General features: G+C 39.6%; 57 protein-coding genes, 2 tRNA genes and 2 pseudogenes (2 of these 61 running past the window's edge). 38 read left to right on the top strand and 23 right to left on the bottom strand.

The features are described 5' to 3' along the window. Nucleotides 1-61: the end of a universal stress protein gene (locus tag F944_RS07045; protein ID WP_004988682.1), read on the top strand. The gene continues 782 nt to the left of window position 1, outside the view; 61 of the gene's 843 nt are visible here — the last part of the coding sequence; the start codon falls outside the window, past its left edge; its stop codon occupies nucleotides 59-61. 119 nt (nucleotides 62-180) lie between these two features. On the opposite strand, the gene F944_RS07040 is transcribed toward F944_RS07045, so the two are convergent. The 5 genes from F944_RS07040 to mutS form a co-directional block, all read right to left on the bottom strand. Then, nucleotides 181-849 (bottom strand): O-methyltransferase, encoded by a 669-nt coding sequence (locus F944_RS07040; protein ID WP_004988680.1) that lies wholly within the window; start codon nucleotides 847-849, stop codon nucleotides 181-183. Between the two features lie 145 nt (nucleotides 850-994). After that, a complete protein-coding gene (locus F944_RS07035; protein WP_004988678.1) occupies nucleotides 995-1714 on the bottom strand; it encodes a D-Ala-D-Ala carboxypeptidase family metallohydrolase in 720 nt (239 codons plus the stop codon). 128 nt (nucleotides 1715-1842) lie between these two features. Further along, complete coding sequence (fdxA, locus tag F944_RS07030) at nucleotides 1843-2172, bottom strand: ferredoxin FdxA (protein WP_004652744.1); 330 nt, start codon at nucleotides 2170-2172, stop codon at nucleotides 1843-1845. Between the two features lie 159 nt (nucleotides 2173-2331). Continuing rightward, entirely contained in the window at nucleotides 2332-2508 is a 177-nt protein-coding gene (locus tag F944_RS17070; RefSeq protein ID WP_004988673.1) for a hypothetical protein, read from the bottom strand. Between the two features lie 157 nt (nucleotides 2509-2665). Then, the gene (gene mutS / locus F944_RS07020; RefSeq protein WP_004988671.1) at nucleotides 2666-5305 is read right to left on the bottom strand and encodes a DNA mismatch repair protein MutS; all 2640 of its coding nucleotides are present in this window, start codon (nucleotides 5303-5305) and stop codon (nucleotides 2666-2668) included. Nucleotides 5306-5745: 440 nt separating this feature from the next. On the opposite strand from mutS, the gene F944_RS07015 reads away from it, so the two are divergent. The 12 genes and pseudogenes from F944_RS07015 to tnpC all read left to right on the top strand — a co-directional run bounded on the left by F944_RS07015 (nucleotide 5746) and on the right by tnpC (nucleotide 16862). Then, complete coding sequence (locus F944_RS07015; RefSeq protein WP_004988669.1) at nucleotides 5746-5973, top strand: hypothetical protein; 228 nt, start codon at nucleotides 5746-5748, stop codon at nucleotides 5971-5973. A gap of 9 nt (nucleotides 5974-5982) precedes the next feature. Beyond that, nucleotides 5983-6492, top strand: a complete 510-nt coding sequence (locus tag F944_RS07010; RefSeq protein ID WP_004988665.1) for a pilus assembly FimT family protein — start codon at nucleotides 5983-5985, stop codon at nucleotides 6490-6492. Beyond that, nucleotides 6492-7019 (top strand): type IV pilus modification protein PilV, encoded by a 528-nt coding sequence (gene pilV / locus F944_RS07005; protein WP_004988663.1) that lies wholly within the window; start codon nucleotides 6492-6494, stop codon nucleotides 7017-7019. Before F944_RS07010 ends, pilV begins: the two co-directional genes overlap by 1 nt. Further along, on the top strand, nucleotides 7020-8009 hold the full coding sequence (locus tag F944_RS07000) for a PilW family protein (protein WP_004988660.1): 990 nt from the start codon (nucleotides 7020-7022) through the stop codon (nucleotides 8007-8009). Between the two features lie 11 nt (nucleotides 8010-8020). Continuing rightward, nucleotides 8021-8767 carry a pilus assembly PilX family protein gene (locus F944_RS06995; protein WP_004988658.1) on the top strand — a complete coding sequence of 249 codons (747 nt, stop codon included), beginning with the start codon at nucleotides 8021-8023 and terminating at the stop codon, nucleotides 8765-8767. 16 nt (nucleotides 8768-8783) lie between these two features. Next, a complete protein-coding gene (locus tag F944_RS06990) occupies nucleotides 8784-12734 on the top strand; it encodes a pilus assembly protein (RefSeq protein ID WP_004988654.1) in 3951 nt (1316 codons plus the stop codon). A 4-nt stretch (nucleotides 12735-12738) separates the two neighbouring features. Then, nucleotides 12739-13272, top strand: a complete 534-nt coding sequence (locus F944_RS06985; protein ID WP_004988651.1) for a prepilin-type N-terminal cleavage/methylation domain-containing protein — start codon at nucleotides 12739-12741, stop codon at nucleotides 13270-13272. Continuing rightward, a complete protein-coding gene (locus F944_RS06980) occupies nucleotides 13266-13721 on the top strand; it encodes a type IV pilin protein (RefSeq protein WP_004988647.1) in 456 nt (151 codons plus the stop codon). Before F944_RS06985 ends, F944_RS06980 begins: the two co-directional genes overlap by 7 nt. A 379-nt stretch (nucleotides 13722-14100) precedes the next feature. Next, nucleotides 14101-14232 (top strand): annotated as a pseudogene (locus F944_RS17460) (IS3 family transposase); the annotation flags it as partial. 187 nt (nucleotides 14233-14419) lie between these two features. Then, the gene (tnpA, locus tag F944_RS06975; protein WP_004985693.1) at nucleotides 14420-14848 is read left to right on the top strand and encodes an IS66-like element accessory protein TnpA; all 429 of its coding nucleotides are present in this window, start codon (nucleotides 14420-14422) and stop codon (nucleotides 14846-14848) included. Next, nucleotides 14845-15180: an IS66 family insertion sequence element accessory protein TnpB gene (tnpB, locus tag F944_RS06970; protein ID WP_004988643.1), complete on the top strand. Its 336-nt coding sequence runs from the start codon at nucleotides 14845-14847 to the stop codon at nucleotides 15178-15180. Before tnpA ends, tnpB begins: the two co-directional genes overlap by 4 nt. A 74-nt stretch (nucleotides 15181-15254) precedes the next feature. Then, on the top strand, nucleotides 15255-16862 hold the full coding sequence (gene tnpC / locus F944_RS06965; RefSeq protein ID WP_004985690.1) for an IS66 family transposase: 1608 nt from the start codon (nucleotides 15255-15257) through the stop codon (nucleotides 16860-16862). 141 nt (nucleotides 16863-17003) lie between these two features. Here tnpC and F944_RS06960 read toward each other — a convergent pair. The 3 genes from F944_RS06960 to lipA all read right to left on the bottom strand — a co-directional run bounded on the left by F944_RS06960 (nucleotide 17004) and on the right by lipA (nucleotide 20367). After that, a tRNA-Val gene (locus tag F944_RS06960) sits at nucleotides 17004-17080 on the bottom strand. A gap of 18 nt (nucleotides 17081-17098) precedes the next feature. After that, nucleotides 17099-19102 (bottom strand): transglutaminase TgpA family protein, encoded by a 2004-nt coding sequence (locus tag F944_RS06955; RefSeq protein ID WP_004988639.1) that lies wholly within the window; start codon nucleotides 19100-19102, stop codon nucleotides 17099-17101. Between the two features lie 251 nt (nucleotides 19103-19353). Then, the gene (lipA, locus tag F944_RS06950; protein ID WP_004988637.1) at nucleotides 19354-20367 is read right to left on the bottom strand and encodes a lipoyl synthase; all 1014 of its coding nucleotides are present in this window, start codon (nucleotides 20365-20367) and stop codon (nucleotides 19354-19356) included. A 199-nt stretch (nucleotides 20368-20566) separates the two neighbouring features. On the opposite strand from lipA, the gene sthA reads away from it, so the two are divergent. Continuing rightward, on the top strand, nucleotides 20567-21982 hold the full coding sequence (gene sthA, locus F944_RS06945; protein ID WP_004988636.1) for a Si-specific NAD(P)(+) transhydrogenase: 1416 nt from the start codon (nucleotides 20567-20569) through the stop codon (nucleotides 21980-21982). 149 nt (nucleotides 21983-22131) lie between these two features. Here the strand turns inward: sthA and F944_RS06940 are convergent, their stop codons facing one another. The 5 genes from F944_RS06940 to map all read right to left on the bottom strand — a co-directional run bounded on the left by F944_RS06940 (nucleotide 22132) and on the right by map (nucleotide 26813). Then, a complete protein-coding gene (locus tag F944_RS06940; RefSeq protein WP_004988635.1) occupies nucleotides 22132-23088 on the bottom strand; it encodes a TauD/TfdA dioxygenase family protein in 957 nt (318 codons plus the stop codon). Nucleotides 23089-23246: 158 nt separating this feature from the next. Further along, nucleotides 23247-23378: a hypothetical protein gene (locus tag F944_RS17385; RefSeq protein ID WP_004988634.1), complete on the bottom strand. Its 132-nt coding sequence runs from the start codon at nucleotides 23376-23378 to the stop codon at nucleotides 23247-23249. Then, entirely contained in the window at nucleotides 23371-24585 is a 1215-nt protein-coding gene (locus tag F944_RS06930) for an MFS transporter (RefSeq protein ID WP_004988632.1), read from the bottom strand. The genes F944_RS17385 and F944_RS06930 overlap by 8 nt, the downstream gene beginning before the upstream one ends. Nucleotides 24586-24718: 133 nt before the next feature. After that, nucleotides 24719-25771: an OmpW/AlkL family protein gene (locus F944_RS06925; RefSeq protein WP_004988629.1), complete on the bottom strand. Its 1053-nt coding sequence runs from the start codon at nucleotides 25769-25771 to the stop codon at nucleotides 24719-24721. A gap of 214 nt (nucleotides 25772-25985) precedes the next feature. Beyond that, entirely contained in the window at nucleotides 25986-26813 is an 828-nt protein-coding gene (gene map, locus F944_RS06915) for a type I methionyl aminopeptidase (protein ID WP_004988627.1), read from the bottom strand. A 209-nt stretch (nucleotides 26814-27022) separates the two neighbouring features. Between map and rpsB the strand changes: the two genes are divergently transcribed. The 6 genes from rpsB to F944_RS06885 all read left to right on the top strand — a co-directional run bounded on the left by rpsB (nucleotide 27023) and on the right by F944_RS06885 (nucleotide 31455). After that, nucleotides 27023-27772, top strand: coding sequence for a 30S ribosomal protein S2 (gene rpsB, locus F944_RS06910; RefSeq protein WP_004988625.1), 750 nt, complete (start codon nucleotides 27023-27025; stop codon nucleotides 27770-27772). A 137-nt stretch (nucleotides 27773-27909) separates the two neighbouring features. Continuing rightward, the gene (gene tsf, locus F944_RS06905; protein ID WP_004988623.1) at nucleotides 27910-28785 is read left to right on the top strand and encodes a translation elongation factor Ts; all 876 of its coding nucleotides are present in this window, start codon (nucleotides 27910-27912) and stop codon (nucleotides 28783-28785) included. Between the two features lie 78 nt (nucleotides 28786-28863). Then, nucleotides 28864-29370 carry a DUF3465 domain-containing protein gene (locus tag F944_RS06900; RefSeq protein ID WP_004988620.1) on the top strand — a complete coding sequence of 169 codons (507 nt, stop codon included), beginning with the start codon at nucleotides 28864-28866 and terminating at the stop codon, nucleotides 29368-29370. 131 nt (nucleotides 29371-29501) lie between these two features. After that, complete coding sequence (locus F944_RS06895) at nucleotides 29502-30350, top strand: AraC family transcriptional regulator (RefSeq protein WP_004988618.1); 849 nt, start codon at nucleotides 29502-29504, stop codon at nucleotides 30348-30350. 83 nt (nucleotides 30351-30433) lie between these two features. Continuing rightward, a complete protein-coding gene (locus F944_RS06890; RefSeq protein WP_004988615.1) occupies nucleotides 30434-31138 on the top strand; it encodes an AzlC family ABC transporter permease in 705 nt (234 codons plus the stop codon). After that, nucleotides 31135-31455: an AzlD domain-containing protein gene (locus F944_RS06885; RefSeq protein ID WP_004988613.1), complete on the top strand. Its 321-nt coding sequence runs from the start codon at nucleotides 31135-31137 to the stop codon at nucleotides 31453-31455. The genes F944_RS06890 and F944_RS06885 overlap by 4 nt, the downstream gene beginning before the upstream one ends. Nucleotides 31456-31492: 37 nt before the next feature. Here F944_RS06885 and F944_RS06880 read toward each other — a convergent pair whose 3' ends face one another. The 8 genes from F944_RS06880 to F944_RS06845 all read right to left on the bottom strand — a co-directional run bounded on the left by F944_RS06880 (nucleotide 31493) and on the right by F944_RS06845 (nucleotide 38802). Further along, nucleotides 31493-31945 carry an Mpo1 family 2-hydroxy fatty acid dioxygenase gene (locus F944_RS06880; protein WP_004988611.1) on the bottom strand — a complete coding sequence of 151 codons (453 nt, stop codon included), beginning with the start codon at nucleotides 31943-31945 and terminating at the stop codon, nucleotides 31493-31495. A 441-nt stretch (nucleotides 31946-32386) separates the two neighbouring features. Continuing rightward, nucleotides 32387-32998 (bottom strand): septal ring lytic transglycosylase RlpA family protein, encoded by a 612-nt coding sequence (locus F944_RS06875; RefSeq protein ID WP_004988609.1) that lies wholly within the window; start codon nucleotides 32996-32998, stop codon nucleotides 32387-32389. A 295-nt stretch (nucleotides 32999-33293) separates the two neighbouring features. Further along, nucleotides 33294-34295 (bottom strand): lytic murein transglycosylase B, encoded by a 1002-nt coding sequence (gene mltB / locus F944_RS06870; protein ID WP_004988606.1) that lies wholly within the window; start codon nucleotides 34293-34295, stop codon nucleotides 33294-33296. Between the two features lie 33 nt (nucleotides 34296-34328). Beyond that, on the bottom strand, nucleotides 34329-35471 hold the full coding sequence (gene rodA / locus F944_RS06865; protein ID WP_004988605.1) for a rod shape-determining protein RodA: 1143 nt from the start codon (nucleotides 35469-35471) through the stop codon (nucleotides 34329-34331). A gap of 137 nt (nucleotides 35472-35608) precedes the next feature. Then, nucleotides 35609-36259, bottom strand: coding sequence for a hypothetical protein (locus tag F944_RS06860; protein WP_004988601.1), 651 nt, complete (start codon nucleotides 36257-36259; stop codon nucleotides 35609-35611). A gap of 22 nt (nucleotides 36260-36281) precedes the next feature. Then, entirely contained in the window at nucleotides 36282-37097 is an 816-nt protein-coding gene (gene queF, locus F944_RS06855) for an NADPH-dependent 7-cyano-7-deazaguanine reductase QueF (protein WP_004988600.1), read from the bottom strand. Next, the gene (locus F944_RS06850; protein WP_004988590.1) at nucleotides 37094-37867 is read right to left on the bottom strand and encodes an ABC transporter permease; all 774 of its coding nucleotides are present in this window, start codon (nucleotides 37865-37867) and stop codon (nucleotides 37094-37096) included. The genes queF and F944_RS06850 overlap by 4 nt, the downstream gene beginning before the upstream one ends. Next, a complete protein-coding gene (locus F944_RS06845) occupies nucleotides 37864-38802 on the bottom strand; it encodes an ABC transporter ATP-binding protein (protein ID WP_004988582.1) in 939 nt (312 codons plus the stop codon). The genes F944_RS06850 and F944_RS06845 overlap by 4 nt, the downstream gene beginning before the upstream one ends. Before the next feature lie 240 nt (nucleotides 38803-39042). On the opposite strand from F944_RS06845, the gene F944_RS06840 reads away from it, so the two are divergent. Together F944_RS06840 and F944_RS06835 are read left to right on the top strand one after the other, a co-directional pair. Further along, nucleotides 39043-39118 (top strand) — tRNA-Arg (locus F944_RS06840). Nucleotides 39119-39280: 162 nt separating this feature from the next. Beyond that, entirely contained in the window at nucleotides 39281-40525 is a 1245-nt protein-coding gene (locus tag F944_RS06835; RefSeq protein ID WP_004988581.1) for a tyrosine-type recombinase/integrase, read from the top strand. A 91-nt stretch (nucleotides 40526-40616) separates the two neighbouring features. Here F944_RS06835 and add read toward each other — a convergent pair. Both add and F944_RS06825 read right to left on the bottom strand, forming a co-directional pair. After that, a pseudogene (gene add, locus F944_RS06830) lies at nucleotides 40617-41638 on the bottom strand (adenosine deaminase). Between the two features lie 232 nt (nucleotides 41639-41870). Beyond that, nucleotides 41871-42572, bottom strand: coding sequence for a hypothetical protein (locus F944_RS06825; RefSeq protein ID WP_004988578.1), 702 nt, complete (start codon nucleotides 42570-42572; stop codon nucleotides 41871-41873). Nucleotides 42573-42701: 129 nt separating this feature from the next. Between F944_RS06825 and F944_RS06820 the strand changes: the two genes are divergently transcribed. From F944_RS06820 to F944_RS06745, 16 genes are all read left to right on the top strand, one after another. Further along, entirely contained in the window at nucleotides 42702-44195 is a 1494-nt protein-coding gene (locus F944_RS06820; protein WP_004988561.1) for a hypothetical protein, read from the top strand. A 471-nt stretch (nucleotides 44196-44666) separates the two neighbouring features. Next, on the top strand, nucleotides 44667-45668 hold the full coding sequence (locus tag F944_RS06815) for a YagK/YfjJ domain-containing protein (protein ID WP_004988555.1): 1002 nt from the start codon (nucleotides 44667-44669) through the stop codon (nucleotides 45666-45668). A gap of 42 nt (nucleotides 45669-45710) precedes the next feature. Next, a complete protein-coding gene (locus F944_RS06810) occupies nucleotides 45711-46673 on the top strand; it encodes a hypothetical protein (RefSeq protein WP_004988553.1) in 963 nt (320 codons plus the stop codon). Nucleotides 46674-47284: 611 nt separating this feature from the next. Beyond that, nucleotides 47285-47545, top strand: coding sequence for a hypothetical protein (locus F944_RS06805; RefSeq protein WP_026039962.1), 261 nt, complete (start codon nucleotides 47285-47287; stop codon nucleotides 47543-47545). A 17-nt stretch (nucleotides 47546-47562) separates the two neighbouring features. Then, entirely contained in the window at nucleotides 47563-48144 is a 582-nt protein-coding gene (locus F944_RS06800; protein ID WP_004988548.1) for a hypothetical protein, read from the top strand. 11 nt (nucleotides 48145-48155) lie between these two features. Next, a complete protein-coding gene (locus tag F944_RS06795) occupies nucleotides 48156-48536 on the top strand; it encodes a hypothetical protein (RefSeq protein ID WP_002058070.1) in 381 nt (126 codons plus the stop codon). A 140-nt stretch (nucleotides 48537-48676) separates the two neighbouring features. Then, on the top strand, nucleotides 48677-48976 hold the full coding sequence (locus F944_RS06790) for a hypothetical protein (RefSeq protein WP_004988544.1): 300 nt from the start codon (nucleotides 48677-48679) through the stop codon (nucleotides 48974-48976). 111 nt (nucleotides 48977-49087) lie between these two features. Further along, nucleotides 49088-50125 carry a DUF932 domain-containing protein gene (locus F944_RS06785; RefSeq protein WP_004988542.1) on the top strand — a complete coding sequence of 346 codons (1038 nt, stop codon included), beginning with the start codon at nucleotides 49088-49090 and terminating at the stop codon, nucleotides 50123-50125. A gap of 75 nt (nucleotides 50126-50200) precedes the next feature. Further along, entirely contained in the window at nucleotides 50201-50449 is a 249-nt protein-coding gene (locus tag F944_RS06780) for a hypothetical protein (protein ID WP_004988541.1), read from the top strand. Nucleotides 50450-50530: 81 nt separating this feature from the next. Further along, nucleotides 50531-51604: a YqaJ viral recombinase family nuclease gene (locus tag F944_RS06775; RefSeq protein ID WP_004988540.1), complete on the top strand. Its 1074-nt coding sequence runs from the start codon at nucleotides 50531-50533 to the stop codon at nucleotides 51602-51604. A 138-nt stretch (nucleotides 51605-51742) separates the two neighbouring features. Continuing rightward, the gene (locus tag F944_RS06770) at nucleotides 51743-52639 is read left to right on the top strand and encodes a recombination directionality factor (RefSeq protein ID WP_004988539.1); all 897 of its coding nucleotides are present in this window, start codon (nucleotides 51743-51745) and stop codon (nucleotides 52637-52639) included. Nucleotides 52640-52735: 96 nt separating this feature from the next. After that, complete coding sequence (locus tag F944_RS06765) at nucleotides 52736-52966, top strand: helix-turn-helix transcriptional regulator (RefSeq protein ID WP_004988535.1); 231 nt, start codon at nucleotides 52736-52738, stop codon at nucleotides 52964-52966. Between the two features lie 72 nt (nucleotides 52967-53038). After that, the gene (locus F944_RS06760; RefSeq protein WP_004988533.1) at nucleotides 53039-53626 is read left to right on the top strand and encodes a class I SAM-dependent methyltransferase; all 588 of its coding nucleotides are present in this window, start codon (nucleotides 53039-53041) and stop codon (nucleotides 53624-53626) included. 2 nt (nucleotides 53627-53628) lie between these two features. Further along, nucleotides 53629-54690: an HNH endonuclease gene (locus tag F944_RS06755; RefSeq protein WP_004988531.1), complete on the top strand. Its 1062-nt coding sequence runs from the start codon at nucleotides 53629-53631 to the stop codon at nucleotides 54688-54690. Between the two features lie 203 nt (nucleotides 54691-54893). After that, nucleotides 54894-56462 carry a type I restriction-modification system subunit M gene (locus F944_RS06750; RefSeq protein ID WP_004988530.1) on the top strand — a complete coding sequence of 523 codons (1569 nt, stop codon included), beginning with the start codon at nucleotides 54894-54896 and terminating at the stop codon, nucleotides 56460-56462. After that, nucleotides 56462-57671, top strand: the 5' portion of a protein-coding gene (locus F944_RS06745) for a restriction endonuclease subunit S (RefSeq protein WP_004988528.1). The gene runs 8 nt beyond the window's last position; 1210 of the gene's 1218 nt are visible here — the first part of the coding sequence; the start codon lies at nucleotides 56462-56464; its stop codon lies off the right edge, out of view. The genes F944_RS06750 and F944_RS06745 overlap by 1 nt, the downstream gene beginning before the upstream one ends.

Below are 57671 nucleotides of genomic sequence, written 5' to 3'. Positions count from 1 at the left end.
GGGTAGTATTGCCACCTCGATTTTCCGTAATGCGACGGTACCACTCTTGGTTGCGAAATAATGTAAAGCTTTATCCATAGTTATCCGCAAATCTTGTGGATAACTATATGGACAAGCAATGTAAATAAAAATAGGTTATTGTTTTTAAATAAAAAATAAATTAAGCATATTTTTTGACCATCATTTTACAATGGCAATTGCAAAGCCATCATGACCTTTACTGCCTACTGTTTGTAAAGCGGTGCAGGATAAAATTCGAGGATGATTTTGCAAAGCTTCAAAGGTCTGACGAATACCTTCAATACTTGGTTTTTTATTATTTTCATCCAGAATATCACCCGCACGGATCACATTATCCAGTACCAGAATCGTACCCGAATGTGAAAGATTCAACGTTAATTCTAAATATTCAGGATAACTTTGTTTATCTGCATCGATAAAAATAAAATCAAATGGTTCAAATGTGGTAGGGTCTATTTCACGTAAAATATCTGCGGCACGTCCGACTTTGAGTTCAACAGGCACTTCGAATTGAGCATGATCAATATTTTGTTGCGCCAGTGCTGCATGAGTATCTCGTCCTTCAATGGTAAGTAAATAACCATCCTTAGGTAAAGTGCGCGCTAGCCAGACTGTACTATAGGCCGCAAATGTTCCCAGCTCCAAAACACGTTTACACTGATTCATCTGAATCAACATTTGTAAAAGCATACCCTGATTAGGTGCAACGGCCAAATGATCTGGAAATCCCTGATTGGCAGTATTCTCCAGTGCAAATTGCAGGTTTGGATCTTCGGGAATTAAATGTGAATCGATATAGTGATCAATGTCTGTCCACATCTGTTGCATAACGGGTGTTACCTATACTGAGATAGCAGCATTTTAACCATTTCTATTCGATGTGCAATTTTAAGTGACAGGAAAATCAAAACTTCACTCGCTAATATTAAAAAAGAGACTCATATGGTCTCTTTCAAACAAAATAAAAATATTTTTAATAATTACACATTGAACTATTGCGACTATGATCGGGGCCCCATGTTCGATAGCCTTGAGTATCAATATGAATCTGTCCTGAAGCATAGATGCCAATACCCATATCCAGACTTTGTCCATGCTGTGCCCAGAATTGACATAACTTAAATTTGGTATTTTCAATGAAAGCGTAATCTTGCGACTGTGGATACTCAGGGCCAATGCGAAAATCGATGGCTGAATTAAATAAATGTCGCGAAGAGTTCGCTCCGCCTGCACATTGGTTTAAAGGTAAATCCCGATAAACCGAGGTAACCTCAAAATCGGTAAGAACTTTTTGAGCGACTAAAGCTTTGAAAATGCGTAAAGTTGGGATGGCATTGTTCCAGAGTTCACGATTGGGAACTGCATATTGTGAACGGCCACATTTTTGCCAGTCCCGTGCCGTTTTTAATAATTCAAAATTAGGGACAACATTAGCGACATTATTACGTTCAAGAAAACGTTCATATTCTTGAACACGAGAGCGATTATCGCCGATGCTTAACCATGCCAAATAGGCGGCGGGAACGGTTTTCACTGGAACAGGACGTTCAAGTATGACTTTTTCCTGAGGAATATAAATACGATGTCCCGTGGAAGATGTGACTTTTCCAGTTTTTTGAGGGGAGGTGGTACAAGCAACCATGAACATAGGTGCAAGGCTTATCGCAAGCAACCCCTTCAAAAATTTCGGCATAATACAATCAATTGCTTACTTTAAATTGGCTTATTCTAATCGAAAAGGATGGATAAAATGAGGAAAAATTGCAATGAAATGTGTGATTCAGATACAAAAAGACCAGCTTTTGCTGGTCTAATTTGCAATTATTTCTCTAAATACTGAAGCTTATCTGGTTTACCGTTCCATTCTTCACGATCAGCAGGTTGTTCACCAATTTGAGTAATATTATTGCCTGCCCATTTTTCAGACAGTTCAGCATTAAGTTCAATAAAGACTTCCTGACCTTCTGGTAATTCATCTTCTGAGAAAATTGCATTGGCAGGGCATTCAGGTTCACATAGCGCACAGTCAATACATTCATCAGGATTGATCACCAAAAAATTTGGGCCTTCGTAGAAACAATCAACTGGGCATACTTCTACGCAATCTTGGTATTTACATTTAATACAGTTTTCAGTGACAACGAAGGTCATGGCGACAGCTACCTAAAAAATATGGTTCTAATTCCGAATGCTGTATTTTAGGCAAAAAAGGGGGCGACTAACAATTCCTTTTATTGATATTTATTATTCGGATTGATGAAAAGGACTGATTTATATCACTGTAGTTGATAGTAACTCTCAATTAAACCATTATTTACTGGTTTTATGTGAGTTTTTTAGGCCACCGCCATCTTGTTTATTTACCGTTGCCCATGCAATTCGTTCAGCTTCTTCTTGAGAATGTCCACGTTCTCGTTCACTTTCTTCAATATGTTGAGCTTGGCGTTTTTGTTTATCGGTATAGGCTGATTTATCTCCACGTGACATTTTTATTTTCCTATTTTGAATATACTTTTATTTTTATCATTGACTCGTTTTAAAGCGGGTAAAAAGTTGTCAAAGATTTGTCCTTGTATGTAAATTGAAATGAATAAGATAAATGATCGGAACAGACCACTATGTGTGATCTGTTCCATAAGCTATTTCAAGAATTGAGAGTCGCTTTTAATGAATAAAGCTGTTCAAGTGCCTGACGAGGTGTCAAGTTATCGACATCAATTTGTTTCAGCATTTCCAGTGCAGGCGATTGAGCTTCAACTTCGATGACTTTTTCAATCACGGGTGTTTCAATTTCATGTTCAACCGCATTAAATAAATCATTTTGTACTGCGGATTGAATATGTTGCTGCTGCTGTTTTTCCAGTATTTTTAAGCGTTTCTGTGCTTCTTTAATCACGGCTGCTGGGATACCCGCTAGTTTTGCGACTTGTAAACCATGACTTTGGCTAGCGGGGCCATGTTGTACTTTATGCAGCAAGATCAAATTGCCATTCATTTCTTTAGCCGTCACATGATAATTATCAATCCCTGCTTCACTGCCAAGCTCAGTCAACTCGAAATAATGCGTCGCAAATAAACATAAACATTTGATACGTTTAGTCAGGTCTAGCACACAGGCCCAAGCTAAGGACAAACCGTCATAGGTACTGGTACCACGCCCGACTTCATCCATCAAAACTAAAGATTGATGGGTAGCATGGTGTAGAATCTGTGATGTTTCGGTCATCTCCACCATAAAGGTCGATTTACCGGTCGATAAATCATCTGCTGAACCAATACGGGTAAAAATTCGATCAATCGGCCCTAGTTTGGCGGATTGAGCAGGCACATAACTACCACAATATGCCAATAAGCTAATCAATGCGGTTTGACGCATAAAAGTAGATTTACCCCCCATATTTGGCCCAGTGATGATCGCCATACGATGATGACTATCTAAAAAGGTATCATTAGGGGTATAGGGCGTTTTACTTAATGCTTCGACCACTGGATGACGCCCCGCATGAATTTTAATTCCAATCTCAGGACTAAACTCAGGACGATTCCAGTGCTGTAAACGTGCTTGATGCGCAAAATTTGCCAAGACATCAATCTGGGCAATCGCTGCACTCATCATTTGCAAATTGGCAATATTCTGTCTAAGCGTTTCAAGCAAGTTTTCAAATAGTAGTTTCTCGCGGGCAAGCGCGCGGGATTCACTGGAAAGAACTTTATCTTCAAAACCTTTAAGTTCTGGTGTGATATAACGCTCGGCATTTTTTAGGGTTTGGCGACGAATATAATGTTCAGGCGCTTGCTCTGCCTGCGCACGTGTCAATTCGATATAATAACCACTGACACGGTTATAGCCAATTTTTAACGTTGGGATACCACTGAGTTCCCGTTCTTTAATTTCAAGATCAATCAGAAACTGTCCTGCATGATCACGTATTTTGCGTAGCTCATCCAGTTCACCATCATAACCTTCGGCAATCACATTACCATCACGCAGTAGTACGGGCGGATTTTCGACAATCGCAGATAAAAGTAACTGATGAAGTTCTTTGAAATCGCCCAATTGCTGGTCGAGGTCGGTGAGTAAGGTTGAGGATTTTGCCTGAATTATAGGCAGTAATGCATGTCTCAGAAATGGAATTTGAGCACATGCATGACGTAATTGCACTAGATCACGTGGACGTGCACTGCCCAATGCAACACGACTTAGCACGCGTTCAATATCACCAATTTCCTTTAAAACTAAGCGCACAGGCGATTCGTGATAACCAGTTAATAATTGCTCCGTCGCGTCCAGTCGCGCATCCAGAAGTGCAGTATCACGGATAGGTTGCATTAAGGTACGACTGAGTAAACGACCGCCCATAGCGGTTTGGCAGTCATTGATTAAATTGAACAAAGACGTCCCATGTTCAAATAGCGGATCGATAATTTCCAGATTGCGGCGAGTGATCGGATCAAGGGCAATAAAATCTGAACTTTGCTCAAGTTGAATCGAGCGAATATGTGGCAGAGCAGTTTTTTGAGTTTCTTTGGCGTAGTGAATCAATGCCGCAGCAGAGGCTTTGGCAAGGGGTAAATGATCAATTCCAAAGCCAGAAAGTGTTGAAACAGCAAACTGATCACATAAGGTTTTTTGGGCGTTATTTAAATTAAAATCAACGTTAGGGCGTTTGGTAATCGGGCAGTCTAATTGTTTTTTGATCTGTTCCAAAATATTCTGATCGACTAAATCTTCATCAACAACAATTTCACTCGGCATTAAGCGTGAAAGTTCAATTGCTAATTGTTCAGTTTTACATTCATGTTCCTGAACCTTAAAAATACTGGCACTTAAGTCCAGTAAAGCCAGTCCAATTTTATTTTGTTGAATACACAGCGCGACCAAATTTGAAGATTGATAACTGCCTAGCAGTGCATCATCAGTAATGGTTCCTGGCGTAATAATACGAACGACTTTACGCTCAACAGGTCCCTTGCCTGTAACCTCTCCCACCTGCTCACAAATTGCAACCGTTTGTCCTGCTTTGACCAGACGTGCTAGATAACCATCGGCAGCATGATAAGGTACGCCAGCCATCGGAATAGGTTCACCATTGGTTTTCCCGCGATGGGTCAGGGTAATACCTAATAACTTGGCTGCCTTACGTGCATCGTCAAAAAAAAGTTCGTAAAAGTCACCCATGCGATAAAAAAGTAAAGCATGCTGATGTTCCATTTTGACTTTTAGATATTGTTGCATCATAGGGGTGTGTTGAGAGACATCTACCATGCCATTATTATCTTTCATTGTTATTAAATCCTTTATTTTCAATATACTTAACAGTGATCGACATAGGCGGAATATCCAATAAAGTTGGGTAAAATCTAAACAAATCCAACTTGCTCACAAACATGAGTGTAGGTTTTGCTTGCTTTAAACTAGCCATAATTCCTGAGCAATATTGGAAAATGGATAGCTTGAAAGGATAACAAATAATTTAATATTTCTGTGAGGATAAAAGTGAGTTCGTACAATAGATCACCGTTAAGGAAAACAGATCAAATATTGAATCAAATCTCTAATTTAATTACTCACACTTCTAAATAATTGATAAATAAAGTTGTACACATCAGCTAGTAACACATCTTTGTGTAAATTGCTAAAAAAATGATCATTTGAAGACAAGTATATAGACATCCAGTTTGTTAGTTTAAGGCTCAAATGTGAATTCGTAAATTAACATTCCAATGAATCAAAAAACCTTGAATCAGCGTGGTGTACTGATGACAGGCTTACTGGCTTGGAGTTACTTACATGCCATTGATTTCTCAGCATTATCTAAAAGAAAAGCCAATCAAACTATTCGACACCAATCATGCAATCAAGGTGCGGTGCTTTTTTTGCGTTTCTTTTATGGCATCACACACGCTATGGGCAAAATTATCGGTCATTGTCTAAAGAAAGGTAAAAAATAGGTGAATGCAATGGATAAAAATCGAGGATTTACATTGATTGAACTGATCATAACCATTGCTGTACTTGGAATTATGACCACAATGGCCGCACCTTCTTTTACAAAAATAGTCGCGCAAAAAAAGTTAGATATTAGTGCGCGAAATTTATCTTTAATTTTTAGTGAAAGCAGAGCTAAGGCTACAGCTCTACGTCGCGATATTACGATCAAATTTGAATGTAAAACACTCCCAAATACACCCTGTGTTGACACATCAACGACTTTTTACTGGCTGTCTAACGATCCCAATATTGTGTTAACAGGCGATAAGACAGATGTTCAATTTAGCGCTATAGGACTAGCCAGACGTATTAAGCAAATCAATAACCCTAAATATGAAGAAGATAATACGCAGCCTGAAAAGATTGATGCCATTGTTCCAATGAAATTTGAGCTTTGTAATTCTTCGCTTAATGAAAGCCGCACAGTTGTTATTACTAAATTAGGAACTGTGGATGTAATTTCTGCTGGAACTTGCTGATGAACATGAAGTCGAAACAAAACGGTGTCGGGCTAATAGAAGTTTTGGTTGCATTAGTCTTACTTGCAATAGGGGTGCTTGGTTTTTCTTTACTGCAATTAAGGGCTATCGATGCAGCACAGGAAGCAACTGAAAGAACGATGGCAATGAGCTTAGCCCGAGACTTAGCTGAGAGAATGCGCATTAATCGTTTAGGTTTTAGCACCTATAAGCAAGCAATCAATGCGAATAAGTCTGAAACAGGTTGTATCGCTCCACCTCAGACAACTAATTATCGACCAAATTGTAATGCCGTAAAAATGGCCAAACACGATGTTGCCGAAATTTTAGCTAAAGCTAATTTATCTGGGCAAACCATTGCTATTTCAAATTGTATTCAAAGTAAAACCTTAAATTGCATTTATATCAGTTGGGGTAAAACTACGATTAAAGTTACTGGTACAAATGTAGATACGAGTTCATGTGTAAATCAGACCACAGGGACTTACTTAGCAGATTCGAAATGTCTTGTAATGGAGGCATTTTAAATGAAAGAAATAAAACTTCCTTACAGAAGCAGTGGCTTTACTCTTTTAGAACTGATGGTGGCCTTAACCTTAGGTCTGATTATCAGTGCAGCGGCAATTCAAATTTTTATTACCAGTCAACGTGATTTTAGTTCTCAGCAAGGTTATATGGATCTACAAAACTCATCACTTTTTGGGATGGGAACCATGGTACGTGAGATTCGGCTAGCTAATCTGAATAAAGGTCAAGCATATATGGATGATAAAAAGCTTTATGGTGGAATTGTACTGTCTGCCAATAATTTATCATCCAATAGAAAAGCAGATGGCTCTTTAAATTTTAGTATAGACACTAACTTACTGACACGTGGTGAAATTGGCCCTTCTAACCTAAAAGATCAAAAAAGTGATCAACTTGTTATTCAGTATCTCGTCAAAGTTCCAAACCAATTTGATTGTGAAGGACGCTCTTTAATTGAAGGAAATTATGTCGTTGAGCGATTTTTCTTGAGAGAAGATGTGAGTCGAAATGATCCAAACAAGGCATTGGCATTAGCCTGTAAAGCACAAAGCTATACTGAATATCAAGCGCAAAATTCAACGACGCTGGATGATCTCACAGGCGAGGGTGAAATTGTCATTCCTCGAGTTGATCATTTTAGTGTAATGCTAGGCACAGCACAGGATGGTATGAAAGCGGATTGTAGTGATGTTGCTGGCGCAAGTGATGTAGCGGTAGATGGAAATTTGGATTGCTTTGGTTATATCAGTATTCCCGATTATCTTGCTTTATCTGCAACCAATAAACCTCAAATTGTTTCGGTCAAAATTGGATTGTTAGTCCGTTCCTTAAATGCAAGTGGGAAAAATAAATTCTTTAATAAAGATCAAGAATATCAAATATTACAAACCAAAGCGAAGTTGAATGAATCTGAAAGAAATTATCTTTATTTGCGTAATGTGATTACTCAGACGATTGCGTTACGTAATGGATTTGGGGTGAAAAATTGAGGAGGTTAAAGGTGAAAAATGTTATAGGACCTTACTCTCAAAAAGGGGCCACCTTAATTGTCGTTTTGGTCATGTTGATACTTATTATGTTGGTCGGTACTTGGGCGATTCGAGGAAGCATTACTTCACTCAATATTGCAACCAATGCTCAGGCTCAAGCTCTACTTACACAAAATAGTGACTCAGTTTTTTTTAGTATGGAAAATAAAACTAGCGATAAATTGAACTTTGCAAATATGCGTATAGGTGATGGTATTTTAGCCTATGTATTGCGCCCAGAAAACAAGGGCAAAGAGCTGGTTTTTTGTATACGCGGGAATACTCAAGATAATCTGGCAGGCACTCGACTGGCAAGCGTCATTTATTGGGAAGGGTCAACAATAAAAAATGCAGATATGGGCGCAAATGGTTTCTGTAAAGCTGACCGCACTACTGATTTTATTAGCGGTCGTAAGGCTGTATTAACTCAAGTGGCAATTCGTGCCGCAGAAAATGAAGACTGGGATGGTTTAGTGGAGGTGGGTGATATTGAAAGTTCGAAAGGTATAGGAAATCAAAAGGTTATACTGACAGCAACTTCGATATTACCGAATTTTAGTACTGCCTCAATTTCAGATATCAATTCATGTTTAAAAGGCTATACCAGCTTTGTAGATCAAGTCTTGAATAATGCAACGGTAACAGATTGTCTGGCGAATAAGAATGTACCTTATAGCACGCAAGACATGGAATATACCTTAACTCAAAGTGCGTCTTAAATATGAGGATAGGAAAATGAAATTAATAGATAAAAAAATGAGCCCATATTCAAAGGCGAATCAACTGACAAAAAAAATAAAATTCACAGCACTTTCTGCTTGTATGACCACTTTAATTTGTGCGAGCGTTTCAGGCTATGCCAGTGACTCAGAGATCTATGTTGTTCCAGCGACAACGCCTGGTAAAACCACCATTATGTTTATGTTAGATATTTCAGATAGTATGAAGGGCTATGGAACCTGTGATTACCCTGATGGAACTAACAGAGTTAGTTGGGAAAAGAACAATGCTGTTTATCAGCATAATGGTGAAACGACTACCTATGAAAGAAATTATTGTAAGGTAAGTTCTCCACGCTACTTCTTCAAACGCATTGGCAATGGAACGATTGCAAATCCTTATCGATATTACAAATGTAATAGTGATATTGGAAGTTATGATGTCAAAGATTGTAATCAAGCGGCAGCTTTGTCAAAAGCACCATCTGGATATTATGAGGCTGGGTTGGATCCTCGATATTACTATAAAAATTCTGATCGAATAAATTCAATTGCTTACGAACGTATTGCGCGCTTAAAAGATGGCATGATCGCACTTTTAAATGGTGATAGTAATACTGAAAAAATGGGTGACAATATTGTAGTCGGCTTATCAACCATTGGCACAGTTACCAATAGAAATGCTCAAAATCAAGCAACGGCTTGGAAGCAGGTGGGTTCAATCGTTGTTCCTGCCAGACCATTGGGTGAGACCGTTTCAGGAAGTAGAACGCAGCGCGATATTTTAATTAATGAAGTCGCAAAACTTGAAGCAAAAACTCTTACACCTACTGCGATTACTTATGCTGAGGTAGCGGCTTACCTGATGGGAAGAGATGCGTTATGGCATCCATATATTTATCCAAATGATAGCGCTTATAGAAATGGTGTTGAATTAGATAAGGCAATGGCAAATTCGCCACAGTCAGGATTTCGCTATTCGAGTCCGGATTCAAAAGTCGCAACTCAAAACGATTTTCATTACATTATGCCTGAAAGTATTAAACGGCAATTGGGAAACTCTCTTGAAAGTCAACATGCAAAAGAATGTAGTGGGCAAGGTATTTATGTTTTAACGGATGGAGCACCCAATGAGGACTGGCCATCCAGATGGATGATGCAAAAAGTATTAAATGACAAAAACTTCTGGGCGGCAGGTGATAATTGGCCTGCAATTAAAGAGTTTTCGCAATATTTACTTGATCCAGCAAAAAATCCATTAGGAATAGAAATAAAAACAGCTGTTGTTGGTTTCGCAAAATCATTTGATTCATCAACAACCGTGACCGAAGCCAAACAATGGGGAATTATGGGCAAAGGTGGTTGGTATTCAGGTACAGATACTCAAGATGTAGTGGATAGCGTAAAGTTATTTTTAAAAGAGATCACCAAAGATGTGCCGAGTGCGAGTACAGGGGCCTCAACGATTCCTTTTGATACTCTTAATCCTGAGGTGATTCAACCGTATTCTTATTTCCCACAATTTGAACCCAAAGTTGACCCAAGTAATCCGCAACAAGTTTGGTTAGGAAATATAAAAAAATACTATGTGGTGAATAATAGTGTTTATGCCTCTCAGGTGGCAAACTCGTCAACTTTGGTGATTAGAAATAGCGTGCTTCAGGATATTGCTGACATCTGGGCTAAAAGTAATATCGTGTATCCTGAGCAAACTCCCATTTATGAAAAAGGTGGATCACTCAGTCAATTGGTTTTGGGTGGCGATGATGGACGAAAAATTCTGACAGAATATGATTACGATGTCACAGATACAGATAATCCTGTATCACGAAATTTTAGTCTAAAGCAAATTAAAAAAACTTATACAACAGATGCTACAACGAAGAATGATCCTAATGCCAGAGCATTAATGGCGTTATTGGGCTATAGAATTGATGAGGATACCTCAACAGATGGACTCGATTTAGCAAATATCACTCCTGAATTGCGGCAAATGGGGAGTAGTCAACATTCATTGCCAATATTGTTAACCCAACAAGGTCGATTATATGCTCAAAAACAATCGGGTGATGATGTCTTTATTAATAGTGAAAACCGACAAGATTATATCCTGTTTGGTACTAGTCAGGGTTTATTGCAAGTCGTTGATGCTAAAACAGGTAAAGAAAAGTTTAGCTTTGTACCCAAAGAAATCATTGAAAACCAGTCAGAAACCTTTAAGGAAAAAGGTGGCGCTTTAACAGGTGGTCGCTACGCACTTTATAGCGGTTTAGATGGCGAATGGACTGCACATACCGTGTATGTGGCTAAATCCGATGGAACATTAACGGTGAATGGTGCTGTACGAAATGTGATTGGTAGTACCAGTGAGGAAAAGGAAAATCTTAAAGGTAAACAATGGGTGTATGGTGGGATGCGCATGGGAGGGCGTAGCTATTATGCATTGGATTTAACTGACATCGATAATCCTCATTTAAAGTTTCATATTGATCCAGCGAGTGGCATGGTTTATTCCAAAGAAAATCCAAAGGGTAAATCATTCCCAGAAATTAAAAATATGGGACAAAGTTGGTCCAAACCAAAATTAGATTATGTGAATTGGAAAGGTAAACGCAAATTAGTCATGTTGGTCAGCGGTGGCTACGATGCTGGCGGAGAAAATGGTGATGGCTTATGGACGCATGGCAAGCGTACTGGTTTTGCAGGTTATGAATATTTTAATTATCGACAAGGACAAGCGGAATCTGACTGTAAGCCGGAAGGTGAATCGGAAGACATCACCTGTAGTACTAAAAACATAGGTTCTGGCGTTTATATGTTCGATGCGGACAATGGCGATTTGCTATGGTTTGCAGATAGTAGACCTTCTACTGGAATAACCCAGGATGTAATTCATTTACAAAGCAAAGACTTAAGCTATAGTACAGTCACTGATATCAAAACAGTCGATCGTAATAATGATGGAATTATCGATCATCTCTATTTGGGTGATTTAGCGGGTCAGGCGTTTCGAATAGATCTAAAAAATAATGGTCTTAAATCAACATATGATACTCAGATTACTAAAATTTTAGACTTACATAAGTCTAACGGAACAAGCCCAAGATTTTATATGTCTCCAGTATTTACTGCACATCGAAGTGGAGGTAAAGCTGAAGGTGGAGATATTGTCACTGTCACATTTATATCTGGCAATAAAAGCTCGCCACTTCTTGCAACGAGCGATTCTTTAGAGTCGACGGGTCAAGAGAACTCTAATAATCTTGAGTATGATGCAGTTTATGCGATTTATGATTACGACATTTATCCTAATGGTTATTATTATCCCGATCATACTAAAAGTTTGGGGGCTAGAACTTTATCATCCCAAGCTTCAGATACGATGAGTATTACCAAGTTAAAACTAATCGAGAACACTGCAAAAAGTAATGCAACGATTACGGGGGCTCAAGTTGGTAAATTTACCCAAGAAAAAGGCACAGATAATAAGTTGATTACTTCGGTAGATAAAAAAACGGGATGGGGAGGATGGTATTATCCATTCAAAAAAACATACTTAAAAGCAAGCGCTAATCCTGCGGTGATTAAAGGTTTGACGCCCTTAATCGCAATGCAAAATAGCTTATATGTCACCATGTATGACGCTGCCCTTGCAGGTACAACATCGGGTTGTGGTGCGGGAGTGAAGGGACAAAGTTTTACGAAGAGATTATGTCTGCCAACAGGTGTCTGCCCAGAGGATGCTGACTATACTTACAATCTTGGTTCTGGAATTGTTAGTGTCACCGTTGGGCCAGATGGTAAGGGTGGAAGGGTGATTATAGTACCTGAGCCAAATCCTGATTCAAATATGACTAAGCCTTGTGAGGGGGCAGGCTGTAAAGAAGGAGAAGATTTAGTTCCTGCTGGAGGAGCAATCAGATTTATTCCAAATCGATGGTATGAACGTTATGCAAAAACGAGTTGATATCATGAAAAAAGAAACTGGGAAAATACGCTCTCACCACGGCTATGGTTTTACTTTAATTGAGCTGATGGTAACAGTTGCAATTGTCGCGATTTTTGCTGCAATTGCATTCCCAAGTTATCAAGCTTATACAAGAAAAGCTTATGCTGCACAGACTCAACAGGAAATTGAAAAACTGGCTGAGCAATTAGAACGACACAAAGCCCGTAACTTTAATTATAAAGGCTTTGATGCAAGTTTTTTGTATAAAGATGCAAGTGGTGTTTTAATTTCAAATTTTAATAACAATAAACAAGAGCTTAGTCTTCCAGTGGATGGCTCTTCTACGAAATACATACTTTCTATTGTAGATCAAACGGAGGGGAATCCTCTGTTGATTAACTCAACATCTTTGGGGCAGGGCTGGGCAATTAAGGCATTAAGCACTGATGATAAGAATGATAGTTTTTTAAAAACTAGCAACGGTATTCAATGTAAAAATAAAACCAAAGCAAATATCACTTTTTCGGGATGTGGTGTGGGGAGCGAGATATGGTAGCACATCATCAATTTTCAATAGATCGCGGGTTTACTTTAATCGAGCTCATGGTGGTGGTCGCTATAGTGGCCATCTTAGTGTCGATAGCTTATCCAAATTATCAAAAGTATGCACAACGTACTAAAAGGACAGATGCGCAGGCGGAAATGTTAAATATAGCTAAAAGCATGATGCAATATAAAAACAGCAATTCATCTTTTGCAGGAGCAACGGTTGCTAACGTATATGGCGGAACTGTCACACCTCAACAAGGGACTGCTTTATATCGTTTAACATTTAATCCTAGTCCTGCTATTGCAACAGGATGGACATTAGTCGCTACGCCAATAGAGAATACGTCGCAGGATGGTGATGGAATCATTTGTCTCAATGACCAAGGTCAAAAATATTGGACCAAAGGTGCGACTACTTGTGTTCTTTCAGCTATCTCTACGTGGGACGGTCGCTAAGATAATTTTTGGACCGTAAACTGCTAGCGCTTAAAATTGAATTAAATGGTCATTTAAAATTCGTAAAAAGTGCAGCGTGAAAAGATTATCGCCGTATTAATGAAGCATTTAAGTTTTTACTACATGAGTGCTATGATTTTCGATCGTATATACACGGCTTGGCTTTTCACAATTGATCCTAGATTAAACGTTCAATCTTTTATAGAAGCTTCTAATTATATAAAGAAAGGAGTAACAATATTACAGATTTTAAGGAATAATGAAAAAAGAGATTTTTATTGATTAGTCGTTATTAATATAAGATCAACAGGTAATCCTCATGCAAAATAATTGAATTCAAAATTAGGAAATCGCATAATCCTGTTAAAGAATTTTTTTTTTGAAAATATCTAAATATTCAGACAGCTTAAACATAAGTATTTTAAAGTAAGCTGAATCAGGAACACTTGCTCCTAACTTATGCCGTGAACTTGGCATGAGTTCCGCTATAAAGCTCAATTGGATGAGCAAAATGAGACTATTGCCAGCTTGCCATATGAAGCTTACCAATGGAAATAGGACTTGAGGCTTTCAGCAATTATAGAGGCGTTAAAAAATATAAATGAAGTCTAATTAAAGTAAGCGTCCGCTGAACCCCACTTTTTCTAACGCATGTATATGCCGATAGTGTCCACTTAAATTTTAGTGGACACCTATTTATGGATTTAAAGACAGTTACAGACAGTGCACCGACGCTAAAAAAGCCCCGCCGAACCTTCACAGCTGAATTTAAAAATAAGCTTATTCAACAATGCCAGCAGCCAGACACATCTGTGGCCAAGGTTGCAATGCAACATCAGATCAATGCCAATCTACTGCATAAATGGATTCGCCAGTCCGAATCAATGCCCCCTCCATTAAAAAGACCGCCTAGCCCACAGGCCGACTTTCTTCCTGTCATTGCTCACCCGATGCCAGTCAAACAAGAGACATCACCGCCGTCTGTACCAGAGGAGAAAGCTACTGCCTATATCAGGATTCCACTGCATGAGGAACAACATTCCGTAAGACATCAAATGATTGAAATCGAGTGGCCTGTGGAATCAACAACTGAATTGCTATGTCTGCTGCAAGGCTTGATCAAATGATTCGTATTGATGAAATATGGTTGTCTACCCAGCCCATGGATATGCGAGCAGGTACAGATACTGCACTTGCTCAAGTTCTTAAAGCCTTCGGCTGTGTCAAACCGCATTGTGCTTATCTGTTCTGTAATAAACGTGGTCATCGTATGAAAGTATTGGTACATGATGGATTGGGTATTTGGCTCTGTGCAAGGCGGCTGGAACAAGGGAAATTCCACTGGGCTAAGATTCATCAGGGTGAAACAATGAGTATCAGTGTAGAACAATTACAGGCACTGATTCAGGGTTTAGCCTGGCAGAGAATTGGACAATCTCAGGTGGTCAATATGCTCTAAACCAGATAGATCTATTTTGCCATCCTCCAAAGGATCTATTTCCTCCTTGACCTGATCTCAGGCATACTGCGGTCATGAATATATTGCCTAATTTAAGCCAACTGACCCATGAACAATTACTGGAATTTACCCAGCAGTTGGCAGTGCAGAATCGGCAACTTGTAGAAGATAAGCAGCAGCTTGAAGCATCAAAACAACAGTTAGAACAATCTAATCAACACCTAGATGCCAAAGTTCAACATCTTTCCATTCTCACGCAAAAATACGAGCATGAACTTGCTCTGTTTAAACGACATAAATTCGCTCAGAAGAATGAACACTTAACAGCTAAACAAATTAGCCTGTTAGATGAAGCAGTCGAAGAAGACATCGCAGCCGTTGATCTTGAATTGGAACGACTGAATGCGGATCAACCCAACACCCATAAAACCAAGGCAATCAAACCTAAACGTCGAGCACTGCCAGATCATCTCGCCACCATTCGTATAGAGCATGAACCCGCCTCAATAGTATGCACTTGTGGCTGTACTTTGCGTCGTATCGGTGAAGATGTCAGTGAGAAACTGACCTTTAAATCCGCACAGTTTATGAAAGAGCAGCATATCCGTGGCAAATGGGTGTGTGATCAGTGCGAAATCATCAAGCAGGAACCGATGCCTGCTTATGTGATTGATAAAGGCATTGCGAGCCCTGAACTGCTCAGCCATGTACTGGTTTGCAAATATGCGGACCATTTACCTTTATACCGTCAGAGACTGATCTACCAACGAGCTGGCGTAGACTTGGCTCGATCCACTTTAGCTGATTGGGTGGGCCGTTGCGGCGTGGAACTTGAGCCATTGGCAGAAGCTTTAAAACAGATCATATTACAACAACAGGTGATTCATGCAGATGAAACGCCTGTGACCGTGATGCAGATTGCTGAGAAGAAACCGAAGAAAGGTTATGTCTGGGCTTATGCCACCACACAGTACAATTCGATTCAAGCGATCGTGTATGACTTTCAAGCGAGTCGATCAGGTCAACATGCCGAAGATTTCCTTAAAGGCTGGCAAGGTCATCTGGTCTGTGATGATTACAGTGGTTATAAGGCACGTTTTGCCTCAGGTCAGATGATTGAAGTGGGTTGTATGGCGCATGCCCGTCGTAAATTCCATGAGCTGCATGTGACGGGTAAAAGTTTGATTGCTGAGCAAGCGTTATCAATGATTCAACAGCTTTACCGAATTGAAGCAGAATTAAGAGACATTCCAGACTGTACAGCAGAACAACGACGACAGCGAAGGCAACAGGACAGTGAGCCAATCATGCAGCAACTGTATGATTGGCTCAAACAACATCAGCTCAAAGTACCAGCAAGTTCGCCTACGGCAAAAGCGATCAATTACAGTCTAAAACGTTGGTCTGCCTTAAGCCGTTATTTGGATGATGGTCATTTGCCTATATGTAATAACTGGGTGGAAAATCAAATGCGACCATGGGCTTTGGGACGTAAGAACTGGTTATTTGCTGGCTCATTGCGAAGTGGTCAACGGGCAGCCAATATCATGACGTTAATTCAGTCCGCCAAGCTCAATGGTCTTGATCCATATGCTTATTTAACCGATGTTCTTAGAAGGTTACCAACGCATAAAATGAAAGACATTGAAGAGTTGCTGCCGCATAACTGGAAGCCTGCTTGAATTCAAGTGCGGTTCACTGGATGCTTACTAATTAAACAACTCTAAAGCAGTTAGAGTATGATTTCGTCAATTCCAAATACTACCAATAAAAAAATCCCACTTTATAGGTGGGCTTTAATCTACTGTTAAATCAGTATATCTTGGTAGGCATATCCAGACTCGAACTGGAGACCTCTACGATGTCAACGTAGCGCTCTAACCAACTGAGCTATACGCCTAAGTGTGAGCAATCATATTCAGTTTTCAGCAGGATGACAAGTTTTTTCTGCACGCTTTAATTCAGATGAACAGTCTTTAAGCAATTGCTTGAATTTTATATGGTCTTCAGGTGTAGATTGCCCAGAAAAGGTCAGTTTTTCATATGTTTTTATAATTTCATCAAAAGACTCTTGTTGTTGAACATTTTGCGCTAATCTAAACATCCAGCGTTTAAAGGTTTCACTAGTGCATCTTTTGAGAGATTGTGGTAACTTTTTCTGAAACTTTAAAATGTCACGCTCAATTCTAGACCTTTGCTTTATGTTTCTAAACCAAAGCCACACGGCAAACAGCGCAACCAAAACGATAATAGTTATTATCATGATCAGTGCATAAGTATAGATAGAAAAAATACCTAATTTCGATAAAAAACTTTTCTGACGATCGACATCATAACCTACAACTTTACTTTGCCATTGATAGCCTAAGTAATCACTCCAGACCCTTAAGTTTTTAACAAAGTTAAAATTCTGTTGCTTCCAAAAATGACCTGTTTGCTCACCCCAAATATGATCATTTTGTTGTAGGTATTGTTGCATGCCTTCATCTACACGCTGAGGTGCAATGGCAGCTGTTGGATCGACACGTTGCCAGATTCCATCGATATAAACTTCGCTCCACGCATGAGCATCCAACTGTCGAACTTCCCAACTTTGACCATCAGGTGCCATTTGCCCTCCTTGATAGCCAATGACCACTCGAGCAGGAAGACCTGCATAACGCATCAGCAATACAAAGCTTGAAGCGTAATGTTCACAAAATCCTTTTTTTGTTTCAAATAAAAATTGATCCGTTCGACTTCCACTTAAAATTCCAGGTGATAGGGTATAAACGAAGTTTTGTTGTCGATACCACTGTAAAACATTCTTGATATAAAGTTCAGGTTGCGCATGACTTTGTTGCCATAGCTGTTTAGCCAATATTTGAGTTTTGGGTTGGAGTGGAAAATTAAGCTGTTGTGCATGTTGAAGATTAGTTTCAGCATTTTGATATTTAAAATCTTTTGAACCTATCCAACTCAGATGAATAGGCTGATTGCTTTGAACCATTCGAAGTGCTTTTATGCTCCCATCTGCATAGCTTTGATATGCGGACTCGGTTGCAACGGAATGTTCCAGTGACATGATCCATGTTTGGTGAGGATCAGCTGACAAATATTGATAATCTATGGCTTTTAAGCGTTCATTATCATAATGAACAGGTATTTGATTGATCGCGTTATTTGTCCAAGTTGCACCGTCGTAGTCATCCAGTACCATCGCTCTCCAATACATATCCTGTCGTTGTGGAAGTTGCTTGAGATCACTAAGAATCCGAAAAGCCAATGCCGAAGATTGTGATAATTGAGCAATATCTCCCGGAGACATACGATCACTCATTCCTGTGACAGCTTGACCAGATGCTATAGGAACTCGCCAAAGTGGGGGGAGGCGCGGGAAGAAAATAAAAAGCACAATAAAAAAAGGAACTGCGATGGTTAAAAATTTTGTCACATGTTTTAAATCGCTTTTTATGGATATTTTTTTATTGTGTTGTGATAAAAATTTTGTGGTCTGAATCCGATATAAACCAATAAAACAAAAAATTAAGCAAAGAAGTACTGCACATGTCATTACAAAAGACTGACTATGTAAAAATAAACTCGCGCTAACAAACAATCCAAAGTTAAAGGAAATTAATGAATCTCTAATATTTTTACTTTCCAAACACTTTGCAAATAAACAAGTACTAAGTAACGCGATGCCAGCTTCTACACCCCAAAAACTTTTAAATTTTATATAAATCGCAGCAAGACAGCATAAGACAAATGCAGCAGTAATCCATTTTGAAACGGGTACAATTTTACCTTGTGAATAACGCCAAATCATGGTGACAAGCATAACACCCCATACACTGAGCAAAGTGAAGGGCATATAAACCAATTGCGCGGTAAAAATCAGTACCAATAATGGGATCAGACAAAAATAAACAACAGAGGTCATGAGGTCAGCTTTTGAAATATAGAATGAAACAGCATCTTTAATGATCTCTTGTACTGTGTTTTTACTATACCATTTCAAATTTATATTTAAACAATAAGATCAATGATGCTGGCACGCTCTTTTAATCCATCGCTTTGCAATCGCATCGTCTTATGTCAAAAGTCGTTATCAATCCATCATCCTTTTAAAATTTCAGAGATGAAAAAAAGACCTCTCATTTATGAAAGGTCTTCATCCATTAGATTAAATGGTTAAGCTTCGATCGCTTGAACTGCAATCTTTTTGGCAGGATCCACTTTACGACGAACTGCTGGTACAGGTTCACCATGATATTGACGATCTGCAAAGTAACTTGAACGTACCATGGGTGCCGACCAGATATTTCTAAAGCCGAGTTTGCGGCCATGCTCTGCATAGCGTTCAAATTCTTCAGGACTCACAAAACGGTCAATTGGCGCATGTTGTTTAGAAGGCTGTAAATATTGACCAATGGTGACATAGTCAACATCATGTTCGCGTAGATCATTCAATAAAGAAATCACTTCTTCTTCAGTTTCACCAATACCTACCATCAAGCCACATTTAGTTGGAATGTCAGGACAATATTCCTTAAACATTTTGAGCAGGTTTAAAGAATGCTGATAATCTGAACCAGGACGCATGGCTTTATAAAGACGTGGTACCGTTTCAATATTATGATTAAACACATCTGGCGGGCATTCGGTCATGATGCGCAGGGCGATATCTAGTCTTCCACGAAAGTCTGGAACCAGAATTTCTAATAAGGTATTTGGACTTAAAGCACGTGCTTCTTTAATGCAATCCACAAAATGTTGCGCACCGCCGTCACGTAAATCATCACGATCCACCGAGGTAATCACCGCATATTTTAGTTTTAAGTTCGCAATCGTTTCCGCCATGTGACGTGGTTCGTCTACATCCAATGCATTCGGACGACCATGTGCTACATCACAAAATGGACAGCGACGAGTACAAATATCGCCCATAATCATAAAAGTGGCAGTACCACCACCAAAGCATTCTGGTAGATTTGGACAAGCAGCTTCTTCACAAACGGTATGTAATTTTTGCGAACGAAGCGTGGTTTTGATACGTTGCACCTCTTCAGGCGCGGTCATTTTTACGCGGATCCAGTCAGGCTTACGCGGGACTTCAACCGTAGGGACAACTTTTACAGGAATTCGGGCAACTTTTTCTGCGCCACGTAGCTTTACACCCTGTTCTGGTTTACGGTTTTCAGACATAGTCAACTGTTCCACTGTGATTCGAGAGGATTTCATTTGACTATTATAACGGACTTAGCCGTAAATTGGGCAAATTCACTATTCATTTAAAAAATGTCGTTATGCAAAGATATTGGCTTGAGAAATACATTATTGCACAGCATATTAGCTATAGTTTGTTATAAAATAGCAGCATAATTAGATTGCACAGGAGCTTTAAATGCCACGTAAGAAAGAGGTCATTAGTGGGAATTTCGTTAGATATGATGCGGTAGTTCTCGGTTCAGGACCTGCGGGCGAAGGCGCGGCAATGAAGCTTGCAAAAGCGGGTAAGCGAGTTGCAATTGTGGATATTCGAGAGCAACTGGGTGGCAACTGTACTCATGTTGGTACGATTCCAAGTAAAGCACTTCGTCAAACTGTTTCTAGTATTATTCGTTATCAACGTGATCCAATGTTTCAAAAAGTCGGTGAATGGAAAAAGTTCACTATGAAACAGGTATTAAGTAATGCACATCGTGTGATCCAACAACAAGTTGCGACGCATACACGATTCTATGATCGCAATAATATCGATGTGTTTCATGGGCGCGCGTATATTCAGGATAAAAATACAGTCATCGTTTTCAATCCTGAAGGGGTCAAGGAAACGATCGTATTTGATCAATTAGTCATCGCAACAGGTAGCCGTCCATACCAGCCACAAGGTTTAGATTTTAAACATCCACGTGTGTTTGATTCGGATAAAATTCTGGATCTGGATTTCACTATTCAAAAAATCATTATTTATGGTGCGGGGGTGATTGGCTGTGAATACGCTTCTATTTTTATTGGTTTAAATCACAAAGTCGATTTGATTAATACGCAACAAAAACTACTGAGTTATCTGGATGATGAAATTGCAGATGCCTTGTCTTATCACTTGCGTGAACAAGGTGTATTAATTCGCCATAATGAACAAATTGATCATTTGGAAACTCATGATGATTATGTGGTTCTGCATTTACAAAGTGGCAAGAAAATCAAAGCTGATGCAATTCTCTGGTGTAATGGGCGTTCAGGCAACACAGATGGTTTGGGGCTTGAAAACGTGGGTGTGACTCCGAACAGTCGCGGTCAGCTCGCAGTCAATGAAAAATATCAGACTGAAGCTGAAAATATTTATGCAGCGGGTGATGTGGTCGGCTGGCCTTCGCTAGCTTCTGCGGCGTATGACCAGGGTCGCTGTGCGGGTGCCAATATGAGTGGCGAGGAAAATGTAAAACCTGTAACCGATATTCCGACGGGGATTTACACCATTCCAGAAATTTCATGTTTTGGTAAAACTGAGCAACAGTTGACTGAAGAAAAAATTCCTTATGAAGTTGGTCAGTCATCGTTCCGTCATTTGGCACGTGCGCAAATCACGGGTGATACGGTGGGCGAGCTTAAAATTTTATTCCATCGCGATACTTTGGAAATTTTGGGTATTCACTGTTTTGGCAATAATGCTTCTGAAATTATTCACATTGGGCAGGCAGTCATGCAAAGTCCAAATAATTCGATGAAGTATTTTATGGAAACTACATTTAACTATCCAACGATGGCAGAAGCATATCGTGTGGCTGCGTTGAATGGTTTAAATCGTCTGTTCTAAGATCGAATATTTAGAAAATATTGGTCTGGATAAAATTAAGCCCGTCATTTGACGGGCTTTTTTGCGATGACCTCTGATTATTTTTGTTTTGTTTTTCTTTTTATTAAAACAGACAAATTTGATCGTTTTATGACAATTTAGATTTTTTATTAAAAGGGGCGACTGCCTGCCAAGCTAATTCTTTTCAATAAGCGTCTTTGATCGGCTGGGAACGGCTCTCTAGCATGCAACGTCACTTGATTGTCCCAAAAGACAATATCTCCAGTTTCCCACTGATGTTGATAGCGAAACTCAGGTTTTTCCAGATGCTGGCGTAATTCTGCAATTAATTTTGCACCTGCCTGATCATCATAATTGACCAATTCAACTTCACTTTTACTATTGAGCCATAGTGCTTTACGTCCAGTCTCTGGATGGGTGCGTACCAATGGGTGAGGATACGCATGTCCTAAAATGGGTTGATCCTTGAAACGATACAAAGGACTATTGCTATAATTGCCTGAGCCTTTATTGCTTTGCGCACGAACAAAAGGATTATAAGTAATCAGTTGTAATTGATCGACATGAGCTTGGGTTGCTTTATCCAAAGCATCATAAGCAGCAATGGTATTGAACCATGAAGTTTTTCCACCATCTTGAGGTAGTTCAATTGCATACAGTAAAGAGCCAAACGAGGGAAGTGGTGTCCACTGATGATCGGCATGTGGGGCAAGTTCACCGTGACCAGTATAATCACCCTGACCAACCGCATTGGAAACTGGAACAACATCGGGTGGGACACCTGTTTCTAAGTCATAGCCTAGCACTGGGTTATCTTTACTTGGGCGGAAAATTGAACCGAAATAACTTGCAAAAGCCAAAAATTGTAAATCATCTAAACGTTGATTTTTAAAAATAAGAATTAAATGTTCGGCCAATGCACGTTTGAGTTTAAAAATAGTTTCACCAGATTGAGCCTTGCTTGCATCAAGCCCTGTTACTACTGCGCCCAACGCTTGGTCTTTCTGAGCCACAATTTGGATTTCATCTGTATGCTGAAAATATTCTGGCTGATGCCAACGTGGTGCATCATGAATGGCTTGTGAGAGTTGCGTTAGGCTGCTCATCTAATATCGCTCTAATTATTTGGGAATTATCCAAGCATAGAAAAGACCTGCAACATATTGAAATGAGAAAAAATGCAAAGCTTATGATGGATTATTTTTTTGATCTATCCATTTGTTTTATATATTTTTAAGTGTTTGTGATAAACAAATATCCGATTTTAATGAGGACAAAATGCCTGATTGAAATAATGAAAAAGTTCAGGTGTTTTTGACCACATATAAATTGCCATCACCAGAGCAGCCAGTACAAAGAAAGCGACCAGATATTTAAGTGAATTTAGACTAATCATCAACCACACTCTCCTTAGTGACAAAAAAGTGTACGCATACACCCACTATACTCAATGCAATTGAAATCATCCAGATTGCATTGTAGTTTCCTGTCATATCGTGATTGAGTCCGCCCAGATAGCCACCAAAAAATGAACCGACCTGATGAGTGAAAAATACAATACCACTCAGCATAGATAAGTATTGAACACCAAACATATTGGCAACAATACTGTTGGTTAAGGGTACGGTGGATAACCAGAGTAGCCCCATTACAATACCAAAAGCATAAACGGTGATATTAGAAAGCGGAATTAACAGAAAGGCGATAATCGCGATGCCGCGTAAGCCATACAGAAGCATTAATAATTTAGGTTTTGAATAACGATCGCCAAGCCAGCCAGCGCCATACGTTCCAAAAATATTAAAAAGTCCAACCAAAGCTAAAAAGATAGTTCCTGTTGTGGCATCGAACCCATGATCAATCAAATAACCCGGTAAATGTACACCTAAAAATACGACTTGAAAGCCACAGACTAAAAATCCTAACGCTAACCACCAAAAGGGTCTATGGTTTTTGGCAAGCGTTAAAATTCCTTTAAAGGTTTTATTCGGTTGAACAGTATTAAAGCTAGGCGCTCGATAAGCAGGGGCATTAAGTGTCAATGCGAGCGGTATAATCAATGCAATTAGAATGGCGCTAATAATTAAAGTTGCCGACCAGCCAAAATGTTGTAATAACAATAGGGTGGTTGGGAGCATAATGAATTGACCGAAAGAGCCTGCGGCACTGGCAATTCCCATCGCCATACTGCGTTTTTCTGGAGCGGCTGCTCGTCCAACGGCAGAAAGTAAAACAGAAAAAGAGGTTGCGGAAAGTGCCATTCCTAAAATCAGGCCTAAGCTGAGATTGAGTAATAATCCAGTCGAACTAAAAGCCATTAATAATAAGCCAAGCGTATAAAGAACCCCGCCACAAGCAACGACTTTCTTGCTACCGTATTTGTCTGCCAAAGCACCAGTAAAAGGTTGTACTGCACCCCAAATTAAATTTTGCATGGCGATGGCAAGACTAAAGACTTGGTGACTCCAGCCGAACTGGTGACTCATGGGAACTAAATACAAGCCAAAAGAATGTCGTACACCTAATGACAATGCCAAAATACATGCACTTCCAATGAGCATATAAATCATGGTCTTAGAAAATGTAGTATTTGGATTGGACATATTTATCGACGAAGAAATAATAGTTTGGCGCTATTGTAGATCACGAATCTATAAAATTCGATACAGCCTCTCTATTATTTGAAAGTTACACTAATAAAAAAGCAGCCGAAGCTGCTTTAATCGTAAAAATAGATTAAAAACGATAACCGACACCAACATAAGTAATGATGGGGTCAATATCGATTTTGGTTTTCGCATTGATCAACTCTTTACCTGTATTATTGTCAGTGACGCTAATTTTGGCTTCATTATTCATTTTTGAATAAGACACTGAACCCGCAGCAAACCAATTTTCATTAAAATCATAGGTTGCTCCTAAAGTTGCAATTGGTGCAAAAGTATCGGTAGTTTTGACCTTTACTCGTGGATCAGCAGAGGATGTCTTACCATCTAATGCTGCACCAGCTTGTCCATCGTGAATATTTTGAATCATGTGACCTGCGGCAACCAGATCTGATTCAATCCCTGAGTTCAGTTTTACATCATTAAAATAGGCATACATCACCCCAACACCTACATAGGGACGGAATTTATTTACACCTGATTTACCAAATTGGTAATGTAATTCTGCGGCAGGTAGCCAGGCGCGTACTGAGGCTGCCTTAGCACCCTGAGTTAAATCAGTGATGTGAATATCTTTTTTAAGATCTATTGAACCCAATGGAGTATCTGCTGATCCTGACAAGGGTGCATAAATATCGCCTTTACCTTTGATATCCACTTTGGGTGGAATACCTGCTTTAACCTCAAGAGAGACATGATCGGTAAAATGGTAATTCAACATCATGCCGACAGTATCAACATCATCTGCTTCGAGACCAGTTCCATCCGCCTGCCAATTAGACAATCCATTAATAGTTGATGTTCCAGATAAACCGCTCGGTAAAGTTTCTAAAGGCAGAAGTTGCAGAGCACCATAAAGTAGAGGATTTGAATCTTTTACCGCAGCATCAAGTACAGCATCTTTTGAAACCTCTCCGACTTTGGCGGTAGTTCCTTCAGCAATACTGGTATTCACATTGACATTGTTGGCTTTTCCTTGTGGCATGGCATGTAACCAACCAATTGAGGCGGAAAAACGCTTAAAGCCATCGCCATCCTTAAAACTAAAATAAGGTGAGTCGGCATAAGATAAAGTGGGTAGTACAATAAGACTCGTCGCTATTCCTAGCAAAGACTTTTTCATGAGGGGACTCCATGTCCAATTTACGTTTGTAGATAATTTTTATGCGCCCACCATAACGCTTTTTTATTTTTTACAATGTTCAAAAAAAATTAATAAATGTAATGAAAATGAAATACTGGGTATGTTTTTTGAAAATATGCATAATAAATACTGTAAAAATACACAAAAAAGGCCACAAAAATGTAGCCTTTATGAAGAAAAGATGAGGATTCAACTATTTTTGAAAACGTGATAAGTCTTCTTCTGGACGTGCAGTTAAAACTTCAAGACCAGTTTCAGTCACCAAAATGGTATGTTCGTATTGTGCAGATAATTTATGATCTTTAGTGACCACCGTCCATTTATCGCCTAAAAGTTTCGTCTGCCAGACACCCGCATTGACCATAGGCTCAATGGTAAATGTCATACCTGCTTCAAGTTGCATCCCCGTACCTTTTTGACCATAGTGCAAGACTTGTGGTTCATCATGGAAGACAGTCCCAATACCATGTCCACAATATTCACGTACGACGCTAAAACGTTCAGATTCCACATATTTTTGAATCGCATAGCCAATATCACCAATATAAGAACCTGCTTTTACAGTCTCCATACCGCGATACATAGCTTCCTGAGCCACTTTACATAAGCGATTTGCCAGAATAGAAGTTTCACCACCGACCACATACATCATGTTGGTATCACCGTGATAACCATCTTTAATCACCGTGACATCAATATTTAAAATATCGCCATGTTTTAACACTTTGTTTTCAGAAGGAATGCCGTGACAAACCACATGGTTGACCGAGGTGCAAATAACATGCTGAAACGCTGGTCGACCAGGCGCTGCTCCATAACCCAAACATGCTGGAATGGCCTGTTGAATATTGACGATATAATCATGACAAATGGTGTCGAGTTCAAGCGTGGTTACACCCGGGACAATATGCGGCTTAATCATGTCCAACACTTCAGCCGCCAGTTTGCCTGCGATGCGCATTTTTTCAATTTCATCAGGAGTTTTAATTAATCGGCGAGGGGCTGTATAAGTACTATTCATGATCTCTAAAAACTTTTGGTAATTTGTAGGTGTCTATGGTATAAATAGCCGCCCATTTTATCAAATGCTTTTCGTGAATATCCTTTACGAACAAATTTGATGGACTGGAAAAATCCGCACATATGTCGTCACGTTACTCTGGGTGCCTTTTATAAAGGTGGAGAATGCTGGACATATGGAGGCCTAACCCAACTTTAAGGTAAAGAAAAATGGCAGAATACAACGTAAGCATGCGTGACCTTCTTCAAGCAGGCGCGCACTTTGGTCACCAAACTCGTTTCTGGAACCCAAAAATGCGTCAATACATTTTTGGCGCGCGTAACAAAATTCACATCATCAACCTTGAGCATACTGTTCCTGCGTTAAATGATGCTTTGAACTTCGCTAACCAGTTAGCAAGCAAAAAGAACAAAGTTTTGTTCGTTGGTACAAAACGTGCTGCTTCAAACATCATCCGTGAACAAGCTCAACGCGCTGGTCAACCCTATGTAGATCACCGTTGGTTAGGTGGTATGTTGACGAACTGGAAAACACTTCGCCAATCTATCAATCGTTTAAAAGACCTTCAAACTCAATCTCAAGACGGTACTTTCGCTAAGCTGACTAAGCGTGAAGCGTTAGAGCGTACTCGTGAGATGGATAAACTTGAGCGTTCTTTAGGCGGTGTTAAGAACATGGGTGGTTTACCTGACGCATTATTTGTAATTGACGTTGATCACGAAGCAATTGCAATTAAAGAAGCTAAAAACTTAGGTATTCCTGTTATCGGTATCGTTGATACGAACTCAAACCCAGACAATGTTGATTACATCATTCCTGGTAATGACGATGCGATCCGTGCAGTAACTTTGTATGCTTCAGCAATGGCTGATGCAATTCTTGCTGGTAAAGAATACGCTCAAACTCAAGCGAATGCACAAGCAAAAGGCGAAGAAGCGAAAGAAGCTCCTGAGGCTTAATGCGTTTTGACGCAAGCTTGTCATTTTTGCGACATGTAATGGTGGCAAATTAAAGCGTCGAAAAGCAAACGGCCCAGGTTTTACTTAGGGCCGTTTTTGTTGAACAGATTTATTTTCTACCGATTTAGGAGAACAACATGACTGCAATTACTGCAAGCATGGTAAAAGAATTACGTGACCGTACTGGTCTTGCAATGATGGAATGCAAAAAAGCATTAACAGAAGCGAACGGTGACATTGAGCTTGCGATTGATAACCTTCGTAAATCTGGTCAGGCAAAAGCTGCTAAAAAAGCGGGTAACATTGCAGCTGATGGCGCGATCACAATCGTTCAAGACGGTAACAAAGCAGTATTGCTTGAAGTAAACTGTCAAACTGACTTCGTTGCAAAAGACGAAAACTTCGCAAATTTCTCTAATGCCGTTGCTCAAGCAGTTTTGGCTTCAGGTGAAATTGATCCTGCTAAAATTGCAGAATTAAAATTAGCTGATGGCCAAACTGTTGAAGAAGCTCGTATTGCGCTTGTTCAAAAAATTGGTGAAAACATTCAAGTTCGCCGTGCCAAAATCGTCACTGGTGATGCACTTGCAGTTTACAAACACGGTCTTCGTATTGGTGTTGTAGTATCTTATGCAGGTGATGCTGAAACTGGTAAAGGTATTGCAATGCACGTTGCTGCGTTCAATCCAGTTGCAGTAAATGCTGAAGCAGTTTCTGCTGACCTTATCGCGAAAGAGAAAGAAATTGCTGAAGCAAAAGCAATTGAATCTGGTAAGCCTGCAAATATCGTTGAAAAAATGGTATCTGGTTCAGTTGAAAAATATTTGAACGAAGTTGCACTTGATCGTCAAATGTATGTTATCGACAATGACAAGAAAGTTGCTGATGTATTAAAAGCAACTGGTACGAATGTTGTTGAGTTTGTACGTTTCGAAGTGGGTGAAGGGATTGAGAAAAAAGCAGAAATGAGCTTCGCTGAAGAAGTTGCTGCTGCTCAAGCCGCTGCAAAATAATTTTATTTTGCCAAGAAAAGCCCCGTTTGGGGCTTTTTTTATATTTAGATGATGCATAACAAGTAGATGAGAACAACAATGAGCAAGAAACAAAACTATTTAATGATCGCTATCATTGCGTTTATAGCGGGTTATTATGCGTATTCCGTTATAAAGCCAAATTCACGATTAAATAATGACACTACCCACCATGAACTGCAAAATCAAGTGGTGCTGGGTCAGAATCAAGATAACCAAACTCAAGCACAACAAGGTTTGCAAGCTATTTCAGATGCCTTTACACAGCATCGAAGTCATATTCAGGTGCAGACTAGCGGTAAAGTTAAAGCAGTTCTGGCTGATGATCATGAGGGTTCTCGTCATCAAAAATTTATACTGAGTTTATCGAATGGTTTAACGGTTTTAGTTGCGCATAATATTGACCTTGCGCCTCGCATTGAGCATTTAAAAAAAGGCGATACGGTTGAGTTTAATGGTGAATATGAATACAACCCAAAGGGTGGAGTCATTCACTGGACGCATCGTGATCCTCGTGGTACCCATGAAAATGGTTGGTTAAAGCATAATGGACAAACTTATCAATAAGTGTTTAATGTTTGGGAATAGTAAAATATCGAGTAAATCAAATCGCAGTGATTTGTGATTTACAGCAATTTTATTCTAGACAGTTTGTCTGTACATGCTAAGGTTGCCTGTAGAGCAGAATGAGGCAGAATATGCAGCAAGAACAAGCCAACTATTTACATGTTAGTGAATTAGGTGGCTTAGAATTACTAAAAGCACATTATCACCAGACACAATTTTCCAAACATGTGCATGAAGGCTATTGTATTGGCGTAATTGAAGATGGCGCACAGTCTTTTTTTAGGACGGGTGAGCTGCATATCGCGCCTAAAGGCGATATTATTTTAGTCAATGCCGATGAAATTCATACAGGCTCATCCGCTGTGGAGTCGGGTTGGCGTTATCGTGCGATTTATCCAACCCCTGAAATGTTGAGTGAAATTGGCAGAGATGTTTTTGTAGATCGGCACGGAGCGCCGTGGTTTCCGCAAGCTGTAGTACGCGATGAAGGGCTGGCCCAGCAATTGTGTTTGCTTTTTGATTTGCTTGAGCAAAAAGAGAATGTTTTACTGAAAGAAAGCATGTATTTGTCTACTTTAACTTACCTTATGTCGCGTCATGGACAATATCAGCGTAACTTGGTCAATGTACCAGAAGCTCAGAGAAAAATATTAATGATTAAGGAGTTATTGGCGAGTGCTCCTGAAAATCATTATAGTTTAACTGAATTGGCGAATTTGGCAGGTCTGAGCGCGTGGCATTTCTTACGTCAATTTAAAAAATACGTAGGATTGCCACCACATGGTTGGTTGGTACAAGTACGATTGCATAAAGCAAGACAAATGCTTAAAAAGGAACATTCGATTGCGACTGTTGCAACGCTATGTGGCTTTTCTGACCAAAGTCATTTCAATCGACATTTTAAAAAGGCGATGGGTGTAACTCCTGCTCAATATATCGCCAATCTAAGATATTCAAACTCAGCTCATCTCACTGAATAGCAATTTTATACAAGGCAACAACTTTAAAATCGTCCATAATTTGTATTTATTTACCTTCAAATCAAAATTTGGATGAGTATTCAATGTCTTTACCTGATTCTTCATCTTTTAGGACGCGTCCTTTTTTTCAGGGCGTCATGGCAATTATGCCGCTTTCCATCGCAGTTATTCCGTGGGGGATTCTGGCAGGTTCGATGGCTGTCAATGCAGGTTTGTCTTTTGCTAAAGCTTTTGCGATGTCTTCGTTGGTTTTTGCTGGGGCAGCTCAGTTGGTGAGTTTAAGTTTGGTGATGGAGGGGGCATCAACACTGACTATTCTCATTACAATATTTTTTCTAACCTCTCAGCATTTTATTTATGCGTTGACCTTTAGAAATAACATTTCAGTGTTACCCGTTAAACAGCGACTTCCTCTTGGTTTTTTACTAACTGATGAATTATTTGCAGTGAGTCTGTCGCCAGAAAAACGTCATCCAGATTATATGTTAGGTGCGGGGTTATGTTTTTACCTGTTTTGGGTGGTGTTTAGTGTTGTTGGGATTTTGCTTGCACATATGGTTCCAAACTTGATGAATTATCATCTGGACTTTTCAATTGTGGCGATCTTTGTGGCAATGGTTATTCCATTAATTAAAAACTTCCGAGTTGTGGCTGCGGTTTTGGTGACCTGTCTGAGTGGTTTTCTTTTGCGGATGTATCAGGTAGAAGGTGCAATTTTGATTTCAGGTTTGCTGGGAATGGTGACTGCTGTTTATCTGGAGCGCTTCGCAGAGGAGAGTAAAGAATGACATGGCTTATGATCTGTGCATTAGCTGCTATCGTATTTTTTAATCGTTATATCTTTTTATCGCCTAATATTCATATTCGACTACCAACCTTTATTGAACAAATGTTGAAATATTCAGCACCCTGTTTGTTGACTGCGATTTGTTTGCCAATCGTATTTTTTGAGGGTAATCAAATTAGAGCGCTTCCGACAAATGCTTATTTATATGCCGCTATTTTGTGTGTGGTATTGGCTTATTTTCGCATAAAAATTATCTATAATGTAATCATTAGTTTATTGTTCTTTTATGCGCTAAATTTTATGTTTCATACGCTATAAGCTTTAGGCGAAATCAGCCTAAAGCTTATAGGCTAGTTTATGAATTGGATAAACGTAGTTGACGACTTTTCCAGTTTGGAAATACTTTTGCGAGATAAGCATCCATACACCAGACAGGTCCAATCAGTAAAAATTGTAAATCTTTGAAAAAAGATGGTTTTTTCCCTTCAACTTTATGGCCATAAAACTGACCAATCCACGCAATGATAAATACCCCGATATAGAAGCCAACTCCTACAGGAAGGATGTAAATTAACCATGCCATGATTGCAATCAACACCGTCATTGCAATGGCCAGTACAAGATCAAGTCGCGCATAAAAAACTAAGGTAAGTACTAATAACAGTGCAGTGAGTAAAGCACTAAAATGGGCAATGATGCCAATAATCGAAAAAAGGATAGCAGGAACGCAGACCCAGTGAATGGTTTTGTTGATTTTATTTTGATGACTATCGCTGTATTCATCAAACCATTCGGTAATTGTTTTCATGATGCACTCCCTGCATGTTAAAAAACGGTTCTAAAATTGAATATAGACCAGAATTTTAAATGCGTCAAAAGTCATATTGAATGTACCAGTCATCTTGTCCAATTGAACGTTCAAAATCATGCAATTTTAAAGAAAAATACGACACACCGTAAAATTGCTCGAAATATTTGGCGTATTAGCGCGTTTAAAACGCGTATAAACGTAATATTTGATAAAAACAATACTAGGGTAGCTTTTTTAAAACTAAATGGCTCTAATCGCAAATGATGAGCAAATAGCAAAATAAAATTAAATATAAAAATAATCTGTACAAAAAACGTCAGAATTAAGCGTTTGAGAGAGGAAAAAATAATGCTTGTCGAGATAATTTTCATCTTAGAAAATGAAAAAAAGAGCCACATGAAGCGGCTCTATAAAAGCAGTGAATAGGAGTGCTAAGGATTAAGAATTTGGACCATCAACACGTTCAATGCTGACTTTAGCAGTACCTGCACTGGTAATGCCAATACGTTTTGCTGCGCCATAAGATAAATCAAGCACACGATTACCATGGAAAGGACCACGATCGTTAACTTTCACAACAACGCTTTTACCATTGTCTTTATTGGTCACTCGAATGTAACAGTTTAACGGCAAGCTACGATGGGCTGCTGTTAATTCATTCATATCGAATGTATCACCACTGGCTGTTTTACGACCGTGAAACTGACGACCATACCAAGATGCAACACCTGTTTGCGTAAATTTACGAACAGTGTTTGATGCAACTGTATTTAATTTTTCAATCACTGAAGGCTCATCTTCAGGAACTTCAATTTTTGCCGCAATGGTTTGACGACGAATTTTGTCACCAGAACTTTCGGTGATTGAAAGACTATTCAAATTTGAAAAATGTGAATTGAAACTTTGAGACTGTTTGTTTAGCACACGTGCTGCAAGGCTTGAACTTTCAGTATCATTTGAAAGAGGGCTTGCTGGCATCATTTCAGCCTGTGACTGCGTAACTGCCAGTCCGACTGTGAGCGCTAAGGCATATTTTAGCGAAAACTGCATTACTTAAACTCCTACAGACACAAAGAACGCTTTTTAATTCAGGCGGATTCCTAAAAAAATAAAGCGAAAAGTGTCTAAATTATTCACTTTTGCAATTGCTTTATGGTGGAGGATAATATTCAGCGCTCAATCATGGTGTCTAGTCTTTGCTAGAAAAAAGTTACAAAAAGGACAAAAACTCACAAAAAACGGTTAATAAATAATCAATATTGTAACAATATATTTAAAAAGCGTTTTTTGTGAGCGATTGCTCAAATTTTTTTATTGACTTTTGTATTTTATTTAAAAATTAGTGTTAACGGCTTGCAACTTCAGTACCCAATAACCACACGGCAGTCGCATACATTCTGCTTCGATTGTAGGTCGTGATCACTTGGAAATTAGGGTAGGTAATATAGTACATAGGCCCATAATTTTCTTGAAGTTGAATGACATTTACCAGATCTAGATTATCGATTTTGATAATCGGATTAAGTGGGGTTACGCCCTGATCTTTTAATGTGCCGTAGGGAACGGGCTGGGTCAGATCTTTGGCAATCACACTGTCGGGATTAGAACCTGTATAACGTGCTGCAAATCCGATCGGTCGGTTACGTTGCCAGCCATTTTGAGCCAGATAATTTGCAATAGAGGCGATGGCATCTTCTGCGGAATTTCTTAAATCAATATGCCCGCTGCCATCGTAATCCACGCCGTACTTGGTAATATTGCTTGGCATGAATTGTGGATAGCCAATCGCACCTGCATAAGAACCTACAATACTATTGGTTGGATAGCCTTCTTTATACGTCCATGCTAGCAATGAGCTCAGTTCATCACCAAAATACTCCGCACGACGTGGGTATCCAAATGCCAGTGTCGCTAATGCATCTCGGGTGATGAAAGAGCCTTTATTGGCACCATAACCCGTCTCAACCCCTAAAATGCCCAAAATAACGGACTGAGGGACGCCAAATTGCTGTTCAGCGCGATTGAGCACATCTGCATACTGATTTTTAAAGCGTACACCGCGTTGAATCGTTCCTTCGCTGAGAAACATTGCTTTATAGTCATACCACGGTTTGCTTTCACCAGGGCGGGTCATAATGGTTAAAATATTAGGTAAGTTTCGCGCGCCATTCATCGCACTATCAATTTGTTCGGCACTTAGACCATATTTGGACATGGTTTTTTGTTTAAATGCTGCGTAATTGGGATCATTTATAAATTCATTGGCTTCAGCACATACTGCTGCGGCAAGAAAACCGCTAAAAAGACAAAATTGTTTCAATGGTTTTTTCAATACCAGTTTCAACATGATTTAAAGTTTTCCTAATTATAGAGTGACCCATCAACGATGAGTGTGAATGGACATCACCAGTCCAAAAGTTGCCATTAAGGTAATAATTGCCGTTCCGCCATAGCTCATAAAAGGTAAAGGCACACCGACTACAGGTAAAATACCACTGACCATGCCTGCATTTACAAATACATAAACAAAAAAGGACAAACCTAATGCACCAGCAACCAAACGCCCATAGTTATGGAAGCAGTTCATACCGATCTGGAAAGTTCTAAAAATAATGGCAAAATAAAGAAGGATTAAAATAGTAACGCCGATCAGACCAAACTCTTCTGAAAATGCCGCGATAATAAAGTCAGTATGACCTTCAGGTAAGAAGTGTAAATGTGATTGAGTGCCTTCAAGGAAGCCTTTTCCTGAAAAGCCACCAGAACCGATGGCTGTTTTAGATTGGATAATGTTCCAGCCTGTACCAAGAGCATCCGCTTCAGGATTAAGCAAAGTGAGTACGCGCTGTCTTTGGTAGTCATGTAGTAAAAATTCCCATGCAATTGGAATAATAATGCCAGCACCAATCAGCGCGGCTCCAATCATTTTCCAAGATAGTCCACTGAGAAAAAGTACAAACATACCACTGGCCAAAATGAGCACAGAAGTTCCCAAATCAGGCTGTTCAGCGATTAGTAGAAAAGGGATACCAATTAACACCAAAGAGAGGATGACATTCATAAAACTTGGGGGCAGTGGTTTACGTGATAAAAACCACGCAATCATCATCGGCATGCCAATTTTCATAAATTCGCTGGGCTGTACACTTCCAAACCCTGGAATATCAATCCAACGTTTTGCACCCATACGAATTTCGCCAAATACCATGACGGAGATCAGTGATAAAACCCCAAACGCATAAAAATACGGTGAAAAGGCTTGATAAACTTTGGGTGGGATCTGAGCCAAGGTGATCATCACGGCAAATCCGATACCAAAACTCATGGCTTGCTTGGTGACCAGTCCAACATCCTGTGCGGAGGCGCTATATAAAACGGTCAATCCCAGACAGGCATTGAGAATTAAAAAAGTACATAGCCAAGGGTCAATATGTAATTTTTGAAAGCGTGAAGGTTGCATAGCTGTGCTTAAGCCATCACGGGGTGCTTGACGTAAAAATTTGTATTGAGAACTTGGAGACATGCGATTTTATACAGGGTCAATCAATGCTTGGCGCATGCTAACATAACTGCTGTTTTAGGCAATGTATATCCATATTTTGCAATAAAAAAACCCGACTTTTGCCGAGTTTTCGATGAAGATTCTATTATAACGATCAATCAATTGAAAAATAATGTGTCGTGATATTCTGCCAAGGCATTAATTTCCTCTTTGTGCAAATGAGGAATGAGCTTATCGATGGCAATATGTACGGCCTTTGTCACCGCTGCTGCGCCAATATCGGCACCTTTACGTTTGATCATGCCTAAATCTAGGGTTTTATTGAAATCAATCATGAAATGACGAATCGTGGCATCAGCAAATTGTTTGTATTGCTCAGACAATACGCGACGATCGACCTCGTTTCCTGCTTTGATTTCAGCAAAGCTATTTTTAAGATTGGTCACCAGTGTCGGATCAAGATCTTCACCGACTCGATAACGACCTTCTGGGTCTTTATGTAAACTATGTTCAGAAAATTCGATAGATTGTTTAACCACATCGTTCGGTGCTTTACTTAATAGTTGTTTAAGTAGAACAGCAACTGTTGATTTGACATAGCCTGCCAGTTTTTCGGCTGTTTCACGCTTATCACTTTCAGGAAAACGACGGACGAGCTCAAGCAAAATTGCATCCAGAATTTCATCATTAATCTGTAAAGCAACTTCATCACGTAATGGATAAAGCGGTTCACTTGAATTTTTTTTCTGAATACCAGTTTGAATATTGTTAAGCAATGATTCAGACGGGATAAAACCAAAAAATGGCATATAAGTTCCTCAATTATTCGTTTTATTGTCGAGCCAATCGGATAGGGTTTGGCATCCATGACAAATCCGATACACGACATGGATTGATATCCAGTCCTCCACGACGTGTATATGTTGCATATACCATCAGCTTTTCGGGTTGCAGGTGAGTCCAGATATCGGCAAACATCTGTTCTACACATTGCTCGTGAAAGCCATTGTGCTGACGGTAGGAGATAATATACGCCAAAATGCTACGATAACAAGGCTTAAGCCCTTGAAAACGTATAAATACCGTGCCCCAGTCAGGTTGTCCTGTCACAGGACAATTACTACGCAATAAATGTGAAAATAGTGTGACATCCACATGATCTTGCTGTTCTGTATCTAGTTTTAAAAGTCCAGCATTTGGATGATTTTCCAGATGCTCAGGAATTAACTCGTCGATACAGATGCCTTGAGGTTTGGTAATTTCTAGCGCATCTACATCAAACAATTCAAGCGTCACTTTTGCATTGGCAGCTTGGCTTAAATCTTGTTCTACAAGGTCAATTAAATCCTGTTTTGAATCGAGCCGATGAAAATTTAAACTATTAAAATAAAGTTTAAGCGATTTAGACTCGATCAAATTGGTTGAAGTCGCGGGTAGCGTAATACGGCCAATCGCAACTTGTGGGATACCTAAGCCATTCAACCACGACAATTCAAAAACATGCCACCAGTCTAAACCCTGAGTAATGCCTTTTAAGTCAGCATAATTTTCACGCGAAAGGGCACGGGCAATTGGAAATAAAACACTGGGCTGATATTCAGTAGGATATTCTGTTTCTTTACCCAATAAAGATTGTTCAACACTCATTCACGCATTCCTGAACCACGAGCTAATAAATAGTAAGCGACCGCATATAACACGGCACAGCAAATTGTTACGATGACAAGGGAAAGCATCACATTGACATCGCTTTGCCCTAAAATTCCATAACGAAAGGCATTGACCATATAAACGATTGGATTAATTAATGATAAATGTTGCCAAAATGGAGCCAAAGCACTAATCGCATAAAATACGCCGCCCAAATAAGTCAGCGGAGTAAGTACGAAAGTCGGGATAATCGAAATGTCATCAAAGGATTTGGCATAAACCGCATTAATAAAGCCGCCAAGCGAAAATAAAAAAGCGGTCACTAAAACGGTATAGATCGTCACGAACCAATTATGGATATAAAGGTCTGTGAAAAACAAACTCATAATGGTGACGATAATCCCGACGAGCACACCGCGACACACCCCACCAATCACATAGCCCCATAAAATAAGATGTAATGGCACTGGACTCATGATCAATTCTTCAATGCTTTTTTGAAATTTAGCACTAAAAAAACTGGAGGAGACGTTGGCATAACTGTTGGTAATAATTGCCATCATAATCAAGCCAGGAACGATAAATTGCATATAGCTAAAGCCAGCCATTTGTCCCACACGCGAACCGACGAGATTACCAAAAATAATGAAGTACAAACTCATGGTAATCGCAGGTGGCAATAGGGTCTGAGGCCAAATCCGCATGAAACGACGAATTTCTTTACGAACTAATGTCCAGAGTGCGGTTTGTAATTGGGTGAAATTCATGATGCTGCTCCCTGAAGATTCTTTTCGACCATTTTGACAAAGAGTTCTTCAAGGCGATTAGATTTGTTACGCATGCTTCGAACAGTGATTCCTTGAGCTTCTAAAAGCTGGAAAAGATCATTGAGCGAATGAGCTTTATCCATAGTGACTTCTAAAGTCATTGGATCAATCTGGTTAAATCGAACACCAATAATATTAATGTTATCTAAGGGTTCAATTGGATAAGCGAGATCAAAAATAAAAGATTCTTCACTGAGTTGATTCAGGAAGTTTTTCATAGAGGTATCTTCTTTGATCGTGCCTCGATCAATAATAGCAATTCGACGGCAGAGCATTTCTGCTTCTTCGAGATAATGGGTCGTCAAAATAATAGACGTTCCATTATTATTCATTTCGACCAGAAAATCCCACATGGAACGTCGAAGTTCAATATCAACCCCCGCAGTAGGTTCATCTAGAATCAATAATTTGGGTTCATGCATCATGGCACGGGCAATCATCAAACGGCGTTTCATCCCGCCAGAAAGCATACGTGACTGGATATTACGCTTTTCCCAAAGTCCTAATTTTTCAAGATAAAGTTCTGCACGTTGTTCTGCCAGTTTTTGCGGAATGCCATAATATCCCGCTTGAGTGACGAGAATATCAAAGGTTTTCTCAAATTGACCAAAGTTAAATTCTTGGGGAACGACACCGAGGCATTGTTTGGCATGAGAAGGATGAGTGTCCAGATTATGTCCAAAAATCTCGACCGTGCCAGAGGTTTTTTTGGTCAATGAACTAATAATACTGATGGTGGTTGATTTGCCTGCACCGTTTGGTCCTAAGAGTGCATAAAATTCGCCTTCAGGAACGGTTAAATCAATTCCTTTAAGTGCCTGAAATCCATTGCGATATGTCTTGGACAAATCGTGTAACTTCAATGCATCAGTCATGAAAATCTCACAATACGAAATAATAGCGGTATTTTGATCGATCTGAAAACATAAGCCAAGTGTATTAATAGGATTTAATCAAACTAAATTTGCAACGATAGTCATTCACTTTATAGGGTGCAAAAGATGTACGGGGCACTTAAATTTATTTTAAAGTGATGATTAATTAAACATAAATGCAATTAGTCTTACTTATTTACTTTACCCCATGCGTTTTTTTGCCTATGATGTGCCTCGCATGCGCTCATAGCTCAACTGGATAGAGTACAGGTTTCCGAAGCCTGTGGCGTGGGTTCGAGTCCCGCTGAGCGCACCATTTCCTTGTTTTATCCCTTCCGATATTGTCTTAAAATCATTTAAAATAAATAACTTACGTAATTGGGTTGTCCGATACTATCCAAAGGCGTTTTAGGATACCGTAATCTTTTACGGTATTTTTTACGGTACATTCCATTTCTGACAAAAATATACCGTAAAAATGCCTAAATTAGTTATCAGTCTGACTGACTCAAAAATTAAGTCTGCAATATCAATGCAAAAGAAATCATTTGAAAAGAATATTAAGCTTTCAGATGGTGGTGGCCTTTATTTATTGTTAGATAGAAAAGGTGGGGCATATTGGCGTTTTGATTATATTCGCCCAATCTCTAAGAAAAGAGCCACTATAGCTATCGGTATTTATCCAAGTTGTACATTGGCCAGAGCTCACGCAAAACGAAGTGAGTTTAGAGAACTGCTTGCGCAGAATATTGACCCAGCAATTCAAAAGCAAGATAAACAGTCCCAATGTCGAAATAATAGTTTTAGATCAGTAGCAGATGAATACCGTAAGACTGAAGAGCTGGAACCAAGTACACAACGTCGGAATCAGTTTATCTGGGATAAGCTTTATGTTGCTATTGGTGAGTTCCCCATTGATTCGATAACAGCCACTCAAATTTTGGAAGTATGCCGTCTTTATGAAAGACAAGGTAAGACTGACTCAGCAAAGCGAATGAGAAGTAAAGCATCTCAGGTGTTTCGGTATGCGATTGCTTTGGGTTTATGTCAATTTAACGTTGCTGACCAAATTAGCGGTATTTTGAAGGTGGGTAAAACTAAGCATCGAGCGGCTATTACTGATGAGCAAAAGCTAGGACAACTATTAAAGAATATTAATACACATGCAGGTCGTGGGGATATTGCTATTGATTATGCAGTCAAAATCTTACCCCATGTATTTGTGCGTCCTGGAGAATTACGTGCAGCAAAATGGGCAGATATCGATTTTAAAAATAGAACATGGAGTTATACACCGCCTAAGACCAAAAATCAGACAGCCCTACAACATATTGTTCCTTTGTCTGATCAAGTCTTGAAGCTGTTCCAAGAATTGTATTGCATTACTGGATATACCGAATATTGTTTTGTGTCTATGCGAGATAAAACGAAAACCATCAGTGAATCAACTATTAATAAACGATTGAAACAATATGGTTTTGAAAATGGTGAGACAACAGGGCATGGCTTTAGAGCTACGGCAAGAACTTTATTAGATGAAGTTCTAAAATTTCCTATTGAACGTATAGAACAACAACTTGCACATCAGGTTCGCGATATGCATGGTCGAGCGTACAACCGTACTAAGTATTTGGAGGAGCGTTCAGTGATGATGCAAGCATGGTCTGATTATTTGGATAGATTAATGTGTAAACATGCTAAGCAAGCTATAGCTAAATTCTAAAGTCGATATAACGTAAATATTTTTGTAAAATAATATTTTATAAGGTTTTTGGCATGCTTCGAAATTAAGTGATTAGCTATAGAACAAGTAGTTAATTGATTCCTGAAAAGGCGTTACGCTGCGATACTTTCTCTTGAAGCTGCTGTTTTTTCTGATCGGATAAAAAGGCGATACTCAAACCGTTTTGCTGCGCTTGACGGATTTGTGCTTCGGATAAGCCTGCCTGTGGTGCTGCGTGTAAATATTCATGTTGAATATCAATGCCTTCAATCGCAGGGTCGTCACTGTTAATCGTGGCTAAAATGTCATGTTCAAGAAAGGTTTTAAGCGGATGTTTAGCAATATCGGCAACGGTACTGGTTTGCAGATTTGAGGTTATGTAGGACTCAATCCCGATCTGATGTTCAACTAAATAATCCAGTAATTTTGCATCTTCCACAGCTTTCACCCCTTGCCCGATACTGGTTGCACCGAGTGTTTGAATCGCTTGCCAAATACTGCTTGCACCTGCGGCTTCGCCTGCATGGATGCTGATGTGCCAGCCTGCTTCACGAGCTTGCTTGAAATGATCAATAAACAGTTCCCCTGGAAAGCCCAGTTCATCACCTGCCAAATCTAGTGCGGTAATCTGGTCACGATGAGTCAGTAAGGCATCCAGTTCTTGCTGGCAGCGAGCCTGCCCAAAGGTACGACTCATAATACCGATGAGCTTAGCAGGAAGATCAAAGTCACGGCTGCCTTGCTGAACGCCATCAATCACGGCTTCGACTACGCCAGCCAGTGGAAGTTGATGGCTCATCGCCATATATAAGGGTGAAAAGCGCAGTTCGACATAGTCCATACTTTGCTGTGCTGCATCTTGCATATTTTCCCATGCGACACGGCGGCAGGCATCCAAATCACCCAAGACTTTCACGCCCCAGTCCAGTTTGTTTAAGAAGCTCAGCAGGTCGGGCTGATTGTCTATGACCTGCAATGCGGCAGTAGTTCCGGCAGGGTATTGGCAGGCAGTTGAATCTGAAATTGCTGCCCTAGTTCTAAAATGGTTTGCGGACGGATGTTGCCATCGATGTGGCGGTGTAAATCGGTGAGCGGGATATTTTTATCAATCATTATTGTTCACCTAATAGTTTATCCAGTCAAAAAAGTGTGATGTCCTTACAGTATAATTGCAAGGGGGATTTATTCAGCTACTGCATAATCATAAACGCCAGTTGGCTCATGTACCACAGAACCGTATTCGCTCCGCATATAACAGAGCTCAGTACTGGGATGAGTGTATAAAAATCATAAAATTGTATAGTGTTGTAGTAAAGAACTGGCTATATGAAAATTAAAAGAAATCTTATAAGCTTTCTTTTAATAATTTATTTATTTCAAAGATTTTATTTTGGATTTTTTCTTCAGGTAAAACAGGATATTCTATAGTTAATTCATTTTCTAAAAGAATACTTTCTAAATGTTCATTCTTTAAATAAGATGTTGCTAACAAATGAGTTAAATATTTTATCTTATATTCAAGATTTTTGTTTTTTTGATTCAAATTAGTAATTTCTTGCTTATTATTATCAATTATAAATTTGAATGCTTCTAAGTCTATTTCCTTTGGTTTTAATTTTTCAATCTTTTGCTTTATATTTTTTTTGTTAATGTGGCCAGTTATAATATTTTCAATAACATTTTCTTCACGAGGGAAATTGAATTCATTTTTAATTTCTTTAATTGAATTTACTACTTCTTTAGAGAGTTTATATTGTTTTTTAATTAAAAATGAATCTTTGCTTTTGCTCTTAAAGGTCCGAAATTTTGGTTTTAATTTATCAAAACAGAATTTTGATATTGATATAAACATACCATTTAATGCTGCTTTTTCAGTCAGCTGGTTGGTTTGATTTCTGTCAGAAATATGAATTTCTCCATTATGTCCTTTTTGGCTTGTTAATAAGCCTGTAGGGTTTAATGGATTTAGTTCATGCTGAATAAATTGTACTTTTATTGTTCTTTCTTTGTCTAACCACTCTTGAAGCATAATTACAGGTCTGGTCATAAAATCACCATATATTTTTTTACAAAGTAAACGTTATACTTAATTTTAACATAATTGAAAACTTAATGTTATTTATCTTGTTAACAAATATGTTAACTTAACGTTAAGATTTAAATAATAGTGCGTTTTATGAAAATATTACAAACGACTGCTACAGCTGTGGTTCTTTTTAAGGAGTTGGACTATAGCTTACAGCCTTTAGATAGGTTTGTGTTTTTTAGACTCTGGCTAAAGTATGTTGATCGTGAAATAGATATGAGTGCGCCACTTACACTTGCAAAAGAAATAGGCATTCATTCGGTAAAACTTAGAGGTTCGATTCAACTGCTCATTGATAAAGGAATACTGGAATGTGTTTCTAAAGATACAGTGAAGATAGTTTTTTTGAATAGTGATAATGAAATAAGATCTAAAAAAATAATTAAACGCCAGATATTAGTGCAGCAGCAAAATAGTCATCTATTCATATTTATTTATAAACTTTTGACCATTATTTATGATGTAAGAATTAGTCATAAGCAAAGCCAAATAGATGAACTGTTGAAAATTGACTATAAGGCATGGCTTGTATTATTTACATTAGTTGCCAATAGTGATGAAAATGGGGTAGTTCTTAGAGTAGGTATGCATGAGTTAGGTCTTTATACAGGCATGAGTAGGCATTCCATTTTACGCTCTTTAGATAAAATTTTCTCGTTTGGAATATTAAGGTCTAAAATAAATGGCACATTAGACAATGCACTTCTCAATTTTACTTCAGCGATTTATTTAATTAATTTATCACACCCAATATGGGGTGAATATTGCCAATACAAAAAATATTTTTTGATAAAGAATCCAGCAACTCAGAATTTTTTAGTACAAGCATTAGATGTTTTGAATAACTTGGATAAGCCAGAGCTATTTTTATCATCACAGATTCAGACGTTACAATATATTCAAGATTTAAATGCTTTCCAATTTGAAAATGCTATTTCAGCTTTAGTAAAGTATTTAGAAGAGTTTAATTTTGCTTCAGAGCTTAGCAATAGCTTTGCTATAAAGATGAATATTTCTAAATTCAGGTCATCCATCAGGCTGAAAAAAACTGACAACCAAATGGATAATTTAAAACGCTTAGAATTTATCTTCAAGTATGTCGCTAAATGCTTGCCTGCTCGTCAATTATATTGGTCGAGTAAAATAGAGTTATTTGATGATTTAGCACTGTATGAGAAGATTTCAGAATTCAAAAAATATCTTTACTTTAATGATTTTGAGTCTTTTAGCGACTCAACATCCCAAGTTTCAAAAATTCCAAAGAGTGAACTTATACAAATTTTAGAAACAAGCCAATTACAGATTTACAGCTTCATCACGCAATATTTACTTAAAAACGAAGCGCTTCATTTAATAGATGTTGCTCAGCAAGAATTTTTTGATATTAGACCTATACCGCTAGCTGGTGAGGTGCAATTGAGCGGTTATGTTTCGGCTTCTATAAAGCAAGACCAGCTATTTATTTTTAGCTTTGAATCTGATGGAAAGGTGTATAGGAAAGTCCAACAAGAGGTTGAGATGAGCATAGAAAATCAAAAGTTATTTGGTTTGTTAGATCAATCTTGTACAGCTTTAACTTTTTAAAATACAGTTGTTGAGCTGATATGAAATTTCAGCTAAAAATCATTTTTCTGACTTAACTATCGTAACGCTAAAATATATAAAAAGCCTAGCTTAGCCGAAGGTCTGGAAATTCTGCTGATCAGCTAGGCTATGGTTATTGCTTTTACGCTAAGACGGTTTTATATATTATTAATATATAGATTAATACTAATAATAGATTAATGACTGAAGCGTATAGAACTATAAATACTAGATATATCAATACAATCACTGTTACTCATACAGATAACAAGAACAGTTAGACATGTCATGCAGATATGAATATATACCCAATATGCATGATGATAGGGACCAATAGTCCATGTAGAATGAGAGCACTATTCGATAAATGCGGATAGTGGATGACTTGTTCTTACTCTAGATAAAAACACTATTTAAAAAAATAAGTCGATTGCTTAACTATGACGTGAATCATAGTTAAGGAAGTTCAACGTGTTCCCATTGGATTTAGATGATCAGGCAAGGGTGATGTATACCATTCATCGCTTTGTAGATGTATGTCTTAATTTTGATATTTCAGACGAAGCATTCATTTTCAACCTAGAACGCTTGTATTGCGCATTTGAAGCGTTTAAACAAGAAGGGCTTGAGTATGCAGCATCGCTTAGGGCGTTTATTGCAGTTACTGAATACGTCAATAGCCAACGTGGCATGCTTAGCTTTGCTGAATATCTGACAGGGCTTTCAATAGGGGAAATTAAGGCATTAAGACGAATCCTGCATGCGCATCGAGGGCTGATACGTGATGAGATCAAAAGCTTTGCGAGACGGAAAGAATTGAATCGAGTGGCATTACTTGAGGAGTTCGAAGGCGCAATCAAGGGGTATTATTCGGTTCTAGTGATCAGAGTGGATTTGAGCTATAGCAAGGACAGCATGAGTGAAATTACAGTAAATGACTTCTATCAGCATATTGGAAAACTGCGTGATTTGATCACTGATAAGAATGGATATTTTGATGCACTTTTGACCTATGCGATCGCACTGGAGCAGGGTATAACCAAAGGCTTTCATGCTCATTTAACATTGGTGATTAATAGATCGAAGCATCAGAGTGATTATAAAATTGCTGAGGGAGTGATCGATAAGTGGAAGGAAATCACATTCGATAAGGGTTTTGGGCGGAACATCAACACGACAGCGAATAAAGACAACTACGAGAAGCAAGGTCGTTTAGGTATTGGAGATATTCGTCGAACGACACCCGAACAAGGCAACAATGCTTTGGGTGCAGTTGCTTATCTCAGTGACCCTGATAAATACGAGCAGTCGTTATTGGTTAAACCACGAGGGCGTAAAACGTTTTATAAGGGGGATTATCAGCATCATGGTCGCCCAATACCTGATATAGAAGAAAATAGAAGAATCAAAGAATGGGATGCGCAGACCGCTTTAGCAAAGCTGGAAGAGGAGATTTGGTTTAAAAAATTATGAACATGCCAGTTCTATGAAATCAATTCATTCATAGGACAACACATGAGCCATTCAGAGTTAGAGTTTGTTACAGCACCCCGATTAGAACAAGACGTTTTAGAGCATTACCAAACGATTCGCTTTGCTCCAATTCCAGAAGGTACTGATTACGATGCTCATCAAAAAAATATAGATCAGGAGTTCAAGCGGAAACTGTCTGGTTATTTTTCAGCATGGCGCAGAATGATGGCCGTTGGCATTCATGAGCATTTGTCTTTTTCCTTTTGGGCAGACAAGTTCTTTCAGGCTTACTGCAGTGTATTACAGGAAGAGCAGATTCGGTTCTTTGAGGTCACGGCGCAAAGAAGCGCTGGTTTTTATATCGATAAGATCGTAAAGCGGCTGAGAGTGCTGTTTGAAAGCACCAGCTTAACTGAAGAAATGCATAAGCTGAATGAGCGCTACGAAAAGCGGATTGAAAAGTTGAGAGAATCCTACCGTAATACAAGCCAGATCTATCCCGATGCTGCGGATTTAAAGCTGGAACTAAGTCTAAATGAGGGTGGAAATGAAATTATCGATTTGCGACAGTTAGAGCGATTTTTATCAAATTTCCAAAAAAGTCTAGCGGCTGAGTATTGGTATAGAACACAAGCCATTTACCGCTTTTATCAAATTGTACGGGATGATGTTCAGCAGCGTTATGTGATCCACTTTTATCTGAGCTTTAACCGATCACTCTATTCTGATCCTTTGGGATATTGCAATGATAGCAGAGAGCACTGGATGAGAGCGACTGGATATCTAGGCACATGCGTTTATCCAGAAATGCATCATCAGCTTTCCGATGCTGATGCACAAAAAGCGCTGAGGATTGATCGGATCACTCAAGAAGAAGCGGGCTGTCCTTTGGGTGCATTAAATAGCATGCCAGAGAATCAAACGGGGCAGTTTGGGCTTCCGAATAGAATCTGCATTTACCCTAAAGGATTTAAATGGTTTGATGGAGCATCTGTACGGCGCTGAAAATTTATATCAGAGTCCTGCACTTGCTTGACGCTCTACAGCGTGCAGATTATCCTTAGCCTGCTGACCTACATCGTCAGTCGGTTTTGACAGACCGTTATCATCTAGCACATCAAAAAAGTAATTTTTTGGTGGCGAACTCGTTCGTCCCCCTTCGTTGCGGTAGGGCGAGGGAGGGACGCCTTGTGCGTGCCGGTTCCTAGATGACTGGTCTGTCAACCCTTTCTCGTTCTACCACCATTATTTGACAGTGATTTTGGTAGAACTTCTAAATCATCTAGGAGTACGCCATGCGCTTACATCAAGACCGTCTTTTATATTTCTCTTTTTTATGTGTGCCCGATCTACACCACAGGGGTAATGTGACCTGATGCTGTGTATTTTGTGCATAGCTGTGTCCATGACTTTCTAAGAATAAAACTTTTTCAAGTACATATTACCGATATGAAGATGAATCTCTCATGCTGTTTTTGAGGGGCATAGGTTTGTGTGCTTTATCGTCTATAACACTTCAAAAAACATAGATATTCATTCCAACATTTATGACATGGGTAACACTGCGTCTGATTAAGACCAAGACCAGTGATGCCTATAAAAAAGAGAAAATGATGATGTTTAAAACTTTCCTAAAAACGACCCTGATTTCATCACTACTTGCAGGCGCATCATTGGCGCAGGCAGGCTGGTTTGCACAAGCCAGTGAATCCTACCTTATTCAAGCACATCATACAGGCGGTGGGGTTTATCAATGTCTTTATAAAACCAATCCTGGCAACCGTGGTTGGCGTAATTTCACGGTGAACTTTCAAGGTGGTTGTCCACGCTTTGTTCACTTTAATGCGCAGAATGGTCAAGTCACTGTGCCCAACTAAATGAGGGGAACATTCAAATGAACCAAAAAACCATATTGGGCTTGGCGGCAATCTTAGCCCTGACCTTGATCAGCATCGCAGGCTTCTACTTCTTTAGCCCTAAACACCCAACTGAAAAAACGGTTCCAGCCAACACTTCTGAGGTCAGCTCTGCACAACCTTTAGAATCTGCCAATTCAGAAGCAGTATCCACTGAGATTGCAGCAGCAGAAGTGGATGGGATTGATGTCAAAGAATTGACCACGGGAAGCAAAAGTCTGAGTCCATCAGATCATGAGCCTGAGCTGCTGAGTTTTGAGTTTGATCAAAACCTTAAGGCTGTGGATACCTTACTGTCGATGCTGCCTTATGATGAACTGCCTGAATTTGAGCAGGACAATATAGACAAGTATCAACGCTATATCTTTGCAAAAGCCGCAAAAGATACAGGCAAATCAGTGCAAGACTTTAGCTTGCAAGAACATGGCGCACTGGAATCGGAGCAAGCGGGTAATCGCTACTACGTTTATAAATTTGATAACGGCACAGACTGTGAAATCCATCTGGCCAGCATTGACTTAAATACAGGCGATTATGGCGTGAGCTATAACTACTGCTAAGGATGAACTTGATGAAGCAACTTTTAAAACCCTTGCTCTTCGCAGTGACTACAACGACAGGCATCATGTTGAGTGGCTGTAATGCTGGCCTTGATCCAAACACGTTTACGGTCGAACTCGATGTAATTGATACCAGTAACTGGTATGCCCAAAATCAATCCGCTACGGTATTGACCATCCGTTCCAATATTGCAGAGCCTATCGATGTCAGCCATGTTTCTGTCAATCATGGACAATGTCGTTATGAAGGCTATCGTCGATCGTTGGAATATCCGCAGCACTTTAAGATGGGGCAACGTTTAAGACTAAAATTAACAGACTGTAGCTACAGTAATGTGGTGCAGGTTGATGTCGAAACAGATAAAGGCACTGCAAGCTATAGCTTTCAATAACCGTCTTGCATTCTAAATGTTAAAACACAGCATTTAAATTTAGATGAAACACCAAATCAAACCGTGTCCTCAATGGGCACGGTTTTTTTATGCCCTCAATTCAGCTTTTCGTACCCAATTCATTTAACAAGGAATATTCAATGTCCTTAATTCAATGCCCCTATTGTCAGTCCACCCATGTCAGACAGACTGATTCAAGTCATGCAAACGCCAACTATTTCGAACAACTGCAACGCTGTATTTCACCGACACAGATGGCGCTGTTCGGCATGCAGCTTGCCAAAAAGGCAGGATTCCCGCCTTTTACAGGCGCAGCCATCGGTGTTGTGGTGGGTGGTGTATTGGTTATTGTCAGTCAGTACTGCTATGAAAAATTTTACAGCAATGCCGAGCAGTATCTCTGTTTGGATTGCCAACAAGCGTTTGCATGGGTGCCGTAATCGCATCTCTGACTTTACACGGTTACATCTTTGAATAGATGGATTGTTTAAACCCTTACAGCACATTTCTGCATCTTTACATCTTTCACTTTTATTTGAGGAATAATCAAAATGGCACATCAAATTGAACAAATGGCTTATGTCGGTGAAACCCCTTGGCATGGTTTAGGTAATCAACTCACGCAAAACCAACCGATTGAAGTCTGGGCCAAGCAGGCAGGCATGGATTGGCGCATTGAATCATCCAATGTCAGCTACATGGCTCAAAACTCACGTGGACAAAGCATCATCATGCCGTATGAAGAACAACGGGTACTGTATCGTTCAGATACCCATGCCCCTTTATCCGTGGTCAGTCAGCGTTATCAAGAAGTCCAACCGATGGAGATTCTGGAATTTTACCGAGACCTGACGGAGCAATCAGGCTTTGAGTTGGAAACTGCAGGTGTCTTAAAAGGAGGGAAGAAGTTCTGGGCCTTGGCACGTACAGGGCAAACCGCAGAATTGAAAGGTGGAGATGTCAGCAATGGCTATATTCTGCTAGCAACCGCATGTGATGGTACTTTAGCCACCACCGCACAATTCACTAATATCCGTGTGGTGTGCAATAACACCTTAGCGATTGCCTTACGAGGGCAGAGTTCCAATGCAGGCGTGGTCAAAGTACCGCACAGTACTAAGTTTGATGCCGACAAAGTCAAAGATCAACTCGGTATTTCAGTGAAAACATGGTACGACCACATGTATGAAATGAAACAACTCACCCAACGTAAAGTCACCCAGAAAGAAGCAGCGGCTTATTTTGATGCGGTATTTAACAACAATAGCCTAAGTGCGATGGAACAGGAGGATAACATTATTCAGTACTACCGTAATGTCGCGTCTCAAGCCAATCCACAACCCAATAAAACTGAACCGAATGGACGTGCCATGACCAAAGTCATGAATATGTTTAATGGGCAGGGACGTGGGGCAGATTTATCTTCAGCCAAAGACACCGCCTATGGACTACTTTGTGCGATCACCGAGTTTGTCGACCATGAACGTCGTGCGATGAGTACTGATCACCGCCTTGACTCTGCGTGGTTTGGTGCAGGCGCGGCATTGAAACAACGTGGATTAGAGTTTGCACTGTCAATGGCAGGCTAAGAAGTCTTTAAGTATTTGAAAAATCAAATATAGCCACCATTTATAGAATGATTAAAATCTAAGAATGGTGTTTCAATGCAAAATCAATATTTCACAACTGCTTCGGTCGGTGACGAGATTTCACAGGTATATATTTCAGATCCTCGTGTTTATAGCTATTTGCTCGAAGTGATGAAAGTCAATTTTGGCTTTGAGCGATATATTTTGAAAAACCAGCAAAACTCAGATGGTCAATATCTGATTGAATTAGATATGCCAAAAGAAACTTTAGATCGACATTTAGAGGCTGAAGTTCTTGAAGCTGTTAAAAGGCTTACTAAGTAAACTAAACCATTGAACCAAAACCACATCCGAAGATGTGGTTTTTTTTTGCCGTTTTAAAATCAATGATAGAAGGATAAATCCATGAATCAGATTATAAATCCAGCAGTAACGTCTCAATCTCAGTATTTACCAACTGTAGCCAATGACAAGCTTAAACAAAGTCAATCAGGTTCAAAACGTAGTTTAAATGCCAAACGTCTGATCAGCACCAAACAACTGGACTATCAGGCATGGCTGGAAGTGCGTAAACAGGGAATAGGCAGCAGTGATGCCGCAGCCGCCTGTGGCTTGAATCCTTATATGTCGATGCTGGAACTGTGGATGATCAAAACAGGACGGGTACAGCAGAATATTGATGATGAAAGCTCAGGACATGCACCTTTATATTGGGGCAAGCAGTTAGAACCGCTAGTGGCTGAATACTACAGTCTGCATACCAACAACAAAGTTCGTCGGGTCAATGCGGTGCTGCAGCATCCTGATCCTGATAAAGCTTTTATGTTGGCGAACTTGGATTATGCCGTGGTGGGCAATGAAGACGTGCAAATACTGGAATGTAAAACTGCAGGGGAATATGGTGCCAAACTTTGGCGGGAGGGTGTGCCGTTATACGTGTTGTGTCAGGTACAACACCAACTGGCCGTTACAGGCAAGCAAGCGGCACATATTTGTGTGTTGCTGTGTGGACAGGAAACCAAAATCTACAAAGTCAGTCGTAATGAAGCTTTGATTGAACAGATCATTCAGGCAGAACGATTATTTTGGGAATGTGTTGAAAATGACGTTCCACCAGCAGTGGATGCCAGTGAATCGGCAGCCAAAGCTTTACAGCAGCTCTATCCTGAACATACCCCACTCAGCTGTGTTGATCTAACGGAGGTGAAGCTTGCCAATGAACTGTTTGATCAACTGATACAGGAGAAACAACAGATTGAACAACACCAAAGCCAGTTTGACCTACTCAAACACCGTGTTCAGGCACTGATGCAGGAACATGAACGTGCCGTATTTCAGCAAGGTTCGGTGACATGGAAGAAAAGCAAGGACAGTATCAGCCTAGACATCAAGTCCTTACTTCAGCACCAACCTGAACTCATTCAACAGTACCCATTGCAGAAAGCAGGCAGTCGTCGTTTCAACATTTATCAAGATTAGCTTAAAGCCTAGAGCCAAACACTCAGCAAAATGAAACCTGAAATCCCGTGCAGCCCTGCACGGGATTTTTTATGCCGATTTTAATTTAAGCAAACAGTGCAACACATCTAAACATATCAACGACAGAGGAATTTCAACATGATTAAAGGTCTAGCCATTACACCGCCAATTCTTGGGCGGATCAGTATCGGCAAAGTTGTCGAAAAGAACGGGAAACGCATCCCTGAGAAAGACGATCAGTTCACCATTACAAGTCAAATACAGGGTAAGGACGGTTGGATTAAACACCCCTTGGATGAGCAATTGCGTAGCCAAGCACCGAATCAAAAACTGCGCAGCATCCCTGTGCGTATGATCTTTAATGATCCTGAACTCAATCTACGAGCGGAATACAGTTTATTTGACCGTCAGACAGGACGCCCGATTTGTGTGGGGAATGGTCAAACCTGCCAACGTATGACATCACAAGGTGTAGAGCAACATCCTTGTCCATCACCCGACTTATGCCCACTTGGACAAGGTGGACATTGCAAGCCTTATGGACGCCTGCATGTCAATTTAGGCGAAGCCGATGAGTTTGGGACTTTTATTTTCAGAACCACTGGTTTTAACAGCATTCGCACTTTGGCAGCACGTTTGAATTACTACCATGCGGCATCAGGTGGTTTGTTGTCGTGTTTACCATTGCAGCTCACCTTGCGTGGGAAAAGCACCACCCAAAGCTATCGTCAGCCTGTGTATTACGTGGATTTAACGTTACGGGAAGGTGTGGATTTGCAATCCGCGATACAGACAGCCAAGGAGATTGACCAACAAGGTAAGCAGGCAGGGTTTGATCAGGCGGCATTAGATCAGATTGCGCGGCAGGGTTTTGCCAATGCCAAGTTTGAGGTGCATGCAGAGGAGGGGATTGAATTGCTAGAGGAATTTTATCCAAACAATGACAGTGCTGCAGATACAGAGCATTCAGCGCAATTGGGCTATGTGCAGGAGATTCAGCAAGGTTTAAAGCAGAGTGTGCAGGCAGTGAATTAGATCATATCGGACAGTCTGAGACGCAGTAAAATTTTATTGGACTGTCCTATTATCTGAGCGAATACCCGCTCGCATCAATGATCAGGAGTTAATATCATGAATGCGATCACAGGACAGACTTTTCAGATGAATCAATTGATTAACTTAAAACAAGTTGTAGAGTTAATTGGTGTGTGTCGATCAACTATCTATGAAATGATGGATGAGAATTCACCTTATTACGATCCCACATTCCCAAGGAAAGTTAAAATTACTCAAAATCGTATTGGCTGGTCAGCTTATGAGATCCATCAATGGATTGAAAGTAAGTTGGCGAGTCGAAAATAAGGGATGCTCTTAGCTCCCTTATTTTTTTGTTTTCTTGTAGACTGAAAATGTTTTTTAGCCTAAGTGTCCGTAATGAAAACAATAGACTACTACAATAAATATGCAGAAGAATTTACAGCTTCAACGTTTGAAGTTGATATGGAAAGCCTATATCAGCCATTTTTAGCTGAGTTGTCCGAAGGTGCTCGGATTCTTGACGTTGGCTGTGGTTCAGGACGAGATACTCTGGCTTTTAAAAATAAAGGCTATCAAGTTGATGCAATAGATTATTCTGCCGAGTTAGTTAAAAAGGCCAAGGGGCTGACCGGCATTGAAGTACGTCAACAAAGTTTCTATGAATTAAATGAGAGTGAAAAGTACGATGGTATTTGGGCCTGTGCTTCTCTGTTGCACTGTGACAGAGATCGTTTGCCTGAAGTGATGGGGCGCATAATTAAAGCACTAAAGCCAAATGGTGTGTGTTACATGTCTTTTAAATATGGCAATACAGACCGTGAGAAAGAGGGACGTAGCTTTACTGACTTGAATGAGCAGCAAGCACATGAATTAATCAAGCAGATTGATCAGGCTTTACTGTTACAGCAATGGATTACTATAGATAAACGTCCAGACCGTACAGAAAAGTGGCTCAATATCCTGATTAAAAAAGAGCAGGCTTAGATATGTTGTTCAATACAGCTGAAATACCAACACCTCAAGAACAGCTGAAATTCTTAAAGCATATTCAGCAGATATTACAGTCCGGGACGTTTACGTCGACCTATAAGTTTGCCTTGTTGATGAGTATTACACGTCTGGCGATTGAGCAGGGTGAGGATACTGGTGCTACATTACATTTAAATTATCAGGATATTGCGGAAAAATTTATTGGTCTGTACTGGAAACAGTCATTGCCATTTCAGTTTAATCACTATGAGCCTTTTACTATTCATCAAAGCACTGGTAAGCAGGCAAAGATCATCAGTGAAATTCAAAAGGCACAACAACAATTTAAAACCTTGGCTGCGTTGAGAAAAGACCAGTTGCACTGGAATCAGCTTAAGAAAGTGGTTGCAGTAACCGTCAAGCAAATGCCGGTGGTGTATTTACAGAACCTGAATGGTCAAGCGGTGGAGTTTCTTTACCATTTGGAAGATTGCAAACAGTCCCTCAAGCTTTTACCCAAAGTGATGTATTGCTTGAGACAGTTTAGTGAAATTATTGAAGAGTTGTGCCAGAAGCGCTGGATTGATTTTGTCCGACTGAATAAGCAGAATCTGGTGATACTGGATGGTTTGCCTGATTTGGATGAATTCATGTTTGCCCCGAGTCGCAATCAACTGGGGCAGGTCGCGGACTTCTTAATTGATTTACAGCAATGCCAGTGTTTTTACTGTGGAAAAAGCCTAAAAAACTCAAAATATGCTGTAGATCATTTTATCCCCTGGTCTCTATATCCTGCCGATACTGGACATAACTTTGTTCTGGCAGATGACAAATGTAATTCTCAGAAAAGTAATTATTTGGCGTCGGAACAGTTTTTGCAAAAGTGGCAGGAGCGGAATTATCTACATGATCAATCTATTGTTCGGGAAATTTCTCAATTCGGTTTCTTAACAGATATTCAACGTTCGCATCGGGTTGCCGACTGGGCGTATAAGCTGGCAATAGAGAATGAGTATTTAGTCTGGCTAGGCGGAAAAGATAAACAGATATTGGTTTCTCCCATATCTGGAGTATTTTGATGTCTTTGTTTTTCTGTAGGACAAATTACTAGAGTGGGCTGCTATAAAAGTTAGATCATGTATCTGTCTAGCGCTTGAATTGACAGATTACATCGCTTGAGCACGACAATTCATGTCCTTTTCCACCTTTTTACTGCTGCATGTTTTAGAATTTTAGGTAAAATCATTTGATTAATGATTCACTTAATTGGACTTCCATAACAATGACCCACGTACAACTGCAACAATTACAAAAACAACTTTGGAATATTGCCAATACTTTGCGTGGCACCATGGGCGCCGATGAATTCCGTGATTACATACTGGGTTTTATTTTCTTTAAATATTTATCAGAAAAATCGGTGAACTTTGCCAATGAATTGCTCGATGGTGAAGACCTCAGCTTTTTAGAATTAGATGAAAATAATGCTGAGCATGTGCCCTACATCGATGAAATTAAAAAGAATGCCATTGCCGAAGTGGGTTATGTGCTTACACCCAAACAGCTATTCCATACCTTAGCCGAGCGTGGTCGTCAGGGCGAATTCATTTTGGATGATTTAACTGCGACCTTAAAATCAATTGAACAAAGCACGTTAGGCACCGACTCTGCCGATGACTTTGCCAACCTGTTTGAAGATTTAGATCTAAACTCGACCAAGCTCGGCAATAATGCCAGTGACCGTAATGCACTGGTGGCGAAAGTCCTCAGTCATTTAGATGATATTGATTTTGATATTTCCAATACCGAAGCTGATGTACTGGGGGATGCTTACGAATACCTGATTGGTGAGTTTGCCTCAGGCGCGGGCAAAAAAGCGGGGGAATTCTATACCCCTCAAACAGTATCGACTTTACTGGCGAAAATTGTCACCCAAGGCAAAGACCGTTTACGTTCAGTCTATGACCCGACTTGCGGTTCAGGTTCGTTATTGCTTCGGGTAAAACGTGAAGTGAAAGATGTCGATATGATTTACGGTCAGGAAATGAACCGTACCACCTACAACTTGGCACGCATGAACATGATTCTGCATGATGTGCATTTTGCCAAGTTCGACATCAAGCAGGAAAACACTTTAACCCGTCCGCAGCATTTAGATAAAAAGTTTGATGCGGTGGTGGCGAATCCGCCATTTTCTGCAAAATGGTCTGCCGATCCGTTATTTTTACAAGATGAACGCTTTGCCGCGTATGGCAAACTGGCGCCAAGTTCTAAAGCCGATATGGCGTTTGTACAGCACATGCTGTATCAACTGGATGACAATGGCACCATGGCGGTGGTGTTACCGCATGGCGTGTTATTCCGTGGTTCAAGTGAGGGCGTGATTCGTCAGTATCTGATTGAACAGATGAACGTAGTGGATGCCATTATTGGTTTACCCGCCAATATTTTCTATGGCACGTCTATTCCGACCTGTATTTTGGTGTTGAAGAAAAACCGTGAGCAGAGCGGCAATATTCTGTTTATTGATGCCAGCAATGAGTTTGAAAAGCAGAAGAATCAAAATAAGTTATTGCCTGAGCATTTGGATAAAATTGTTGCGGCATTTGGAAAGCGTGAAAATATTGAAAAATATGCGCATGTGGCGACTTTGCAAGAAGTGAAAGATAACGATTACAACCTGAATATTCCGCGTTATGTGGATACCTTTGAGGCGGAAGCTGAGATTGATTTAGATGCAATTGCCAAACAGCTTCAAGCTTTGGAGCACGACAGCCAAAAGACCGATGCCATCATTGCAGATTTTTGCAAAGAGCTAGGTATTGCTTCTCCGTTTGCGGAGGTGAAGTAATGGCAACGCCTAAGTTAAGATTTAAAGAGTTTGATGGGGATTGGTTTCAATCTAAAATTGGAGAAATTTTTCAAGTTACTTCTGGCTCTACACCATTGCGCAGTGATAACCGTTTTTTTGAAAATGCTGATATCGCTTGGGTTAAAACAACTGATTTAAATAACGGTTTAATCGAAAAAACAGAAGAGAAAATTTCTCAAATAGCTTTGAAAGAAACATCTGTAAAAATATTACCTAAGGGGACTGTTTTTGTAGCCATGTATGGTGGTTTTAATCAAATCGGTCGGACTGGGCTTTTAGTACATGAGGCTGCCTGTAATCAAGCATTATCAGCGATTTATCCTAACGAAAAAATTGATTCGTATTTTCTTCTAACCTTTCTAAACCATAAGGTTGATGATTGGAAAAACTTTGCAGCTAGTAGCCGTAAAGATCCAAATATTACGAAAAGTGATGTACTAGCTTTTCCACTTAAATATCCAGTAAAAGAAGAACAAACCAAAATCGCCGCTTTTCTTTCTGCTGTAGATGAAAAGATCAGCCAACTCACGCAAAAACATGAGCTGCTGAGCCAATATAAACAAGGCATGATGCAAAAGTTGTTTAGTCAGGAAATTCGTTTTAAAGCGGATGATGGTAGTGAGTTTGGGGAGTGGGAGGAAACGACTCTAGGAGAAATTGGTACATTCAAATCTGGTCAAGGCTTCCCAGAGCAGTTTCAGGGTGGAAAAGATGGTATCCCTTTCTTCAAGGTTTCGGATATGAATATTCTTGGAAATGAAAAAATAATGAAGGTTGCCAATAACTATGTCAATTCAGAAGCGATTACTAAAATGAAAGCTAAGGTAATAGATAATGAAGCAATCATTTTTGCGAAAGTTGGTGCTGCCATTTTTTTAGAAAGAAAACGCTTAGCTAAAAATTTCTTAATAGATAACAATATGATGGCTTATTTATCAAATCAAAAAATGAATATTATGTTTCTAAAACAATTTTTGGATAATATAAAGTTATCCAAATTTGTTCAAGTTGGAGCACTACCTTCTTATAACTCTAGTGATTTAGCAATTATCCCTATAAGCCTTCCTTGCCTAGAAGAACAAACCAAAATCGCTAATTTCTTATCTGCCATCGACCAAAAACTTGAAGTCGTGGCACAGCAAATAGAACAGGCCAAAACTTGGAAAAAAGGCTTGTTGCAGCAGATGT

This window comes from Acinetobacter ursingii DSM 16037 = CIP 107286, from assembly GCF_000368825.1.
Classification (GTDB): domain Bacteria; phylum Pseudomonadota; class Gammaproteobacteria; order Pseudomonadales; family Moraxellaceae; genus Acinetobacter; species Acinetobacter ursingii.
Note: the sequence above shows the minus strand (reverse complement) of the source record. Positions and strands in the feature narration are given on the sequence as shown.

Bases quoted from the DNA above. Each gene is read 5' to 3' on its own strand.
- F944_RS06900 (WP_004988620.1), top strand. From the start codon at position 28,864: ATGAGCAAGAAACAAAACTATTTAATGATCGCTATCATTGCGTTTATA.
- F944_RS06775 (WP_004988540.1), top strand. From the start codon at position 50,531: ATGAATCAGATTATAAATCCAGCAGTAACGTCTCAATCTCAGTATTTA.
- F944_RS17385 (WP_004988634.1), bottom strand. From the start codon at position 23,378: ATGATTAGTCTAAATTCACTTAAATATCTGGTCGCTTTCTTTGTACTG.
- F944_RS06825 (WP_004988578.1), bottom strand. From the start codon at position 42,572: ATGACCAGACCTGTAATTATGCTTCAAGAGTGGTTAGACAAAGAAAGA.
- F944_RS06940 (WP_004988635.1), bottom strand. From the start codon at position 23,088: ATGAGCAGCCTAACGCAACTCTCACAAGCCATTCATGATGCACCACGT.
- mltB (WP_004988606.1), bottom strand. From the start codon at position 34,295: ATGTTGAAACTGGTATTGAAAAAACCATTGAAACAATTTTGTCTTTTT.
- F944_RS06750 (WP_004988530.1), top strand. From the start codon at position 54,894: ATGACCCACGTACAACTGCAACAATTACAAAAACAACTTTGGAATATT.
- F944_RS06795 (WP_002058070.1), top strand. From the start codon at position 48,156: ATGAAGCAACTTTTAAAACCCTTGCTCTTCGCAGTGACTACAACGACA.
- F944_RS06990 (WP_004988654.1), top strand. From the start codon at position 8,784: ATGAAATTAATAGATAAAAAAATGAGCCCATATTCAAAGGCGAATCAA.
- F944_RS06885 (WP_004988613.1), top strand. From the start codon at position 31,135: ATGACATGGCTTATGATCTGTGCATTAGCTGCTATCGTATTTTTTAAT.
- F944_RS06810 (WP_004988553.1), top strand. From the start codon at position 45,711: ATGAGCCATTCAGAGTTAGAGTTTGTTACAGCACCCCGATTAGAACAA.
- F944_RS06875 (WP_004988609.1), bottom strand. From the start codon at position 32,998: ATGCAGTTTTCGCTAAAATATGCCTTAGCGCTCACAGTCGGACTGGCA.
- queF (WP_004988600.1), bottom strand. From the start codon at position 37,097: ATGAGTGTTGAACAATCTTTATTGGGTAAAGAAACAGAATATCCTACT.
- F944_RS06930 (WP_004988632.1), bottom strand. From the start codon at position 24,585: ATGTCCAATCCAAATACTACATTTTCTAAGACCATGATTTATATGCTC.
- F944_RS06835 (WP_004988581.1), top strand. From the start codon at position 39,281: ATGCCTAAATTAGTTATCAGTCTGACTGACTCAAAAATTAAGTCTGCA.
- F944_RS06765 (WP_004988535.1), top strand. From the start codon at position 52,736: ATGAATGCGATCACAGGACAGACTTTTCAGATGAATCAATTGATTAAC.
- F944_RS06890 (WP_004988615.1), top strand. From the start codon at position 30,434: ATGTCTTTACCTGATTCTTCATCTTTTAGGACGCGTCCTTTTTTTCAG.
- F944_RS06980 (WP_004988647.1), top strand. From the start codon at position 13,266: ATGGTAGCACATCATCAATTTTCAATAGATCGCGGGTTTACTTTAATC.
- F944_RS06820 (WP_004988561.1), top strand. From the start codon at position 42,702: ATGAAAATATTACAAACGACTGCTACAGCTGTGGTTCTTTTTAAGGAG.
- F944_RS06895 (WP_004988618.1), top strand. From the start codon at position 29,502: ATGCAGCAAGAACAAGCCAACTATTTACATGTTAGTGAATTAGGTGGC.
- F944_RS06780 (WP_004988541.1), top strand. From the start codon at position 50,201: ATGCAAAATCAATATTTCACAACTGCTTCGGTCGGTGACGAGATTTCA.
- F944_RS06805 (WP_026039962.1), top strand. From the start codon at position 47,285: ATGTTTAAAACTTTCCTAAAAACGACCCTGATTTCATCACTACTTGCA.
- F944_RS06925 (WP_004988629.1), bottom strand. From the start codon at position 25,771: ATGAAAAAGTCTTTGCTAGGAATAGCGACGAGTCTTATTGTACTACCC.
- F944_RS07000 (WP_004988660.1), top strand. From the start codon at position 7,020: ATGAAAGAAATAAAACTTCCTTACAGAAGCAGTGGCTTTACTCTTTTA.
- F944_RS07035 (WP_004988678.1), bottom strand. From the start codon at position 1,714: ATGCCGAAATTTTTGAAGGGGTTGCTTGCGATAAGCCTTGCACCTATG.
- mutS (WP_004988671.1), bottom strand. From the start codon at position 5,305: ATGAAAGATAATAATGGCATGGTAGATGTCTCTCAACACACCCCTATG.
- F944_RS06755 (WP_004988531.1), top strand. From the start codon at position 53,629: ATGTTGTTCAATACAGCTGAAATACCAACACCTCAAGAACAGCTGAAA.
- rpsB (WP_004988625.1), top strand. From the start codon at position 27,023: ATGGCAGAATACAACGTAAGCATGCGTGACCTTCTTCAAGCAGGCGCG.
- fdxA (WP_004652744.1), bottom strand. From the start codon at position 2,172: ATGACCTTCGTTGTCACTGAAAACTGTATTAAATGTAAATACCAAGAT.
- rodA (WP_004988605.1), bottom strand. From the start codon at position 35,471: ATGTCTCCAAGTTCTCAATACAAATTTTTACGTCAAGCACCCCGTGAT.
- tnpC (WP_004985690.1), top strand. From the start codon at position 15,255: ATGAATATATTGCCTAATTTAAGCCAACTGACCCATGAACAATTACTG.
- F944_RS07010 (WP_004988665.1), top strand. From the start codon at position 5,983: ATGGATAAAAATCGAGGATTTACATTGATTGAACTGATCATAACCATT.
- F944_RS06860 (WP_004988601.1), bottom strand. From the start codon at position 36,259: ATGCCATTTTTTGGTTTTATCCCGTCTGAATCATTGCTTAACAATATT.
- F944_RS06985 (WP_004988651.1), top strand. From the start codon at position 12,739: ATGAAAAAAGAAACTGGGAAAATACGCTCTCACCACGGCTATGGTTTT.
- F944_RS17070 (WP_004988673.1), bottom strand. From the start codon at position 2,508: ATGTCACGTGGAGATAAATCAGCCTATACCGATAAACAAAAACGCCAA.
- pilV (WP_004988663.1), top strand. From the start codon at position 6,492: ATGAACATGAAGTCGAAACAAAACGGTGTCGGGCTAATAGAAGTTTTG.
- tnpB (WP_004988643.1), top strand. From the start codon at position 14,845: ATGATTCGTATTGATGAAATATGGTTGTCTACCCAGCCCATGGATATG.
- tnpA (WP_004985693.1), top strand. From the start codon at position 14,420: ATGGATTTAAAGACAGTTACAGACAGTGCACCGACGCTAAAAAAGCCC.
- F944_RS07015 (WP_004988669.1), top strand. From the start codon at position 5,746: ATGAATCAAAAAACCTTGAATCAGCGTGGTGTACTGATGACAGGCTTA.
- tsf (WP_004988623.1), top strand. From the start codon at position 27,910: ATGACTGCAATTACTGCAAGCATGGTAAAAGAATTACGTGACCGTACT.
- F944_RS06850 (WP_004988590.1), bottom strand. From the start codon at position 37,867: ATGAATTTCACCCAATTACAAACCGCACTCTGGACATTAGTTCGTAAA.
- F944_RS07040 (WP_004988680.1), bottom strand. From the start codon at position 849: ATGCAACAGATGTGGACAGACATTGATCACTATATCGATTCACATTTA.
- F944_RS06790 (WP_004988544.1), top strand. From the start codon at position 48,677: ATGTCCTTAATTCAATGCCCCTATTGTCAGTCCACCCATGTCAGACAG.
- F944_RS06760 (WP_004988533.1), top strand. From the start codon at position 53,039: ATGAAAACAATAGACTACTACAATAAATATGCAGAAGAATTTACAGCT.
- F944_RS06770 (WP_004988539.1), top strand. From the start codon at position 51,743: ATGATTAAAGGTCTAGCCATTACACCGCCAATTCTTGGGCGGATCAGT.
- F944_RS06800 (WP_004988548.1), top strand. From the start codon at position 47,563: ATGAACCAAAAAACCATATTGGGCTTGGCGGCAATCTTAGCCCTGACC.
- F944_RS06880 (WP_004988611.1), bottom strand. From the start codon at position 31,945: ATGAAAACAATTACCGAATGGTTTGATGAATACAGCGATAGTCATCAA.
- map (WP_004988627.1), bottom strand. From the start codon at position 26,813: ATGAATAGTACTTATACAGCCCCTCGCCGATTAATTAAAACTCCTGAT.
- F944_RS06845 (WP_004988582.1), bottom strand. From the start codon at position 38,802: ATGACTGATGCATTGAAGTTACACGATTTGTCCAAGACATATCGCAAT.
- F944_RS06785 (WP_004988542.1), top strand. From the start codon at position 49,088: ATGGCACATCAAATTGAACAAATGGCTTATGTCGGTGAAACCCCTTGG.
- lipA (WP_004988637.1), bottom strand. From the start codon at position 20,367: ATGTCTGAAAACCGTAAACCAGAACAGGGTGTAAAGCTACGTGGCGCA.
- sthA (WP_004988636.1), top strand. From the start codon at position 20,567: ATGCCACGTAAGAAAGAGGTCATTAGTGGGAATTTCGTTAGATATGAT.
- F944_RS06955 (WP_004988639.1), bottom strand. From the start codon at position 19,102: ATGACCTCTGTTGTTTATTTTTGTCTGATCCCATTATTGGTACTGATT.